This window comes from Anaerovibrio slackiae, assembly GCF_009695585.1.
Lineage (GTDB): Bacteria > Bacillota > Negativicutes > Selenomonadales > Selenomonadaceae > Anaerovibrio > Anaerovibrio slackiae.
On the sequence record NZ_VUNR01000021.1, the window covers coordinates 1 to 49,086 of the forward strand.

Sequence of the window (49,086 nt, forward strand, 5' to 3'; positions counted from 1 at the left end):
GTAGGAACTACGGAAATTAACGCCCACGGAGAGTGTGTAAGACCTTTTGCTAAGGCAGAAGGCTGTTCTCGTAGAAGTGGGAATCTCCCTCCTCAAACGCTAAGCGTTAGGAGGGAGTAGTTCAATTTATCATTTTGTGGAAATCTTTGAAGAATGCGGAACATATACGTCCAAACATATTTACTCCGTCATCATTATCACGGTCACGCCATTCCTGGCGGCTATAAATTTCTTCGCCGGTAACTGCATCATGAACATGGAACTCAATTTTCTCATATACCACGCTGCTGTAATAAGCAGGATGTACAACCGGCACCACGATTTCATCCTCAACTTTCACCCAGTTACCCTTGGAATCCCTGACGTTTTTGTTGACAGTCTTGGTTTCCCAGGTGGTATATTCAGGATGATAGATGGACTTGGTTTCATACTGCAACACCTTGGCATCTATATACACATCGGCATAATCCTTCAAGTTTTTATCAAAAATATCATTAAAGGCCTCCAAATCTTTTTGAGCCAAAATTTCCAAATCCTGCCCCTGAGCCAATGACATCTTGCGTATCACTGCTTCCGGGGTAATTACCGGGATTTTTTCCTGCATTGCTTTTTCTTCATACATGCCGCCTAAAGAACGCTCCCGTACCCCATCTATATTGGTGTCAGAAAAATCCATATCATAAAGCAGTACATTTTTAATTGCCTTGAAATTGTAATTTTTATCCTTGTACTCAACTTTTTCTGCTGATACAGCTTGCATCATAGCCATCAGCAGCAAACACGCCATAAGCACAATTCTAAAACTTTTACCCCAATAACTCTTTTTCATTTTGACCATCCTTTCTTCTGCTGCACACTTATAATTGTATTATTCTACACCGGGCACAATTTTCCTGCCTTTGAGAAAAGAATTTTAACGTCCCACACCAAAAAAGTTAAGCAATGTAATAGCATATTTTAAGCTTCTCTATACTCTCATATAGGCAAAATTCAAACCAAATAATATCTACGCCCTTTTTTCTCACCTTTCATGCCAATAATTCCTTCATTTACGTATCGCTTCAATAAAACTCTGGTCCTTGCCATACTTAACCCGAGTTTAGCTGCAATATCTGATGAAGCCCCTTCTCCCTGCCTTTCTAAAAATTCTAACACAATTTTCCTTTGCTGAGTTTCTTTATCGCTTGTTTTTCTTTATCGCTTGTTTTTCTTTATCGCTTGTTTTTCTTTATCGCTTGTTTTTATCGCTTGTTTTTCTTTATCGCTTGTTTTTATCGCTTGTTTTCCTTTATCGCTTGTTTAACATGCATGACAGAATAATATTTTCTACGACATATCACATTATACCAAAATCGCCCCAGCTTTGCATGAATACATGCCGGGGCAGCCAAATTCCTACCATCACTGTTCAATAAGCAAAAACAATATTGCACTCAAAACATACTTTTATAAAAAATCTCCTGCTCTATCCCTGCTAAAAAAATTTTTGTCATCAAAATGCAATACAAGATAGCTTTTTGAGGTGTAATCTTGTATAATACTAGTTAGATTTTTTTGATATTTTTAAGGAGTGGTTTTTCATGTTTTTTAGTAAGAAAATCAAGGCAGCTGCCCTGTGCGCAGTGGCTGCCCTGTCTTTCGGACTTTTGGCAGGCTGTGGTTCCGACAATGCCGCCAAGGGTGACAAGACCTACAATGTAGGCATTGTGCAGCTGGTTGAGCACGATGCCCTGGATGCTGCCAACAAGGGCTTTGTAGATGCCCTGAAGGAGCGCGGCTTCGCAGAGGGCAAGAACCTGACCATCGACCAGCAGAACGCCCAGGCTGACCAGTCCAATCTGCAGAATATCGGTCAGCGATTCATCAACAACAAGGTTGATTTGATTTACGCTATTGCTACCCCGGCAGCCCAGACCGTGGCAAACCTGACCAAGGACATTCCAATCGTGGGCTCCGCCATCACCGACTACGAGGCTGCCAAGCTGGTCAAGAGCAATGAGGCGCCAGGCGGCAACCTGACCGGCACCAGCGATATGAACCCTATCAAGGAGCAGATTGACCTCTTGATGAAGATTGCGCCAAATGCCAAGACCATCGGCTGCATCTACACCTCCAGCGAGGTAAACTCCGAAATCCAGTTCAAGGCAATGAAGGAATATGCCGAGTCCAAGGGATTGAAGGTTGAGGCTGCCACCATTTCCACTGTAAATGATATTCAGCAGGCTGCCCAGAGCCTGGTAGGCAAGGTTGATGCCTTCTATGAGCCTACCGACAACATCATTGCCTCTGCTATGCCTACCCTGATTTCCGTTACCAATCCTGCCAAGAAGCCTGTTATCTGCGGTGAGTCCAACATGGTAAAGGCAGGCGGCCTGGCTACCTACGGTGTTGATTACTACCAGCTGGGCAAGCAGGCAGGCATGATGGCTGCCGACATCCTTGAGGGCAAGGCAAAGCCGGCTGATATGCCTATCCAGTTTGCTGCCAACCTGAAGGCTGTTGTCAACAAGGCAAATGCTGCCGAGCTGGGCATTGCCCTGCCAGCTGAAATCGTCAATGATGCCGAGGTCATTGAATAAAGGCAACACAAAGCAATATAAAACAGATTAATTGCTCCGGGCGACAATGCCAGCCAGAAATCTGGCAATGGCGCTGCCGCCCGGATTTTTTATTGAAATTTAATTCAGAATGGAGACTTGACTTTGGACTTAATCATTCCTACCATATCCCAGGGGCTCTTGTGGTCCCTGCTGGCTATAGGCGTATACATTACCTTCAGGGTGCTGGACATTGCCGACCTGACTGTAGAGGGCAGCTTCCCCCTGGGAGCTGCTACGGCAGCAGCCTGCCTAGTGGCTGGTTGGAGCCCTATACCTTCCATGATAGCTGCTGCTTTTGCCGGCATGCTGGGAGGGGTTGTCACAGGTATCCTCTGCACCAAGCTGAAAATACCTGCCCTTCTGGCAGGCATCCTTACCATGATTGCCCTTTACTCCGTGAACCTGCACATCATGGGCAAGGCAAACCTTTCCCTTTTGCAGGTAGATACGGTATTTTCCCTCTATGCCATTTCGGGCATGAGCCAGGCAAACATGATTCTCATCATCGGGCTGATTACCGTAGTGCTTACCGCTGTCGGCTGCTACCTGTTCTTTGGCACGGAAATCGGCGCCGCCATCCGGGCTACCGGCTGCAATCCCCACATGATCCGCGCCAACGGCGTCAACACTGATATTACCATTATCCTGGGCCTGCTGCTGTCCAATGCCCTGGTGGCACTTTCCGGTGCCCTGGTGGCACAGGCCAACGGCTTTGCCGATGTGGGCATGGGTGTGGGCACCATCGTTATCGGTCTTGCCTCTGTTATTATCGGCGAGGTGCTTTTTGGCACCCGCAGCTTCAAGAACTGCCTGATTTCCGTCATCTTGGGCTCCATAGCCTACAGGGCGGTTATCGCCATCGTATTGCAGATGGGCATGCCGCCAAATGACCTGAAGCTCTTTACCGCCATCCTGGTAGCAGCCGCCCTTTCCATGCCGCTGTTCCAGTCCAAATTCAACAAAAGAAAGGCGGCGAAGAACTAATGCTGAAAATTGAAGACATTGCCAAGACATTTAATCCCGGCACCATTACGGAAAAAGTTGCCCTGAAAGGCGTTTCCCTGCACCTTGAGCCGGGAGACTTCGTTACCGTCATTGGCGGCAACGGCGCCGGCAAATCCACCCTGATGAACTCCATCGCCGGAACCTTCCCGGTAGACAGGGGAAAGATTATCATTGACGGGGAAAATATCACCAAGTGGCCGGAGCATAAGCGTGCCAAGTATATAGGCCGCGTTTTTCAGGACCCTATGATGGGCACGGCTGCCAACATGCAGATTGAAGAAAATATGGCTATCGCCGCACGGCGCGGCAAGACACCAACCCTCAGATGGAGTGCACCAGCCGCCCAGCGGGAGTATTTCCGCCAGCAGCTGAAAACCCTGAACCTGGGGCTGGAGGACAGGCTGGAGTCAAAGGTGGGACTCCTGTCCGGCGGTCAGCGGCAGGCACTGACCCTGCTGATGGCAACGCTGGTGGAGCCAAAGCTCCTGCTGCTGGACGAGCATACCGCTGCCCTGGACCCGAAGACAGCCGCCCAGGTGCTGGCTCTCACCAATGAGATTGTCACCAAGCGGCACCTGACTACCCTGATGATTACCCACAACATGAAGGATGCCCTGGCCTGCGGCAACCGCCTGATCATGCTCCACGACGGACGCATCCTCATCGATGTAAAGGGTGAGGAAAAGAAAAGCCTCACCATCAAGGATTTGCTGGCCATGTTTGAGAAGGCTGCCGGAAGCGAGCTGAACTCCGATGCCCTGCTGCTCAGCTAGAGGTTTTCACTGTTAATTTCTTGACATGAACGCATAAATATGATAGATTGTAAACAGAATTTCGGAGCTGACACCTGTTAGCCAAAAGAAACCCTCTCCGGGAGTGATGACCCGGAGAGGGTTTCTTTTGTGTGCTGATGAAACACACACAGTTAGTTGCCACATGATGGCTGCTTCTACCATCCTAACATCTGCACAATCAGATAACCAAGAATACTCCCAGCAACACTAACAAGCAGCGAAAGCAAAATTTCGGACAAAGACACCTGATAACCTCCCTCCCTTGCCTGATTAGCTTGATGAGGGCTGTGGCAAAACAAATATACCATATGCCTATTTTTTTGTAAAGAAAAAAGCTGTAAAAACGATAGGCGACGTTTTCACAGCCTTTTTCTTTTAAGCACCCGCAACGTACCGCGGCTGCCTAGGTAAAAGAAGAAGTATCTATTAAAAGAGAGGGGTTTGCGACACAGGGGAATGTCGCGAAAAAGGGGTACATCGAAGTTTCATAGCGAGGGGTGTAGAGCTTCGACCAACCGATTCTGTCCTCAGCTCTGTGCTATGTCCCTGTCGATGGTTATATATTACTATACTTTTATGGGTATGTCAAGGGTATTTTTATATTTTTTTAGAAATTTTATCAAAAGTTTACCATGATATTTGTTTATTGTATACAAAACATCACCAAAAATTGTTAAAATCATTAAACAACCTGCATGAATCGCCCTTTTCCCCATATATTCGCGCTATTTATCCATCCATAGCCAATACTAATCCTGTTATTTCTACTAAAACTTACCCACAAGTTACTCATTCATACAACAAATCCCCAGAGATAAACCAGAAGGTTCACCCCAGGGGATTAACAAAAAATTATCAAAAGTTAACTATAAATGCTTTCAGCAGATGATTCAGGGACTCCTGATCCCAAGCACCCATAGTCTCCCGGGCCGAATGCATGGACAGGAGAGGCACGCCTATGTCCATGGTACGCATAGGAACCAGTGCCGAGGCAATAGAGCCAAGGGTGGAACCACCCGGCTCATCAGAATGATTGACAAACCTCTGGCAATCAATCCCCTCCTGCTGGCAGATGGCAGAAACGATAGCCACCGCCTCCGCATCCCCGGCGTAGGACTGGGAGGCCGCCTGCTTCAGCACCACGCCGCCATTCAGGACAGGCCTGTTGGTAACGTCGTACTTTTCAGGATAATTGGGCTGCAAGCCATGTGCCACATCCACAGACAGCATAAAGCCGCCGCTGACCGCCTGCCACATCTGCTCGCGGCTGTAGCCCAGCACTCCGTAGATGCGCTCCAGCACCTGCAAAAGCACCGCTGAACCTGCACCCTGCTTCGTCCGGCTGCCGATTTCCTCATTGTCAAAGAGGGCAATCAGCCTCAGCCCCTGGAAATCCTGCCCGGCACCGGCCACTGCCTCCATAGCCTGCAGGCATGCCTCCACCGAGGTAATATTATCCAGCCGGGGCGCGGACACCATTTCACCTGCCATTCCCAGCTGGCAGCCTGCCTCATAAGGATAAAGATTAAGCTCATAGGAAAGGATATCCTCCCGGCAGCAGCCCAGCTCACCTGCCAGCCATTCCTCAAAGAAGGACTTCTCGCCATCCTTGCCCAGCACAGCCATCAGGGGCAGCATTTCCTTCTGCTTCTTGATGGCAGTCCCCTCGTTGACCTTGCGGTTCATGTGGATGGCAAGCTCCGGAATTACCAGCAAAGGACGGGCAAAATCAACAAGGCGCACCACAGGTGAAAAAGCCTTCTCTCCCCTGACAGCAACCCTGCCGGCAATAGACAATGGCCTGTCCTGCCAGCTGTGCAGAATAATGCCGCCGTAGGACTCCACATTCAAAACACCGTAGCCGTCCTTGACCATACCGGCTGAAGGCTTGATGCGGAGCCCCGGAAAATCCGTATGGGCAGCCGCCAGCCTGAGTAAGTCAGGTTTCGCCAAATCTCCGCCACCTATAGCAAATGCCAGCACCGTGGAGCCAAATACCTCCGTATAGTACCTGCCGCCCCGTACCAGCTGCCATCTGTCCCGCATATCAAGCCTGGCAAAACCGGCTTTCTCCAGCCTTTCCGCAGCAGCAGCAGCCGTATGCCACGGGGAAACGGATTTCTGCACCAGCCCCAGGAGGCTATAGACAAAATCATACATACCGGCCGCTCCTTATTCCTTTACCAGCAGTTTTTCAATCTCCACAATATACATGGTATGATAATCCTTGTCAGGATACCACTTGACATTGCTTTCCTCATCAAAGAAGCACGCCTCCTGCATCTCCTGGGCATAGAGCTTCCTGCATACCAGTGCCATGCGGGCTTCCTCAAAATAAACCCTGCCATTATCCTCTACAGGCGTCAGCCCTGCCTTGGCAATCTTGTCCTCGTCCCTGCCGGAAACAGAGCCAAAATAGCTCATCATCTTGCGCCTGTCCTCACCGAAGACAGAAATCGTCAGCCCCTCTGCCCTATCAATAAACTCCTTGGTATAACGCTGGGGACGGATGACCAGAAATGCCACCGGCTTGCCCCACATAACGCCCATGCCGCCCCAGGAAGCAGTCATGGCATTGGACTTGCCCTCCGCCGTACCTGTCACCAGCAGCCAGTCCTTGCCGATTACCTTGAAAGCATTTTCCTTCAGCTCCTCCGGAGCAATTTCCTTAAAAGACATATAGAATACCTCCTCAAAACTCTGTCAATTACCAGGCAGGCTGCCATGCAGATGATAAAATCTGCAAGCTCCTGTCATGCAGGCTATTGACATGCCATTGCCTGTTAAAACAATTATAGCATGTCTGTAAAGCCTCACTATTTTATACAAAAAATTATACAAAAACTGCCATGCTGGATTGTTTTTTTGCAAACATACAGCATGGCAGTTTCACTTCTCAACACACTATAAACGCTCTATAAACACTATATACGCATTTTATCTACATATATATACTAGTTATCCACATATCCACACAGTTATGCACACACAATATGTGGATAACTAACATTTTATCCACTACTAGATATAGTAGGCGTACCAGCTTCTCAATCCTCCAGATGGGCAGGACGGATCATAGTCCAGTAGCAAATCATCCCCAGCACAAAGCCGGTCAGCATAATCACCGCCATAGGTATCCCCGTATCAGTTCCGAAGAAGCCTGCTGCCGGCATCATGATTCCCCCCAGGAACATGGAGAAAAAGCCCAGCAGTGCCGATGCGCTGCCGGCGTTGCGCCCCTGGCCGTTCAGTGCCAAGGAAAAGCTCACCGCACCGATGATGGAAATCGGCATAAAGCAGCAGCACAGGAACAGGATTACCAGCCACAGGGAGCTGAAGCCTGCCACAAATGCCGCAAGGAGGCAGATGCTGCCCACCAGCTGCACGGTCATAGCCGCACAAAGCATGCTTGCCTCGGAGACCTTGCCTGCCAGCTTGGCAGGAATCGGCCCAAGAAGCAGCATGCCCACGCCGATGCCGCCAAAAATCAGGCTGTACTCCTGGGCAGAAACGCCATAAATCCCCTGGAAAATAAAGGACGAGCTGCCGATATAGCAGAAAAATGACATAAAGATGAAGCTCTGCACCAGGCAATGCCCCATAAAATACTTATTCTTCATCAGATCTGGCAGCACCCTGATGGTAGCCCCCACGCTCTTGATGCGCTTATCCACAGGCAGGGTTTCCCGATAGACAAGCGTAGCCACAGCCATCACCATGCCAATACCGGCCAAAGTAGCAAAAATCCCGTGCCAGGTGCTCAAGAGCAGAATCTGTCCGCCGATAACCGGTGCCAAAATCGGCGCCAGTCCGTTGACCATCATCAGCACCGCATAGAAGGTAGTCAGCTCAGCCCCCTGGCACATATCCCTGGCAATAGCCCGGGCAATGACAATGCCGCAGGCTCCTGCCAACCCCTGAATCAGACGGGCTGCCAAAAAGATGTATATATTATTTATGAACACACACACCAGAGAGGAAGCCATAAAAATCAGCATGCCCAGCAAAAGCGGAATCTTCCGCCCTCTCAGGTCGCTGACCGGCCCCGCAAAAATCTGCCCCAAAGCCATGCCCATCATGGTCATGGTCAATGTCAGCTGAGTCATGGATGTTGTACTGCCAAACTCAGCCTGCAGCTCCGGTAATGCTGGTAAATACATATCCGTAGCCAAAGGCGCCATTGCCGCCAAAATCCCCAGATAGACAATCATTATTTTCTTGTTCATGTATCCTCACCTTTCCTCTAAAATGAACAACCTGGTGGCAAAATCCCTGCCACCATTGTTATCTTATCCATTTTAGCACAATATTTTTTTCCATGTAAGTAAATGTGAGTAAAAAACCGAAATAATTATCATTAAAATTAGATTAGAATTATTACTTAGACATAAGAATAAAGTACATTTTTTGAATATTTGCATTTTATTTTTTCCCAATATATTCCCTTGTATTTTGTATATCCTTCAAGTATAATACAAGTATAATATACATAATGTACCCAAAAAATTACCAACATATACAAAGTTTTTACTAAAAGAAGAACAGGTGATTAAATGAAGGTTAACCGTATCCGCAAAATAGAGGAGCTTCTGCAGGATATGCACAGCTTATCCATAGACTATTTGTGCGAATATTTCAACGTGTCCAAAAATACCATACGCCGCGATATTGCCGAGATGGACAAGAGCGGCTATATCAAAAAGGTTTACGGAGGCATTGTCCTCAACGAGAATGAACCTGCCCAGCCGGAGGCTGAACCGGAGCACAACTGGGTGATGAACACCACCAATCTGGAGGAAAAGAAAAAGATTGCCCAGCTGGCTGCTGACCTGGTGGAGGATGAGGATGTTATCTACATTGATATCGGCACTACTACCGCCCTGCTTCTTCCTTACATCGAAAACAAGAAGAATGTCACCGTGGTAACTGCCAATATTCATGCTATTAATGCCGGGGTAGAAGGCGAGAAATTCAACATTATCGCCACCGGCGGTACCATTTATCCGCCCAGCAAGGCTTTTGTAGGGCCAAGCGTTACCAGAAGCCTGAATATGTACAATATATCCAAGTTTTTCATGTCCACCATTGGGGTGTCCATTGAAAACGGGGCTACCAGTGCTTCACCTCTGGACTGCGAAATCCAGTACCTGATTGCAACCAAGCCTGGCAAGCATTATCTGATGATGGATGATTCCAAGCTGGATGCACCTTCCCTGGTTTCCTACAATGCACTGAAAAATTTTGATTCTGTGATTATGAATAAGAAGCCTGCTCAGAAATATATTGAGCATTTCAAAAATAATAATGTAGAGCTTATCTACAGCAAATACTAAAATATGGAAATTTCAGTTTATACAGCGGTCGGCAGTAGCAAGTTTCGTCAGCCTCCCGACTCCCCCTTTTCAGCTTTTTCGTAAAGTCAGATTGATTACCTTGGTAGCGTACAGCAGAGTATAGTTGATAACTATGTGCATATCTGTTCAGACACAAAGAGGGACAGGTGCGGCATGTACCCAAAGAAAACCTTGAGTGCAGCCTCGCTTCTTAGCGAGTGCGAGCGTAAGCGACGCAGGAGCTTAGAAGCGCGAGGCTGTGCTAAGAGCGAGAGCGAGTTTTCTATGGGTACTGCCGCTACCTGTCCCTTTATAATGTCTGAACAGAATCCACGAAATATCAAACTACATCATTAGTATATGCACTAAGTAACGATCAAGCACTACGACAAACTGAAATTTATCCACATTTATTCACAGGCAAAAATACCATCTCTGTTTTATAACATCTATATCTAGTGTTTTTTGCATACTTTATCCCCAATATATTGAGTTGTCCACATGATTATCCACACCTGTTGATAACTTTATTCCTTCCTGTCCACTTTATCCACATTTTTCTTAGGATAATTCACGCTTTTTCCAGCGTATATGTGTATAATTTCCCAAGCATATTTTGCCAAAAAGATGTATAATATAATTGTGGTGTATGCTTGCAATTATTTCATTTTTTGCTACAATAATGCCTGCACCCAATACAAAAAAGAGAGATGAGAACAGATTGCCAAAAAGAGAATACAATAAACCGCAGCCTATTTATCGCTCACGCCGTGAACGGCAGAGGAAGAAAAAGACAAATTGGCTGCCCATTGTCCTGCTGGTACTTGCCTTCATCGTAGCGGCAGTAGCAGGAGCGCTTTTTGCCTCCTCCAGCCTTTTTGATGAAAAGCCTGTGGCCAAAAAAACTGAAATGATGGCCTCCGGGGACAAGACCGTTGTCATGCTGATGGGGGTGGATGAACGGGAGGGAGACGTAGGACGCTCCGATACGCTGATGATTGCCACCCTTGACCCCAAGAAGAAAAAGGCAGCCATCCTGTCCATTCCGAGAGATACCAGGGTAAAAATCCAGGGGCATGGCTTCGACAAAATCAATGCCGCCTATGCCTACGGCGGCCACAAGCTGACACAGAACACGGTGGAGAACCTTCTGGGCGTGGAAATGGAGCATTATGTGCTCATCAACGTCAACGCCTTCACCAAGATTATTGATGCCATCGGCGGCGTGGACATCAACGTAGAAAAGAGGATGTACTACGAGGACCCATGGGATGATAACGGCGGACTGGTAATAAACCTCTATCCGGGACAGCAGCACATGGACGGCAAGACAGCCATCACCTATGTACGCTACCGAGATGAGGAAGGTGACATAGGGCGCATAGCAAGGCAGCAGAAGTTCATGCAGGCTGTCATGGACAAGCTGACCTCCCCTGCCATCATTCCGAGAATACCTGCCATTATCGGCGAGGTAGTGGACTGCATTGATACCGACCTGTCCGTAAAGCAGATGATTGAGTTCATGTCTGCCCTGAAGGATGCCCAGGCAAGGGGACTGCAGACGGAAATGCTGCCGGGCAAGCCGATGTACATCGGCGGCATCAGCTACTGGCTGCCTGACCTGTCCAAGCTGCGCACCACCATTGCCAACACGCTGGATGTGGAGATTTCCTCCAGCCTGCGCAGTGCTACCGAAAGGGAAATGCTGGAATACGAAAGCTCCATCCCTGATGATGCCCAGGAAATCCCCCTGAACGAGGCCACACGCCGCCAGCTGGGGCTGGATAATGACAAGGCGGAGGATGGCAGCAAGGATAAGGACAACCGGAAGGCAGGCCAATCGGAAGATATGGACGATGAAACAGAATCTGGCTCCTACCTGTCCGATCCTTATGCGGAGGACGGTGATCCACGCCATGGCAGGGCAGCCCATCCTGCTTCTGACAGCACTGACAGTTCAGCGCATCATACTCCTGCCAGCCTGCCGGAGCCATCTGCGCCTGCACCATCACCTACTGTTCCATCAGCAGGCAAAACTGCCAACTAACCCATACAAGATATGCCAGGCCGGTACGGCTTGATTGCAAACAAAAAAATGATATGCACCTCTCAAATCAGGAGGGCATATCATTTTTTGTTGCATTAATTTATTAACTTCCCATTACGGCAATAATAATTATTCAGCCTTCTGAGTAAGAATCGCCATGGAGGCCACCTTGTCATCCTCGGCAGTCTTCATGATGATTACCCCCTGGGCATCACGGCCAATAACGGAAATCTTGTCAATGCCCGTGCGGATGATGATGCCATTGGTGCTGATCAGCATCAGCTCCTGGCCTTCCCGGACAACCTTCAGGCCTACCACCTCTCCGGTCTTTTCCGTTACCCGGAGGTTGATGATGCCCATAGCACCCCGATGGTGGCTGCTGTACTCATCAACCCTGGTGCGCTTGCCGTAGCCTCCTGCCGTTACCGTCAGGATTTCCGAGTCACGCTTAATGGTATCCATGCCTACCACCTCGTCACCTGCCCGGAGCTTGATGCCCTTTACGCCACGGGCAATGCGTCCCATCGGGCGCACTTCCTCCTCATCAAAGATGATGGCGTAGCCGTTCCTGGTTCCCAGGACAATCTTCTTCTGGCCGTCAGTCTGCTTCACGCCGATGAGCTCATCGTCATCATCCAGCTTCAGGGCAATCACGCCCAGCTTGCGGTTGGTGTTAAACTCGGAAAGCTGTACCTTCTTGACGATACCCTTCTTGGTTGCCATAAACAGGAACTTCTCCGGGTTATACTCACGCACCTGCAACACGGCAGTAATCTTCTCGCCCTTCTCCAGCTTAAGCAGGTTGATGAGGGCGGTACCCCGTGCCTGGCGGCTTGCCTCGGCAATCTGGTATGCCTTCAGATAGTACACCCTGCCCCGGCTGGTATAGAACAAAATCGTATGGTGGGTTGTCGTAATGAGAATATTCTCTACGAAGTCACCTTCCTTGGTGGCCATGCCCAGAATCCCCTGTCCGCCTCGATTCTGCTTGTTATAGGTGTCCAGCTTCATGCGCTTGATGTAGTTATTGTGGCTGATAGTCACCACCACATCCTCATCGGCAATCAGGTCTTCCTCATTCATCTCGGACATATCGTAGGTAATGGTAGTGCGGCGTTCATCACCGAACTTTGCCTTTACCTGGGTAAGCTCCTCCTTGATGATAGCCATAATCTTGCTTTCATCAGCCAGCACGGATTTCAGCCATTCAATCTTTTTCAAAACTTCCTGATATTCTTCCTCAATCTTCTCACGCTCCAGACCGGTCAGCCGCTGCAAACGCAAATCAAGAATTGCCTGAGCCTGCTTCTCAGACAGCTTGAAGCCATCCATCAGGGCAGTACGGGCAATATCCGCAGTCTGTGACTCGCGGATAGTCGTAATAACCGCATCCAGATGGTCCAGGGCAATAGTCAGTCCTTCCAGAATATGAGCACGCGCCTCTGCCTTTGCCAGCTCGTACTTTGTCCTGCGGGTAATTACATCCTCCTGATGCAGGATATAGTAATGAAGCACCTCTTTTAAGGTCAGCACCCGAGGCTGGTTGTCAACCAATGCCAGCATGATAACGCCGAAGGTTTCCTGCAGCTGGGTATGCTTGTACAGCTGATTGAGCATAATGTCAGGATTTACATCCTTTCTCAGCTCAATCACGATGCTCATGCCGTTACGGTCAGACTCATCCCTCAGGTCGGTAATTCCCTCAATCTGCTTTTCCCGTGCCAGGTCAGCTATCTTCTCGATCAGGCGCGCCTTGTTTACCTGATACGGCAGCTCCGTTACCACAATGCGCGGCTTGCCGTTGGACATAGTTTCCACATGAGCCTTGGCACGCATCTTCACAGAACCTCGTCCCGTAGTATAGGCATCCTTTATGCCAGCAGTTCCCATAATCAGGCCGCCGGTCGGGAAGTCCGGACCCTTGATGACAGCCATCAGCTCCTCCACGGAAGCATCAGGATTGTCAATCAGCATCAGCACACCATCAATAACCTCGTTCATGTTGTGCGGCGGTATGTTGGTTGCCATGCCGACAGCGATGCCGGAAGTACCGTTAACCAGCAGCTCAGGGTACTTGGACGGCAGCACGGAAGGCTCCTTCAGGGACTCATCGTAGTTCGGCACGAAGTCCACCGTGTCCTTGTCAATATCCTGCAGCATAAGCTCGGAAATCTTGGACATGCGCACCTCGGTATAACGCATTGCCGCTGCCGGGTCTCCATCCACAGAACCGAAGTTGCCGTGGCCGTCTGCCAGCATGTAGCGCATGGAAAAATCCTGTGCCATGCGGACAATCGCATCATATACGGAGCTATCACCGTGAGGGTGATATTTACCAAGAACCTCGCCCACAATACGGGCAGACTTCTTGTATGGCTTGCCGGAGGTCATGCCTGCCTCCTGCATAGCATACAGTATTCTTCTATGAACCGGCTTCAATCCATCACGGACATCTGGCAAAGCTCTGGACACGATTACGCTCATAGCATAATCAATATAGGAATTACGCATTTCCTGCTCCAGATTTACCGGTAAAATCTTACCATTACCAAAATCCACAATCTCACCTCTAATAAGTCATCGGCTGGTTGCCAGCCGTTATTTCCAATGCCATTTTTTACAAACATTAGCTATTAATTATACCATAAAACACGGTTAAATAGCAAATTTACGGCAGAGGGAAAATACCTTAAATTGCTGGCAATCATTATGCCAATTAGCTTTAAAAGCCATTTTTGTTCAGATATATTCCCCACACAATCAGAACTAACTAGAAATGTATTTATGAAAATTCCATCTAATCATGTTACTTATAATCCGTTGTACTATAAGCAACATATACATAAAATATAATTTATGGAGGTATATATCATGATTACCGCTGCTTTTGGAAAAAGGATACGAGAACTACGGGAAACTCTGGGGATAAGCCAAGAAAAATTTGCATTAAAAATCGGTATGGACAGGACATATTATTCTTCTGTAGAAGCAGGAAAGCGAAACATTTCAATTATAAACATTTGTAAAATAGCCAAAGGATTTAATATAACATTAAGTGATTTGTTTGATAAAATAGATTATAACGAGGTTGACATATATGACTGATTTTATTATTAAAGAATTTTATAAAAGAATGACAAATGTGAATTTAAATGTATATGGAATTTTATCTGCCGATATGAATATACATTCTTTAGGGACTGATTCAAAAATTATAGGACGCATTTTTGAAATGCTTACTCAACCTGTCTTAGAAAGTATTGCAAAAGATTATGGATTTATTTTAAAAACACCAGAAAAACAAACTGTATATCCAGATTTTATTATGATGAAGTCTAGTAATTCACACGAAAAAATAGCTATAGATGTAAAATCTACATACATTACCGATAACAATTCTTCAATCAAATTTACCCTAGGTTCTTTTGCATCATATATGAGAAATAACACTAAAAATATTGAATATAAGTATACAGATTATACAAAGCATTACGTAATAGGATTTGTATATAAGAGAAATGGAGCTGCACAGGAAAGTAAAGTGTACCAGCTTGCCAAAAAAGACGATATAGCCTTTCCATACAGTGATGTAAGATTTTTTATACAAGAAAAGTATAAAATTGCTGGCGATAAACCTGGATCAGGCAACACAGAAAATATAGGTTCATTTAGAACTAACTCTTTTGATGAATTGAAAAATGGAAACGGTCCATTTTCTGAACTGGGGCAGGATATTTTTGATTTATATTGGAAGTATTATCCTAATTATCGTTCTTCCTCACGTAAATATACTTCACTTGACGAATTTTTAAAATGGTATCCCGATAATAAAGATAACTTGGAATTATTACACCCATATAACAAAACGAAAATTCTTGATAAGATAAGTAAATATAATACCGAAAAACTAGATGAAGAAATATTGAATGTTGCAGAAGAATTTTCAATATACAAAACGAAATAAATTAAAAGGAGCTGCTATAACGTAATAACAGCTCCTTTTAATTTATTGTTTTATAGCAAGAACCTCAATCATTGGATGGCGATTACTTTCTTTTGCACCTATATGATAAAAATGCTCTAATTCATGCCAATAAAAATCAGACCAATAATCATATAAATGAGTATTTTTCCTAAATTGATTTTCTTTCCACATGGATAAGCATACTTTAGCAGATGTAGCATGAGAATATTTTGATAAGGCAATAGCTTCTTCTTCTGGCCATTCTCCTACATAGGAAGTGTCTCTGCCTATATATGGAGGATCCAAGTAAATATAATCATCCTTTGTCGCAATATTAAAGATTTCCTGCCATGGACGGCAGGTGAATTTCCAATCCTTGCCCGATATAATTTGTGAAATATTTTCTACTTGATTGCATATTTTGGTGATATAAGCTTTAGAAAATCTATTTGGCTTTTTACAGAATGGAACATTAAATAATCCTTTCCTGTTAAATCGTATCATACCATTGAAATCCGCTCTATTTAAAAACAAAAAATATAATGGATCCCCATTAGAATTAAAATCATTCCTCATTTTTATATAATATTCATTACCTTTTTCAGATAAAATAGAACCATGATATTCTAAAAAATCACGAACAATAGAACTATTTATTTCCCCATTTTGTATTTTTTGATAAAAAGATATGATGTATTGATTTTTGTCATTTAAAATAGCTCTTTCAGGCTGAATATTAAATGCTACCACTCCAGTACCAACAAATGGCTCAATCCATAAACCTGATTTTTTTCTTTTTACATGCTCCTTAATAAAGGGAATAATTTTTGTTTTTATTCCCTGACATTTTATTGGCGGAACAATAACTTTGCTTTTTTTCATAAAATACTCCTTAAAATACGATATAAATGTTTTAATTATACCATATTTTATCATTTTTTATAATACACAAAAGGCAGTGCCCAGAAAGACACTGCCATTTTGTAATGCGCTTTTCATAAAAAATAAAAAGACGCCTTATCCATTACCTTGCTTAACGCTAAATTTGCCTTCATCAATGGCAATAAACATTTAGGGCAAACCGTTATAAAAGGATTGACTACCGCCACTCCATGCAAAGATTCTATTATAAAAGCGCAATAAAATCAAGCACATTTTCCCTTATGCATAGAAATAATATTCATTACAGTAAATTACCATCTATGTTTTTATTTTTAACAATACAACTTGACAAAATGGCAACTATAAAATATAATGACATTGTCAATTAAAATCAATAGAACAGAAAGGAATGCTTCTATGGGAAAGGAATTAGGTTCACGCATAACCGAAACTTTACAAAAACGTAAAATGACACAAAAAGAATTAGCAGAACGTATTGGGGTGACAGAAGCAGTAATGTCAAGATATGTTTCTGGTAACAGAGAACCAAAACCAGATATGCTGGCAAATATTGCTACTGCCCTCCATACCACATCAGATTTCTTGCTCGGCATTGAATGTGATGAATTATATCATCCTAGAATTCGCCGTCTGATCGCACGAAATGCAGCCTTAATGACTGAGCAAGAAAAAAGAGAACTAATCAACGCATTGTTTGGGGAGGAGTAATATTGGGAATTTCTTTATCACACGCAAGATGCGAGGAAATAAAGCAGATTGTTGTTAATACGTTCGTCAAATACGATGTTTCCTGTGTCCCTGTTAACTGTTTTGAACTGGCAATAAAAATAGGAATTAAAGTCATTCCTTATTCAGCTATCCCCGAAGATAAACGATGGTTGCTTTTGAAAAAAAGTGAGGATGGATTTTCTATAGAAAAAACTATTGGAGAGTGGTACATATATTATAATGACAAAAAAAACTATGGACGCATTAATAATACCATCATGCATGAAATAGGTCATATAGTTTTAGACCACAGCGAGGACAGCGAACTAGCAGAAAAAGAAGTAAAATTCTTTGCAAAATATGCACTTGTTCCTCCCGTGCTTGTACACAAATTGAAATTAGATAACCCAGCTGATATTGCTGATATCTTCAAAGTAAGTTTCGAAGCCGCCTGCTATGCGAACTCTTATTACAAAAAATGGCTGCAATATGGTTCATCGAAGTATACTAAGTACGAAATTACGCTCTTAAAATTATTTCGTAGTATATCATGATACGATATTTTTTATATGAAAGGAGAATTAATATATTATGTTAAAAACACATGTCAGAAAATATGACAACTTCAAACTTTATTACTGGCATGGAGCAACATTAGTTGGCAAATATAGATTACCACAACTTGCTCCTACACAGGCAATTCCATCAAAAGTTATATGTTTTAATGAACGTAAAAGTGTTTCTAAACCAAATGAATATTGGGTTGACTTCTTTATTGATGATGCTCTGTTTGAAAATTTCTGGAATCACCCGGAAGTTAGCTTTGCAAATCTCAAACGCTTTGCGGGAATAATTACTACTGATTATTCTATGTTACCAGAAATGCTACCCGGACAGAACTTATGGAACTGTACTCGCAATAGAGTCATGGCATACTATCTCCAACAGCAAGGATTTAATATCATCCCCGTTGCATCTTGGTGCGTTGAAAGTGATTTTGAATGGTGCTTTGATGGTTTGCCAGAAAACAGCTCTATCGCAATTACCACTAATGGATGTATGTCAAGTCCATATAGTAAGCGTATACTGCTACACGGTGTCGCAGAGTTACAAAGACAAAAATCACCAGCAAATCTTATTGTCTGTGGCAGGCACGTTAATGAACTTGATATTTATGACAACGTACATTATTATCCTTCCTATTCCCAACGCTGGAAGGAGCGTGCTGTATAATGGGTAGCAGAGGTTCTTTTCTTGAAAGCGGTGGCTTTAGTACACCCGCAAAATGGCATACTGTTGACTATATTGAAGGAATTAAGGTTTTAGCACCTAAAGACCCTAAAGCAAGTATGAATTTGCCAGAAAGGTCAAATACACCAGGAACATCTTATTTGCTATACAGAAAAAATGGCGATTTCAATCAACTCCGAGTTTTTGGAGAAAAACGTGTGCCACAATTTGATATAGATTATGGTATTCACAATGGAAAAAAATCACTCCATGTACATTACTACACGGATGGAGTGCGTGGCAAAAATCCAAATATTCTTCGTCCTGGCGATGCGCTCTACGAAAAATATAAAGTTCTATTTAAGGAGACTAAACAATGAACGGAATAAAAATGAACGAATTTTACGACCTAATTTCCCATGGTCACGAGGCTGAATTTGAGTATGGCGGAAATACTTATATATTGCAACCAGAAGTTAATAATAGCAAAACCTATCTCGTAATTTGGGATTGTACGCCAAATGCGAAAAAGTGCATTATCAAGCAGGAAATTGATATTGAGATTGATGGTGATATTCCTCAGCCTATTATCAAAACATTTCTTTCAAAAAAATGTTTTAAGGGTAAATCTTTTTTGGAAATAGAGCAAGAAATTACCGTAACCGTGATTTATTAAACACAAAAAAGACCACACCAAACCTTTCCTTTCGGTGTAATCTTTAAAAAAGTTATCATCACGGTCCAGTAAAATCAAGCAATTTCTTTATCTTAATGTGGCAGAAGACTTCCTGCCTCTATATGCGGGAGATGAATGCCACGTCCATCGAATTTACGCAAGTAATTGAGGCGGATAATAGAACATAGTGGTGATATAATAGTAAGTGACAGGAAGTGAACGATGTGTTACAGCAAAAAGGCTATCAGTATCGAATATATCCCACTAAACAACAGCAACAGCTAATCAATCAGACACTGGGATGCGCCAGGTTTGTGTATAACAGGTTTTGGAATATCCGTAAAGAAGCATGGACAAATTCAAAAACAAGCGTAACTTACAATCAGACTAGCAAAATGCTGACCGAGTTAAAATGTGAGCCGGACTATGTATGGCTGAATGTTGTAGATAGTACCTCGTTGCAGCAGGCGTTAAAGGATTTGGATAAGGGATTCAAAAACTTTTTTGCCAAAAAAGCAGGCTATCCAAGATATAAATCAAAGCACAATCATTGCCTCAGCTATCGTTCCCAGTGCGTTAATAACAATATTGCAATCAAGAATGGCAAGCTGAAGCTTCCTAAAATAGGCCTGGTAAAAATAAAGCTTTCCAGGAATTTCACAGGCAGAATTTTGAATGCCACTGTGTCACGCAAGGCTACAGGCAAGTATTTTGTTTCCCTGTGTGTTGAGGAAGAAGTAGGAATTTTTCCTAATAATGGCGGAGAAATAGGCATAGATGTGGGAATTAAGGATTTCTACTCCGATTCTAATGGTGATGTTGCTGCTAATCCGAAAACATTGAAGAAATACAGCAAAAAACTGGCAAGGGAGCAGCGGAAGCTTTCACGTAAAGCAAAAGGCAGTAATAATCGCAATAAGCAGAGAATCATCGTTGCCAGGGTACACGAAAAAATAGCAAATATCCGCAAGGACTATCTGAACAAGGTTTCCACTAAACTGGTCAAGGAAAACCAACTGATCGGTATAGAAGACTTGCAGGTCAGGAATATGCTGAAAAACCATCAACTGGCACAAGCCATTTCTGATGTATCATGGTCGGAGTTTTTCAGGATGCTTGAATACAAGGCAGTGCCCCATGGCTGCAAGGTGGTAAGGGTTCCTAAATTCTACCCAAGTTCTCAAACGTGCTGTAAATGCGGCTATCAGAATAAAGATACAAAAAATCTTGCTATTCGTGCATGGGATTGTCCGGTATGCGGGCATCATCACGATAGAGATGTGAATGCAGCCAGGAATATTCTGGCTAAAGCAAAAGAAATAATAGCTGCATAAGCTTCAAAGCATAAAAATACCGTAGGAATTACGGAAATTAACGCCCACGGAGAGTGTGTAAGTCCTTTTGCCAAGGCAGAAGGCTGTTCTCGTAGAAGTGGGAATCTCCCTCCTCAAACGCCTAGGCGTTAGGAGGGAGTAATTCAAACATAGAGGTAATCATTAAGCACCGGCTGCAATCCCTCGCTGCTCATATCAGCCGTCATTTTCTGCAGGCTGCGGCTGTCCTGGATCTCAAACTGCTCATCCCCGGCATTTTCCTGAACACCCTCCCTGCCCTCATACTTGCTCTCATGGTCCCCGATGCCTGTGGAAACCCCGGCAGACACCTTGGTTGCCGCAATCTTCACAATGCCGTTCCTGAAGGATGCGCTTTCCCGGCTGGACACGGTGATGCCTGCATAAGGCAAAAACAGCCGATAGGCGCACAAAATCTGGCAAAGCTGCCTCTCCCCTACATCCTGGGGATTTATGCTGTCATTGTTGATAATAGGCCGGAGACGCGGACAGGACAGGCTGATTTCCGCCCAGGGGTACTTCCGCTGGATATAATAGGCATGAAGTGCCGTAGCAAGGGCATCCCTGCGAAAATCCGAAAGCCCTAAAAGGGCGGAAAAAGCCACCCCACGCATGCCGCCACGCAGTGCCCTCTCCTGGGCATCAAAACGATAAGGCCACACCCTTTTGTGCCCTGCCAGATGCAGCTGCTCATATTTTGCCAAATCATAGGTCTCCTGAAAGACAGTCACATAGTCTGCGCCGCACTCATGGAGATACCTGTATTCTTCCGTATTGACCGGGTAAATCTCCAGCCCCACGTTACGGAAATACTTCCTTGCCAGCCTGCATGCCCCGCCAATATACTCAAGGCTGCTCTTGCCACGGCTTTCCCCGGTCAGCAGCAGGATTTCCTCCATGCCGCTGCTGGCAATCACCTGCATCTCATGCTCCATCTGCTCACTGGTCAGCTGCACACGCTGAATATCGTTGTAGCAGTTAAAGCCGCAGTAAATGCAGTAATTCTCGCAGTAATTGGCCAGATACAGAGGCGTGAACATGTAGACAGTATTGCCAAAATGACGGCTGGTCAGATTGCGTGCCTTCTGTGCCATTTCCTCCAGGAAAGGTGCCGCTGCCGGTGACAGCAGGGCCTTCAAATCCTCCTCATCAGGGCGGTTCCTGTTCAATGCCCTTCTCACATCCACTGCCGTATACTGCTCCGGCTGATAGCTGTCCACATGCCCCATGACCCTGCTGCGGATATCCGGCTCAATCTCCTCCATGCCGGGCAAATATTCCAAAGGGCTTTTCCGCATAGCAGGATTATTTTCCAGCTGGTGCTTTCTTGCCAGTGCCGCCTCGCTGAGATGCTTGCCATCCACAAAAAAACTATTCTCTCCGCTCATTCTCACGCATCCTCCCGCAAAAAGCCCGTCAAGGGGTCAGATGCCTCCGCACCACGGCTCAGTACACGCCCCAGACCTGACAGATATGCCTTGCGCCCTGCCGTGATAGCTTCCTTGAAAGCCTGTGCCATCAGGGGCAGGTTGCCGGCTGTAGCCAGGGCGGTATTTGCCATGATGGCTGCCGCTCCCATCTCCATTGCCTCACAGGCCTGGGACGGCCTGCCGATGCCTGCATCCACAATAATCGGCAGGTCAATCTCGTTAATGAGGATTTCAATAAAATCCCGGGCAGCCAGTCCCCGGTTGGAGCCGATAGGTGCCGCCAGCGGCATGACGGCAGCAGCCCCGGCACTGACCAAATCACGGGCGGCAGTCAGGTCAGGAAACATATACGGCAGGACGGCAAAGCCTTCCTTGGCCAGAATCTCCGTTGCCCTGATGGTTTCCTGATTGTCCGGCAGCAGGTAGCGGCTGTCCCGCATAATCTCAATCTTCACGAAATCACCGCAGCCCAGCTCCCTGGCAAGGCGGGCTATCCTCACTGCCTCATCTGCATTCCTTGCCCCGGAGGTATTTGGGAGCAGGGTAACATGCTCCGGGATATACTTCAGGATATTCCCCTCATCCACAGTATTGGTACGGCGCACCGCTACCGTAATCATCTCCGCCCCTGCATCCCTGACCGCAGTTTCAATCAGCGGCAGGGAATACTTGCCAGAGCCAAGAATAAAGCGGGAATGGAACTCCCTGCCTCCAAGAACCAGTACATCATCATTATTTGCCATAATTCAGACCTTCCTCCACAACTACATAATCACAAAATTACATAACTTCATCAATACACCGATATTCCGGTGTTTCCACCATATTTTCAGTAACTTTCATATAAAACTCATAAAAATATTCTGATTTTTCACACAAAATTCATCACTTTAATATATGCTTAAACTATATTAACTGATTCCCCTGCCAAAAGCTGCAGGACAACCAAGGCTTCCTGGGCGGAGCAGATATTTACCCTGGCACCGTACAGGCCATCACCGGCATCTGCAGCCGAGCGGCCGTCACCGCACAGGTAAAAATTCTCCGACAGCCTGCGCACCCTCATGGCGTTGGCAGAAGCAAAGCCTGCCATGCCGGAGGCTGCCACCAGATGGCAGCGGGGAAACTGCTCCCTGACACCGTTCACCAGCATAGCCTTGCAGGTGGCGTTATCAAAGGCTTCCACAATCACATCCACATCTGCCAGAAGGCTGGCAAGGTTATCCTCCGTAATCCTGACTGTATGCACATCCAGCTCTGCATAAGGAGTAATACGCCGCAGGTTATCCGCCAGGGCTTCTGCCTTGTACCTGCCCAGCTGCTCCATAAAGTACCACTGGCGGTTCAGATTGGTAGCCTCCAGCCTGTCAAAATCTATCAGCCTGAGATAGCCCACCCCCGCCCTGGTAAGAAGCTCCGCCACACGGCTGCCAAGCCCCCCAAGGCCGCAGATTGCCACACGCCCCCGGCTGAATTTTTCCTGCCTTGCCGCCCCATGACGCTCTATCAGGGCCGACAGCCATGCTTCTTTTGAAATATACTTATCGGACCCGGCAACCAAATCTGCCATGTCAGCCACCTCCCACAAAGGAAACAATCTCCAGCCTGTCCTCTGCCGTGAGGATTACGCTATCATACTGCCTCTTTGGCACTATCTCGCCGTTTCGCTCCACAGCTACATTAGAAAGATCAATCCCCTTTTCCTGCAATACCTGTGCCACTGACTTTCCTTCTGCGGCTTCCTGCACACCATTAATAATCACTGCGCATCCCTCCATTTCTCGCTTCTGCCCCTCATATCGGACACCCGTAAAAGCTTCAAAAAGCTTTTTAAAAACAAAAAGAGAAGCTGCCTGAAATGGCGGCTCCTCATAAAATCGTAATTTCCAGATTGCACCCGGTGCTAGCGTCCCTACGTTGGCATTATCCAAATCAGGTATCAGGTCGACGGGCATACCGTCCTCTCAGCCTGTGCGATGCCCTTTGGCACATCTGCAAGCTCCCTGGCTCCTATTAAGTTCACAGACACTATTATAATGCAGCAGAGGGCTAAATTCAAGGTAATTCAGCTAAATTCAATACAAATTCCCATAGGGAAAAAATATCAGACCTATAAACAAGAAAAGGCAGTCAAAAAGCCTGCCAAAAAAGGAGGAACAAAAATGAATAAGAAAATGTTTTGCTTTCAATGTGAGCAGACAGCGGCAGGGAGTGCCTGCACCGGCAAAGCAGGCGTCTGCGGCAAAAAAGCTGACACCGCTGCCCTGCAGGACCAGCTGACCAGCCAGCTGATTGACCTGGCAATATCCGCCCGGGGCAATGAACGCTACCTGACACCTGCCATTGACAAGATGGTACTGGAATGTCTCTTTGCCACAGTTACCAACGTAAATTTCGATGACCATGTCCTCACCCAGCTGATTGACAGGGTAGAAAGGGAAAAGGCACGTTTCAACGACAAGCACTCCTGCCAGCATGACGGCTGCCAAAGCAGCACCAATTACGATATCAGCCAGCTCTGGAACAGCAATGAGGACATACGCTCCCTGAAATCCCTTATCCTGTTCGGTATTCGCGGCATGTCAGCCTATGCCTACCACGCAAATGTGCTGGGCTATCATGATAAGGAAGTAGCCAGATTCTTTTATAAAGCACTGTGCGCCATAGGCAGCCAGGATGCCGAAATGGACACCCTGCTGCCTGTAGTTCTGGAAACAGGTGCCATCAACCTCCGATGCATGGAGCTTCTTGACAAAGCCAACACCGAGACCTTTGGCACCCCTGAGCCACGCCAAGTCAGCCTGACCGTGGAAAAGGGCCCTTTCATCGTGATTTCCGGCCACGACCTCTACGACCTGAAGGAACTTCTGAAGCAGACCGATGGCACAGGCATCAATATCTACACACATGGAGAAATGCTGCCTGCCCACAGCTATCCGGGCATAAATAAATATCCTCACCTAAAGGGCAATTTCGGCACGGCATGGCAGAACCAGCAGACTGAGTTTGCCGATATTCCTGCCCCTGTCCTCTTTACCACCAACTGCCTGATGCCGCCCAAGCCATCCTACATAGACAGGGTATTTTCCACCGAGGTAGTGGCATATCCGGGGGTAACCCACATCGGGGAAAAACGCAACTTCACCCCTGTCATCCAGAAGGCATTATCCCTGGGGGGATATGCCAAGGATATGCATTTTACAGGCATCAATGGCGGTAAAAGCGTCATGACCGGCTTCGGGCACTGCACGGTGCTTTCCGCAGCAGATACCGTCATAGCAGCCATTAAGGAAGGAATGATACGCCATATCTTTCTGGTAGGCGGCTGCGACGGTGCAAAGCCCGGGCGCAACTACTACACGGAATTCGTGCAGAAGGCACCTGAGGACAGCCTCATACTGACTCTTGCCTGCGGCAAATACCGCTTCAATGACCTTAACCTGGGCACTATCGGCGGGCTGCCGAGACTGCTGGACATGGGACAGTGCAACGATGCCTACAGTGCCATAAAGGTTGCCCAGGCACTGGCAGATGCCTTCCAGTGCAGCGTCAACGACCTGCCCCTTACCCTTGTGCTTTCCTGGTATGAGCAAAAAGCAGTCTGCATCCTGCTGACACTTCTGCACTTAGGGATAAAGAATATATGGCTGGGACCTACCCTGCCAGCCTTCCTATCCCCAAATGTCCTGGATTTTCTGGTGGAAAAATACAATATCACGCCTGTTTCCACCCCGGAAAATGACCTGACAAAAATGCTATCACACTAAATGGCTGTAGATAAAGCCCTCCCGGACACCTGAATCGCTGTAGGTAATCTTCTCACAGCCAAACTTCTTCACCAGCACATCGGCAATCACCATGCCCGGAATGATTGTGTGAATGCGGTCAGGCACCTGCTTCATCAGAAGCACCGCATCCTCATGGCGGATTTCCTCCAGGCTGCTGAAATGGCGGATGATTTCCTCCAGGCTGGCAGCCTCTATGGAGAGATTCTTCCTGTCCTGGTTGTACATGGCGTTGTAGAGGGCGCAGGTGCCCTTGAAGGTGCCCCCTATGCCCACCAGCCCCCGGCAGCTGATACCGGCAAACTCAGCAGCCGTAGAAAGTATATGGGCAGCCTTTTCCCTCATAAGCCCCACCTCAAAGGCGTTGGGCAGGACCGAGCTGGCGTATTTGGTGCGAAAATCCAATGAACCCATAGGCAGGCTCACCTTGCTGATGATTTTCCCCTCCTGGAAAGCCACCAGCTCCGTGCTGGCTCCACCTATATCCGCCAGCACCCCGTCCTTTTCCGCAATATTCCTGGTGGCACCAATAAAATCATACTCCGCTTCCTTATCCCCGGAAATGATTTCGATATCTATGCCGGTGCGCCGGATAATCTCCTCCACCGCCTCCCTGCTGTTCCGGCAGTTCCTGAGGGCTGCCGTGGTAAAAGCAGTCACCTGGCTGATATGGAAAATTTCCAGAAAGCTCCTGAATTCAAAAAGCACCTCGCATACCTTGTCTATGCCTGCCTTGGTCATCACATTGTTCTCAAGGTAGGCAGCCAGGCCTACCAGGTGCTTTTTTTTCATCAGAAAATCTATCTTTTCACCGGCAATATCGTAGATTGCCATCCTGATGGTGTTGGAGCCAATATCAATAATCCCGTGTATCATAAGCAAAGTCCTCCTAAAATGCCGCAAAAAATACTATGCTCCTATACTATTCGCCAAAAATGCGGATATTCCTGCAAAAAATAAAATAAAAAAAGATAAAAACACTTGCACAAAAGTTAAAGTTATGGTAACATATCCTTGGGTGAAACGTTGTGGGGACAACGTTTGTTGTACATACTCTGTGGTGGAGTTTTGTACAGGTGGCAGATGAGGTTGATGCAGAAGGAGCGACGATCGGTTGTCGCTCCTTTTGTATTTTTTAAATTTTTCAGTTCATTTTTACAATAAATTATGCTACAATAAAGATAGTAAATATAAAACGTGCAAATTATTATGTTAGGACGGTTGATACCCATGTCAAATAAACTTTTTGCTTTGGTCGGTCCGTATGCTTCCGGTAAGTCCTCACTGATTACGCGTTTGATGGACCTGGGCGTTCATTATATTCCCGTATACAGCACCAGCGATGCCATGCGCCTGAAAAAGGACAAGCGCATGGTTAATTTTGTCAGCAAGTCAGCCTTTGAGCAGGCAGACTGGATTGTGAAGGTGGCATACAAGGGGGATTATTACGGCATCAAGAAGAAAGATATGCTGGAATCCATAACCCACAACAAAGTGAGCATTACGGTACTGGATCAGAACGGTGTCAAGCAGCTGGCCAAGCTGATGAACGGCAAGCTTACCACCATCTATCTCATGACTGACTATGTGTGCCTGGTGGACAGGATGCTGCGCCTGGGGCACAACAATGTCGATATGAAATATCACCTTGAGTATGCTGAATCCAATAACGAGTTCAACTTCTGGAAATCTGCTGATTTCATCATCAAGAATACCAAAGACCTGGACACTGCCTTCAACCAGCTGATGGCTATTATGGGTCTGTCTGTCAATGCCCCAAGAGAGGTTATTGCCAAGCTCAACCAGACGATCTGATAGCTGAGGGCTGATATCAGATATCTCAACCTGAATTACAGGAGCAAAACAGAAACATCATCAAGTGAGTGCTATGCCGGGCATAGCACTTTTTTTGCAAAAAAATGCCCCCTGCCATCACAGCAGGGGGAACGTAACAACTATATAGCTTATAAGCATGGCAGCAACGCCCTGAGACGTGGCCAATGCTTACCTGCCCATGGCAATGGCCTGCTGACGCAGCCTTGCTATGCGCTCCGACGTAGGCGGATGGGTGCTGAACAGGTTAATGAAGGTCTGCTTGGAGCCCTTCAAAGGATTTACGATGCACAGATGGGCTGTAGAAGCCGTAGCCTGGCTCATGACCGGGCCGTTCAGGGAAAAATACTCAATCTTTTCCAAAGCGTTGGCCAGGGCATTAGGATTGCCGCAGATTTCACCGCCGGCCTTATCCGCCTCATACTCACGGGAACGGGAAATAGCCATCTGAATGAGGGCTGCCGCAATGGGGGCAATCACAATGGTCACAATCAGGCCGATGAAGCCGCCATTCTCATCATCATCGGAACGGCCGCCAAAGATAGCCGCCCACTGGGCAATATTGGCAATCATGGAAATGATACCTGCCATGGCCGCAGCCACGCAGGAAATCAGGGTGTCACGATGCTTCACATGAGAAAGCTCGTGAGCCAGCACACCGGCAATCTCATCGTAGTTAAGTGCCTGCATCAGGCCTGTAGTCACTGCCACAGCCGCATGGGAAGGATTCCTGCCGGTAGCAAAGGCATTTGGCACACCACTGTTGATGATGCACACCTTCGGCATAGGCAGCTCCGCATTGGCTGCCAGGTTGGCCACCAGATTATAGAGCTCCGGCGCATCATCTGCCGTCACCTCCCTGGCACCGTAGGTCTTCAGCACAATGGTATCACTGAACCAGTAGGTACCAAAATTCATGGCCAGGGAAAACAGCAGCATTATCATCGCACCGCTGCGCCCGGCAAAGGCACCGCCCACAGCTATCAGGATACCCATCAGCAGGGCCATTAAAACCGTAGTTTTCAGCGTATTCATACTCATTTCTCCTTACAGAATACTATACTTCTCCTAACTATCACATAGTCTACATGATAAATCTGAAAAAAGTCTAAAAATCAAACTTTTTCTAGATAATAGCAGAAGAAAACATATTTGTCAATCATCAAACAAAAAAGGGGGCATAAGCCCCCCTGAAAAGTCATATATGCTATTAAATATCAAGGTTGCGCACCAGCTTGGCATGCTCCTCAATAAACTGGCGGCGCGGCTCTACCTTGTCACCCATGAGGATGGTAAACAGCTCGTCTGCTGCCTCCGCATCCTCCATGCTCACCTGCAGCATGGTACGTCCCTCCGGGTTCATGGTGGTATCCCACAGCTGCTCAGGGTTCATCTCGCCCAGGCCCTTGTAGCGCTGGATGACGGCACTATCCCTGCCCACCTCGTCCAGCTTGGCAGTCAGCTCATCATCGCTGTAGGTGTACCAGCTCTTTTTGCCCTTCCTGATCTGATAGAGAGGCGGCTGAGCAATATACACATGGCCATGCTCGATAAGCGGCTTCATATAACGGTAGAAGAAAGTAAGAAGCAGCGTCCTGATGTGGGCGCCGTCCACATCAGCATCTGTCATGATGACAATCTTGTTGTAGCGGAGCTTGGACAAATCAAACTCGTCGCTGATGCCGCTGCCAAAAGCCGTAATCATGGTTCGGATTTCCGCATTGGCATAGATGCGGTCAAGACGTGCCTTCTCCACATTCAAAATCTTGCCCCGGATTGGCAGGATGGCCTGGAAGCGGCGGTCACGTCCCTGCTTGGCGGAGCCGCCGGCAGAGTCACCCTCTACGATAAAGATTTCGCAGTGGGCAGGGTCCTTAACGGAGCAGTCAGCCAGCTTGCCCGGAAGGCTGCTGACCTCCAGGGCGTTCTTGCGCCTGGTCAGCTCCCTGGCCTTCCTGGCTGCCTCCCTGGCACGGGCCGCCATTACCGCCTTGTCAAGAATCTTCTTGGTGATATCAGGATGCTCCTCGAAATACTCGTTCAGCCCCTCGGACACGATGGAATCCACGATGCCCCGCACCTCGGAGTTTCCCAGCTTGGTCTTGGTCTGTCCCTCGAACTGAGGCTCACGGATTTTCAGGCTGATGACACTGGTAATGCCCTCACGGATATCCTCGCCGCTGAGGTTGGACTGGTTGCCCTTGATGATATTGTTCTTCTTGGCATAGTCATTGGCCGCCCTGGTCAGGGCAATCTTGAAGCCTGCCAGATGGGTGCCACCTTCCTCGGTATTGATGTTGTTGACGAAGCTGTAGATGTTCTCCTGATAGCTGTCATTGTACTGAAGGGCTATCTCCACCACGATATCATCCTTGGTGCCGTTAAAGTAAATCGGCTCAGGATTCAGAACCTCTTTCTTCTTGTTCAGGTGCTGCACAAAGGAGCGGATGCCGCCATCAAAATGGAAGCTCTCATTCTTGCCGGAACGCTCATCCATGAGATGGATGGTAATCTCCTTGTTCAGAAAGGACAGCTCACGGAGACGGTGCTTCAGTGTATCATAGCTGTACTCGGTCACGGAGAAAATCTCCTTGTCCGGCAGGAAATGCACCCGGGTACCAGTTTCCTCTGTTTCCCCGATTACCTTCATGGGAGAGACAGTATTGCCCCGCTTAAAGGAAATGGCATGGATTTTGCCGTCACGCTTTACCTCTACCTCCATGTACTCACTGAGGGCATTTACCACGGAAACGCCTACGCCATGAAGGCCGCCGGAAACCTTGTAGCCATCACCGCCGAACTTGCCCCCGGCATGGAGCACCGTCAGAACAACCTCCACGGCAGGCTTGCCGGTTTCATGCAGGTCAACAGGAATGCCGCGGCCATTATCGGTAACGGTGATGCTGTTGTCCTGATGAATCACCACGTTGATATCCGTGCAGTAGCCTGCCAGGGCCTCGTCTATGGAATTGTCCACCACCTCGTAGACAAGGTGATGGAGTCCCCTTTCCGAGGTGCTGCCGATGTACATGCCAGGACGCTTCCTGACTGCCTCCAGGCCTTCAAGCACCTGAATCTGCTCGGCACCGTATTCACCATCCACAGCGGAAACCTCGGCACCTACATCCTCAAGATTGATCTTAACGCCGGTAGTATCAGGCTCCTGGCTGATTTCCCTGACTTCCTCCGGTGCCATGCCGAAATCAAAAGAAGTCTGCTCCTCAGCTTCCTTATTTTCCAAATTCACTATATTTTCCATAGACATTATCAGTCTTCCTCCACACTGTTAAATTCATATATGCCCTTTTTCATCCTGTCACTGCGCTTTTTCAATGTTAGGGGTGAAATAGGGGATATGTAAAGCTCATCAGCAGTAACCACCAGGGACTTGGGCGTGCCGCCCTCTGTAATATCACTTATCCTCCCCTGGCAGGCAGCAAGATATGCCTTGTTCTCGCCCTCCTGGAAATACTTCCAGTCAATAATGGCCAGCAGCCTGTCACTTGCCACGGTCGTAGTGCCGCCGATAAATACAGGTATCACTTGCCTGCCCCCTTTGAGGGAGCTTCCCTGCCCCCAGCCTTTTGCTTCGGCACATAGCGCACATCACGGCGCAGGCGGCTCATGGTCTTTTTCACTACCTCGTCACTGAGCTGTTCAGGTGGCAGGGAACGGTATAGCATGACCAGAGTCTTGGCCTCGATGCTTTCCACATCGCCATAATCCACCCTGCTGGCAAGGCGCTGCAGCAAAATCAGCCGCTGGGACTGAAATTCCTGCTGACTGCAGGAAACCTCCTGCAAAACCTCCCCGTACTTCGCCCAGGGCATATCCAGCAAAAGCTGCTGGATTTTCTCCGCCTTTTTTTCCTTCATGCGCCTTTTGCAGCTGTAGCAGTATTCCTCAGCCGGTGGGCAGATACTGCCGCACCCCTCACTGGCACAAGGGTGCCAGTAGCTTTTCTGTCGGTAGCGGAGCATCCTGCGCACGTTGCACCCCAGCCGCATTGCCGCACTGCGCATTTCCTCATCCTCTATGCTGCTGCAGCTTTCCCGGATCGCTGCCAGCTCCTCATCAGACAGCTGGATTTTCTTCAGCTGCTTGCCCAGATGCCTGCTTTCATCCTCTTTGTACAGGGTATTCTCCTGTGAAATATACCAGCCGGGCTGGCCGGTAAAAATCAGCTCCTGCACCAGCTCCTCGCCAAAATGGCTGTTGATTTTCTGCTTTATGTCATACTCCATGTACTTCAGCTGCTCCGCCCAGGCCGGATGGGTTGTGCGGATAAACAGCTTCTTGAACTCAAGCTTCACCGCCCGGGCATGGGCGGCAATATCCTTGCCCACCAGCGTCTGCCACTGATAGACCACCAGATGCTGCTTGAATTCCTTGCCGATTTTCATTGTTTTGAGGGACTGGATAAAAATATCCCCCACGCTTTCCAGCTTGCCGTTTCTCTCAGCCGTCTGCTTTGCCATAGCCTGCACCTGCAACACTTCCTGCTGCCACGCGGAAATACCTCCCCACGCTCTGCATGTCAAAATACGCCTCATCAGTGGCGGTAATCAAGGTCTGTATGCCTTCCCTGCCAATAAAGGACAAAAGCTGCTGCCTTCTCCCGGCATCCAGCTCGCTCATCACATCATCCAGTAAAAGTATCGGGTACTCTCCCGTCTCGGAGCGGATAAATTCCAGCTCCGAAAGCTTCATAGCCAGCACTCCCGTTCTCTGCTGTCCCTGGGAGCCGAAGCTCCTGAGATTGATGCCATTGACAGAGATTATAATATCATCCCGGTGGGGGCCAATGCCTGTCACACCGCGATATACGTCTTCCTCACCTGAACGAGTCAGCATTTCATTATACCATATTTTTAGATTTCCCGCTATAGGCTCATTTTCGCTGCCCTTAATCTGATAGGCTATGCTGAGATTTTCTTCGTTGCCGGAAATCCGCTTCTGCATGAGATTGGCCAGCATGTTGAATTTCTTCACCGCCTCCAGCCGCTTGGCAGTTATCTTTGCCGCGCTTTCCGCCAGCTGGGGATTCCAATATTCCAGCATATCCCGGCCTGCCCTGCGCTCCCTGATTTCCTTCAGCAGGGAATTTCTCTGCTGAAGGAGCCGGTTGTACTTGATGAGCTCATGGTAGTAGGCAGGGCTTGCCTGGGAAATTTCCATATCAAGAAAGCGCCGCCTGCCGGCAGGGGCGCCCTTGATAAGCTGCAAATCATCAGGGGCAAAAAGCACCACGTTCACCGCCCCGATTAGCTCCTTGACGGATATTTTCCTGCCGTTATAGGCAATGGTACGCCTCTTGTCCCGATAAAAGGTAAAATCCAGCTGATTTTCCACGCCAAAACGCTGGAAGCCCAGGGAAATACTTCCCCCGGGAGCATTCCAGCGAACCAGCTCGCTATCCGTGCTGCTCCTAAATGAGCTGCCGCAGGCAGCATAATAGACCGCCTCCAGGATATTGGTCTTCCCCTGGGCGTTGCAGCCGATAAAAATGTTCAGGTCATCATAAAATTTGAGTTCCAGTTTTTCATAATTCCTGTAATCAACAAGCTTGAGGCTACTGACCTTCATGGCTTACTGCACCCCGGTTTCTTCCCTGGCTACCTGCCAGCAGCCCATCTCCAGGATTTCCACAGTGTCTCCCGGAAACAGGCGCCGCCTTTTAGCTGTCTCGATATTGCCGTTGACCAGGATGAGCTTTTCCTCCAGCATAGGCCTTACCTGGCCGCCGGACTCGATGATGCCGGCCCATTTCAGGAGCTGGTCAAGCTGGATGCTCTCTGTATGAATGGCTATTTTTTCCATCTAAATATCTCCTTTTAACTCCTGACAGGAGTGACGATGTACACGAAATTCGGCTCGCTTTCCGTCCTGATACCGGCAGAATTCAATGGGCCGTTCAGGGAAAGGGTAAATTCCGGTGACTTGATGAGCTTCAGGCAGTCATTGATGTAGTCAGCATTGAAGGAAATCCTGATGTCATCGCCATTAATAACGGCGGAGCCGTATTCCTCGCCGTTTCCGATTTCCGGATTGGCTGAATAAATCTTCACCATGCTGTTGGCAAACTCCATGGTGATAACGTTGTAGTCATTTGTCCTGGAAATCAGGGCGATGCGGTCGATAATTCCTTTAATTTCATCTGTTTTCAAGGTGATAGCTGTCTTGAACTCCACCGGGATAACCCTGTGATAATCAGGGAACTGGCCTTCTATAAGCCGTGAGGAAATGTAGACGTTGTCAACCTCAAAGCTGATCTGTGTCGGGCTGCAGCTGATGTTCACCGTCCTCGGCATATCGGACTGGAGGATTTTCTGCAGCTCGTTTAAGAGCTTGGAAGGAATGATCAGCTTCTGCTCCCCCTGGAATTCCTCCAGGGTATCTGATTTTACTGCCAGCCTGTGGGTATCGGTAGCTGCCATCAGGATGGAATCCTCCTTCAGCTCCAGGAGACAGCCTGTAAAGATAGGGCGGCTTTCCTCGTGGGAGCAGGAAAAAGCTGTGTTCTGGATGAGATCCCGCAGGATGACATCGGAAATCTGGAAGCTGCTTCTGCCCTCAACCCTCGCAATAGTAGGATAATCAGTTGCTTCCATGCTCAGGAAGGAGAACTTGGAGCGGTTGGAGGTAATATAGACCATCTTTTCTTGATTATTGTACTCGAAGTCAACGGTGGTACCCGGCAGGCGGCGGATGACTTCCTGGGCATAACGTCCTGCTAAAACCATTTCCCCTGGTGCTGCCACCTGAGCTTCGATATTGCAAATAATGCCCATCTCATAATCTGTTGCCTGCAAGGTCAGCTGATTGCCTTCTGCCTTCATATAGATACCGGAAAGGATTGGTGTCTGAGGCTTTGGCGATACTGCCTTCATGACAATCTGTATTGCCTGCACTATATCTTCCTTTTGACAACTGAATTTCATGTTTTGCACATCCTTTATATATTATTACTCTTTAATATTTTTAAAGTTTTAGGAGCCGTAATAGTAGGGGGTGTGGAAAGGGTGGATAAGGGGAATCTGCCCGAGAAATTATCCGCAGGAAGCCTGTGCATAATCTGTTGATTATGTTTGCGGGTCAGCAAAAGGTTATCCACATCATCCACAAGAACAAAATATCGTCAAAGTTATCCACAGCCCGTCTACACTTACATGCACCGCTTATCCACATATTTACAGGGATAAAACAGCCGGGCAATGCTACCCGGCTGTGTATTACATTTTCTCTATGCTCTTGATAAGCTCCTGCACGGTCTTGTCCAGCTGGATATTGGACGTCCTGTCCTTGGCAATCTTCTTGTAGGCGTGAAGCACCGTGGTATGGTCCCTGCCGCCGAAAAATTCGCCGATCTGGGGCAGGGATGTATCTGTCAGCTCCCTGCACAGGTACATGGCAATCTGCCTCGGCACCGCGAGATTCTTATTCCTCTTGCTGGAGTTCAGGTCATCAATATTCAGCTTGAAATGGGTGGCAACCACCTCACGGATGATTTCCAGGGTGATTTCCTTGGTGGTATTGTCAGGGAAAATATTTTTTAGTGACTCAGCCACCAGCTCCGTGGTAATCCTGCTGCCGGTGAGGGAGGCATAGGCAACCACCCGCGTCAGGGCGCCTTCCAGCTCCCTGATGTTGTTGTCGATGCGGCCGGCGATGTAAATCAGGGCCTCATTTGGCACGTCCAGGTTCTCCAGCATTGCCTTCTTCTTGAGAATGGCGATACGGGTTTCCAGGTCAGGCACCTGGATGTCTGCCAGAAGACCGCTGGCAAAGCGTGATTTCAGCCTTTCTTCCAAGGTCTGGATTTCATGAGGCGGCCGGTCGGAGGAAAGCACAATAGCCTTGTTGGACTGATAGAGGGCGTTGAAAGTGTGGAAAAATTCCTCTTGAGTCTGGATTTTCTTGGTCAAAAACTGCACATCGTCTACCATCAGAAGGTCGATATGGCGGTACTTCTGGCGAAATGCCTCGGTGGAGTTGTCACGGATGGCGTTAATCAGCTCGTTGGTGAATTTTTCGCAGGTAATGTACAGTACCCTCTTGGTGGGATCATTTTTCAGCACCTCGTGGCCGATGGCGTGCATGAGATGGGTCTTGCCCAGGCCTACGCCGCCGTACATGAACAGGGGATTGTAGGTCTTGCCCGGCTCCTTGGCCACGGCCAGGGCAGCTGCATGGGCTATGCGGTTGAAGCCGCCGGTAACGAAGTTGTCAAAAACGTACTTGGGGTTCAGGGAGGAAGCATCGCCAGGTGCTATCTTGGCAAAGGAGGATTCATACCTGGCAGCGCTTTCCTCAGTCCTGCCAAAATCAAGGCTGCCTTGTGGATTGTCCTCATGCACCTCGATAGTCTTTGTCTTTGGCTTTTCAACAGGTTTTTCTGCGGGCCTGTATTCCAGGACAAAAGCGATTTCCCCCTGAATATCCTGGGTGAATTCCAGCTTCCGGCAGGCTTCCTTGCAGGCATCCTGGGTAAAATCCTTGTACCTTTTCTCAAAGAACTGAATGATAACCTCGTTGTCAGCACTGAGGGTAAAGGTGTTATCAGCAAAGGATACAGGCTTCAGGGGCTTCAGCCAGCGTTCAATGGCACCGGGGGATAGAAAATTTTCCACCTCTGCCAGAATGGTATTCCAGAATTCGTCTAACTGTGTCTGTAGCATAAAATAATGACCTCGCAAAAAAAATTTATCCACTGATACAGGAACTTATCCACATCTGTGAATAAAAGTGTGGATAAATCAATAAAAAAGGGGAAGGAAACAAGCAAAAAATCATTTTTCCTTCCATATTATATTGAAATCGTAAGATTATTAACAATATGTGCATAAGTCTTGTGGAAGACCTCTAATATTCTATCAAAATACAGGCAAGTTATCAACAGAAAATATGGGATAAGCAGCAAAAAAATACTTTTTATCCAGCGAAATTGAAAATTTATCCACAGCAGTCAAGGAAAAGTTCTTGACACGGTTTCAGCAGTAGTCTATAATCTTTGGTAGTTTAAATTCAATACATAATGCATAGATTGGGTTTGACCGAGTTTTTACTCGTAAATATATTAAGGAGGTGCAGAAATTGAAGCAGACTTATCAGCCGAACAATCATTGGAAGAAGAAGACTCATGGTTTCCGTGAGCGCATGAAGACTAAGGGTGGCCGTCAGGTACTGGCTCGTCGCCGCGCAAGAGGCAGAAAGAAGATTTCAGCATAATATTAGGTCACCTCGGTGACCTATTTTTATTATCGGGGAAGCATGGCGTATGCTTTTGCTTTGAATGGAGTTTTCTTTATGTACAAATTACCGAAGGTGCGCATTTTGCGCCGCAGAAATGATTTTCAGCGAATCCATCGCTTGGGAAAATCTTATGCTAACAGGTATTTGGTGGTGTATGTCTTTACAGCAAGCGGGCTGGAAGGCAAGGTAGGGTTTGCTGCCGGCAAGAAGCTTGGCAATGCAGTCACCAGGAACCGAGTCAAACGGCTTCTGCGTGAGTGCTACAGGCTGAATCAGCACAGGCTTGACGGGAGCTATACGCTCCTGCTGGTGGGCAGGAAGGCAGCGACTACCGAAAAATACGATGTTATTGAGAAGGCTTTTCTCAGTTTAGGCAGAAAAGCGAAGATTTTGAAGGGATGATACGGGTGAAAAGAGTGTTTCTTTTCCTGATAGATGTGTACAGAAGGTATATTTCACCCCTGAAATCCCCCTGCTGTCGTTATATTCCCACCTGTTCGGAGTATGCGATGATAGCTATTGAAAGATACGGTGCTATGAGGGGCGGCTGGCTCGCCCTGAAGCGCATCCTGCGCTGCCATCCCTTTCACGAGGGGGGCTATGATCCGGTTCCGTAGTATAAAGGACGTGTTGATTTGGAATTTATGATGAACCTTTTTGATCCGCTGGTGCAGGTATTCCGCCTGGTATTTGAAGGCTTTTACAACCTCACTGCGGCTGTTGGCTTTGCCAATTACGGTATTGCCATCATTTTGATGACTATTTTGGTGAAGGCCCTCATGTATCCCCTGACTGCCAAGCAGGTGCGCTCCATGAAGGCAATGCAGGAGCTGCAGCCTGCCCTGAAGAAGCTGCAGAAGGACTACAAGAACAATCCGCAGCTCTTGCAGCAGAAGATGGCAGAGCTCTACAAGGAGGCAGGGGTTAATCCTCTGGCCGGCTGCCTGCCTCTTTTGATTCAGATGCCTATCCTGATGGGTGTTTACTACTGCCTGTACGGATACAGCTATTCAGGTGATCCTACCTTCCTGTGGCTCACCAGCCTGTCGGATACAGATCCTCTGTATGTGCTGCCTATCCTGTCTGCCCTGACTACCTATATCCAGCAGAAGCAGACTATGGCCAACAATGGGCAGGATAACCAGCAGATGAAGATCATGAGCTATATGATGCCTCTGTTCATCGGCTGGATTTCTTTGAATTTCCCATCCGGACTGGTTGTTTACTGGGTAACCATGAACCTCTGCCAGATTGCGCAGCAGTGGTACATGTTCCGCGGTGAAAAAAAGCTGGCTGTAGAGGTAGAGGATGCTTCTGCCAGCGATAAGAAGAAGAGGTAAGATTGATGGCTGTTGAAATTGAAAAGACAGGAAAGACGATAGATGAGGCGAAGCAGGCGGCTCTTTTGGATCTGCAGGTTTCTGCTGATATGGTTGAGTTTGAGGTGCTGGCGGAGCCTAGCAAGGGCTTTCTGGGACTGATTGGCGGCAGGCCTGCCAGGATTCTGGCACGGGTGAGGGAGCTGACCCCTGCTGACAAGGCAAAGAAGTTCCTGAGCGATATTTTTGCTGCCATGAACCTTGATGTTACTATTGAGGTCAGCGAGGCAGAGGATGGCGTTGTCCTGAACCTGATCGGTGACAATCTGGGCATCCTGATTGGCAAGCACGGCCAGACGCTGGATTCCTTGCAGTATCTGTCCAACCTGACTGCCAACAAGGGGCTTTTGGAGGAAAAGGTGCGCATTATTCTCGATATTGAGAATTACAGGAGCCGCCGGGAAGAAACCCTGCGCCGCCTGGCACTGCGTTTGGCTGACAAGGTACGCCGCACAGGTGAGCGCATCGTGCTGGAGCCTATGAACCGCCATGAGAGAAAGATTATTCACATGGCATTGCAGGACAATTACCGCATTTCCACCTACAGCTCCGGTGATGAGCCGTACCGCAAGGTGGTTATTGAGCAGAAGCGGGGCAGGCGTGAGCGCCGTGATTATCGCGGCGAGTACCGTGGCAGCCGTGAGAGCCGCTACGGCAGGGAGCCGATTTCCACCAATACGGACAGCGGCAGCGAGTTTTCCTATGAGAGCATTGAACGCGGTGAAGAATAAGCAAATAGATAGCTGATGGCTGTGAAAGGGCTGTTTGCAATTGGGTTATGATGGTATAATCTAATTGAAGCGGCTCTTTTTTTGTAGATTTTATGAGGATGAGATTATGCAGCAGGATTATACGATTAGTGCGATTGCCACTGCTATAGGCGAGGGCGGCATAGGCATTGTCCGGCTTAGCGGTGAAAAATCAGTAGAAATAGCGGAAAAGTGCTTCCGCCCTGCCGGGGGGCACAGGCTGTCGGAGTGTACTCCCAGAGTGGCGGTATTTGGCAGGATATATGATGAGGAAGGCAGGTTTCTGGATGAGGCAATCTGCATTGTGATGCGGGCGCCTCATTCCTATACCTGCGAGGATGTGGTGGAGCTGCAATGCCATGGAGGTCCCCTTGTGCTCAGGCAGGTGCTGGGGCTGACCTACAGGCTGGGAGCCCAGCCGGCAGAGCCGGGAGAGTTTACCAAGAGGGCCTTTCTGAACGGCAGGCTTGATCTCAGCCAGGCACAGTCGGTGATGGATGTGATTCAGGCGCGCACGGCGGCTTCATTGGAGATGGCGGCAGGCAATTTGCAGGGAAGGCTGTCGGAGGAAATCGGCAATCTGCGGCAGGAGATTCTGGAGATTATTGCTCACCTTGAAGCATCTATTGATTTTCCCGAGGATGATATCGAGGAGGTAGCTCTTGGGGAAGCGGAGCTGAAGGTGGAGAAGATATATGGGCAGGTGCAGGACCTGCTGGGTTCTGCCGACAGGGGCAGGATTCTCAGGGACGGGCTGCGCACGGCGATTATCGGGCGTCCTAATGCCGGCAAGTCCAGCCTGATGAATCTGATGCTGGGGCAGGAGCGTTCCATAGTAACTGATGTTCCGGGGACTACCCGTGACAGCATTGAGGAGTATGTGAATATAGGCGGTATTCCCCTGAAGCTGGCTGATACGGCAGGCATCAGGGAGGCGGAAAACCTGGTGGAGCAGATTGGCGTGGAGAGGGCATACAGCTATGCCAGGGAGGCAGAGCTGGTGCTGGCGGTGTTTGATGGCTCCCAGGGGCTTACAGCGCAGGATGAGGCCATTTGGCAGCTTTTAGGCCAGTGCCGGGGCAGGATTATCGTTATTTTGAATAAATCTGACCTGGATGGCAAGCTGGGACAGGAAGATATAGAGAAAATTGCAACTGAAAAAGAGGTTGAAGAAATCTATGATATTATAACCATGTCCGCCAAGGCAGGCTCCGGCCTGAACGAGCTGGAGGAAGCCATACAGAGGCTGGTTTTCGGCGGCAAGATCGGCTGGCAGGAGTCGGCTATGGTCAGCAATGCCCGGCAGCAGGAGATTCTTCGCAAGGCTCTGGAGCTTCTTGAGCAGACCAGGGTGACGCTGCTGAACGGCATGAGCGAGGATTTTGTGGTGATAGATTTGCGCTCGGCCTGGGAGAAGCTGGGGGAGATTACGGGGGAGACTATCGGCGAGGATATTATTGACGAGATTTTCAGCCGGTTCTGCCTTGGCAAATGAGGCGGCTAGAGCTTTTGAAAAATTTTTGAGGTGAGTTCATGAACAAGGATGATATATTTATTGCCGGTGAGTATGATGTGATTGTCATCGGTGCCGGCCACGCCGGGGTGGAGGCGGCATTGGCAGCGGCAAGGCTGGGCTGTGAGACGCTTCTTGCCACCCTCAGTATGGATAATATTGCCATGATGCCCTGCAATCCTTCTGTAGGAGGTCCTGGCAAGGGACATCTGGTCAGGGAGCTGGATGCCCTGGGGGGGCAGATGGGCATCAATGCCGATGAAACCTGCATCCAGTTCAGGATGCTGAACACGGGGAAGGGGCCTGCTGTCCATGCTCTCAGGGCACAGGCGGACAAGAAGCACTACCAGTTCCGCATGAAGGAGGTCTGCGAAAATCAGGAGCGTCTGGATGTGAAGCAGCTTCTGATTGATGAGCTGATTGTGGAGGATGGCAAGGTCAGGGGCGTCCGCACGGAAAATGATGAGTATTACCTCTGCCGGGCGGCAATTTTGGCTACCGGCACTTATTTAAAGGGTTCTATTATAATTGGCGAGCATACCCATACCGGCGGCCCTAATGGCCAGCGGTCAGCGGAAAAGTTGTCTCAGTCCCTGCTGGCTGCCGGCATTGAGCTGATGCGCTTCAAGACCGGCACTCCTGCCAGAGTAGACAGCCGTTCACTGGATTATAGCAAAATGGAAATCCAGCCGGGGGATGAGGAGGCACGGAATTTTTCCTTTATGAGCGATGTGGCAACCCGTGAACAGGTGCCATGCTATCTGACCTATACCAATGCAGCTACCCACAAGGTCATTATGGACAATATCCACCGTGCCCCTATGGCAAACGGACTGATAAAGGGGGTAGGACCGCGCTATTGCCCGTCCATCGAGACAAAGCTGGTACGTTTCCCTGATAAGGAGAGGCATCAGCTGTTCCTGGAGCCGGAGGGCAACCATACTAACGAGGTCTATGTGCAGGGCATGTCCACCAGCCTGCCCATGGATGTGCAGCTGGCTTTCCTGCATACTATTCCAGGGCTGGAAAAGGCAAAGATGATGCGGCCTGGTTATGCTATTGAGTATGACTGCATCAATCCATTGCAGCTAAAGCCTACCTTGGAATTCAAGAAAATCAGCGGCATGTTTTCTGCCGGGCAGTCCAACGGTACCTCCGGCTATGAGGAGGCTGCTGCCCAGGGGCTGATGGCAGGCATCAACGCCGCCATGAAGCTGCAAGGGAAGGAACCGCTGGTACTGAAGCGTTCCGAGGCGTATATCGGTGTGCTGATTGATGACCTGGTGACCAAGGGCACCAATGAGCCATACAGGATCATGACCTCCCGGGCGGAGTACCGGCTGCTCCTCAGGCAGGATAATGCTGACTTGCGCCTGACGCCTATCGGCAGGAAAATCGGCCTGGTGGATGATGCCAGATGGCAGCGGTTTACGAAAAAGCGGGATGCCATAGAGGCAGCCTTGAAGCTGCTGCAGGAGACCATTGTCAATCCAAATCAGGAGACCTTGCAGCTGCTGGCAGGGGCCGGCATCGGGGAAATAAAGAACAGCCAGAGGCTGTATGACCTGCTGCGCCGCCCGGAGGTTTCTTATGATTTGCTGCAGCCATTATTTTCCTTGCCGGTGCTGCCTGACGAGGTAAAGCAGCAGGTGGAAACAGCTATTACTTATGACGGCTATATTCAGAAGCAGCTGGAGCAGGTGGCACGGATGGAAAAGCTGGAAAACAAGAAGATTCCGGCAGAGCTTGACTATGAGGATGTGCCGAACCTCCGGGATGAGGCCCGGGAAAAGCTGCAGCTGGTAAAGCCAATGTCCTTGGGACAGGCAGGCAGAATATCCGGCGTTTCCCCGGCAGATGTGTCGGTGCTGATGATTTACCTTGAGCAGAGGCAGAGATTGGAGGCTGGCAGGGCATGAATTTCCAGGAATATTTAAAGGATGCGGCAGAGCAGTTCGGCGTGGTGCTGACAGAAAAGATGATAGGGCAGTTTGATTTGTATTTTCAGCTTTTGGTGGAATGGAATGAAAAAATCAACCTGACGGCGATTACCGAGCCAAGGGAGGTTGCCATCAAGCACATGATTGACTCCCTCAGCTGCTGGGATGACAGGTATTTTCCGCCGGGGGCGGCAGTGATTGATGTGGGAACGGGGGCAGGCTTTCCCGGCATTCCCCTGAAGATTTTCCGGCCTGATATCAAGCTTACCCTGCTGGACTCCTTGAACAAGCGCATCAAGTTTTTGCAGGAGGTGGCGGATAAGCTGGAGCTTGACCAGGTGCAGTGCGTCCATCTCAGGGCAGAGGAAGGAGCCAGGCAGCCGCTTCTCAGGGAAAAATTTGATGTGGCTGTCTCCCGTGCGGTGGCAAGGCTGTCGGTGCTGGCGGAGTACTGCATGCCTTTTGTGAAGGTGGATGGGTATTTTGTGGCTCTCAAGGGCATGAAATATCAGGAGGAAGTAGCAGAGGGGGCCAATGCCGTCAAGGTGCTGGGGGGCAGCAGTATCAGGTCTGTGCCGGTAAGGCTTCCGTATATTGAGGACAAGCGGGCAGTGCTTTATATCAGGAAGGTCAGGGCAACGCCAAAGGCTTATCCGAGGAAGGCCGGGACGCCGGACAAGAATCCGCTGTAAGGCATGTTAGCAGATGTTGCTGGATGTTGTTATCTGATGTTTTGAGATTAATTTCTTATGGCGGGATTTTGCGTTTTGATGTAGAATTTGGTTGTAGGAATATGATTTTTTGGTAGTTTGCGGTCTGATGCTTTTGGTTTCAGGCGGCAGGGGGGAACGGCATGAATATGAAAAAGATAGTTACCTTGGTTATGGCATTGGTGCTGCTGCTGGGCTGCGGGGCAGAGGCGGCAGTCAGCAGCACTGGCAGTGCAAATACGGTTGGCAGTACGGATGCCAGCGGGGAAAAGGAAAAACAGGATGAACGCTATGTAAAGCTTTTTACGGATAGCTATTTTAATTATTACATGGACAAGAAAAGTGCCAAGTGGATTGCCTGCCCTGATAAAAATGATGAGTATATTATTGATGTGTGGGTGAAGCTGGAGCGCATTGAGGAGGCTAATGCCAAATCTCTGGCAGAGCGCATGAATGATAGCCAGTACACATATCAGGAAAAGTATTATCTGGAGCATTACTATATCAGGCCATCCACGCAGCAGATACAGTTCCTCTGCGAGCTGGAGGTCAGCGGCAGGCCGGATAATGATATCAGCCAGCGGAAGTACAATGTTAAGAACTGGGAATACCTGGTGCCTGAAAGCGTAGAGGACAATATCTATCAGGCTGTGGTAAAGAAGATGGGCAAGAAGCCGGGCTCCAAGGGAAATATCCTGGAAAGTGCAGGGGACTTTATTGAGGATGTATTCAGGATTGCCATCTGATGCCTGCATTGCATTGTGCGGTACTTTTGGCGTATGAAATATGTGATACGGTACAATTAATCTTCTTATTATTTTTTTAGTGGACTCTGTTCAGACTAAAAGAGGATGGGTTACGGCAGTACCCTCAGAAACACGCTCTCGCTCCTCGTTGTGCCTAGCGGTGCTAAGCTCTCGCTGCGCCTGACGGCTTGCGAATTGCTAAGCACCGAGGCGCAACAAAGGTTTCTGATGGCACATGCCGCAACCCATCCTTTTCTTGTCTGAACAGATACAGCAGAATGATAGCCTTATATTTTTTGCACGTTACGTAGAAATAGTACTAATGTCTTAATATTTTGCCTGTCCTTCTGCTACCATGTCTTGAACATCTTCATGTATGTTGTTGTCATAAACAGATGGCGTAAACCTCGCCGGGCCGCCTATGCCGAAATACTTCTCAAAGAAAGCTTTCAGCTTGTCAATGATGCCCTGCTTCTTCTTTTCCCGGTTTCCGCTGCCAAAGCGGCTGACAGGGGGCATGAGCTTATCAATATCCGTGCCGACAGTTTTTACTTCGCCATCCCGGAAGGAGGTTTCCAGAAACTTCCTTGTTTCCTCCGGCTTCAGCTTTTCCTCTGCAATGATGGCGGACAAATCAGCCTCACGCTGCCGGGCTACAAAGCCGTGCCATTCTGACATAACGTCATCGTCCATCTCATTCACATTGGCAATAAAATCCTCTACCAGCTGCTTCTTGCTGCGCAGTTCCGGGCTGGCGTTAATGGCTTTACGGATGGTAATGAGGATTTCTTTATCCTGGCCATTACTGTCATGGTACTTTTTCACCAGCATGAGGATATAATCAATGTTAATCTCAATCTGCTTGATAAGCTCAACCTCAAACACAATATCATCTATTATGTCCGTGGCCTTGCCAGCGTCAATGAGCCCTTTCCATTCATCCCGTAAGTCCTGATACCTGCCCAGATAATCCTGCATATCCCTCTCACTGATAAGTTCCATCCCGGCAAACTCATCAAAGGAACTCAGCAGATTTCGCATCCTGAGCACAGCACCGAAAAGCTGGATAAAATCCTTCTGGTGCTGTTCGCCTTCAATGCGCGGTTCAGTCAGGGGGAATTTCTGCAAAAGATTGTCCACCAGGCAGGTATACCCATTAACCTGCTTATTATTCTCATCCACATATCCGTTGTAGTAATCCTGAAATTTCCTGAGCAGGACGATACCGCCAGCTTCCTTGTCCCCAAATCGTGCAATGGCTGTATCAACACGTTTCTGCAAGTTGCGGAAGCAGATAATATTGCCAAAAGTCTTTATGCTGTTCAGGATGCGGTTGGTACGGCTGAAGGCCTGAATAAGACCGTGCATTTTAAGGTTCTTATCCACCCAGAGGGTATTCAGGGTGGTAGCATCAAATCCTGTCAGGAACATATTGACCACAATCAAGAGATCAAGCTCCTTGTTCTTCATTCTCAAGGAAACATCCTTGTAGTAGCTCTGGAACTTATCGCCATCGGTGGAATAATTTGTGCGGAACATGGCATTGTAGTCAGCTATGGACTGTTCCAGAAAGTCCCTGTCAGTCTGTGAAAGGGCAGAGGTGTCCTCCGGGTTTTCCTCATCAAGAATCCCATCTGCTTCCTCCTGGTTAGCTCCATAGCTATAAATAACAGCTACACGCAGCTCCTTGGTATGGTCGGCAGCCATCTGCTTCCTGAACTCATTATAATACATCTTTGCCATAGGCACTGACGCCACAGCAAAGATGGAGTTAAAACCGCTGACACGCTGTTTCTGCTTTATCTCATCCACCTTGCCATGAGCTGCAGACGCTACTTCCTGAATATTGGTAAGCTGGTTGAAGATGTAGGTTTTATCCCCTCTGTAGGTTTTCTGGTCAAAATGCTCCAGTATATACTGGGTAATCAGCTTCACACGCTCAGGTGCCTCAAAAGCTTTTTTGCGGTCAATGTCCCAAACCTGCTCATCATCAATGTCCTCATCCAAGCCCATAGTCCTGATATAATCTACCCGGAAAGGCAGCACGTTTTTGTCATTGATGGCATCCACAATGGTATAGGTATGCAGCCTGTCACCGAAGGTCTGCTCAGTAGTCACGAAATGAGGATTGGTTACAGCACCAGCATTGACAGGAAAGATTGGCGTACCAGTAAAGCCAAAGATATGGTACTTCTTGAAATTCTTGACGATGGCAGCGTGCATATCGCCGAACTGGCTGCGATGGCACTCATCAAATATAATGACTACATGCTGATAGAAAACAGGGTGTCCGCTTTCCTTCTTGATGAAGGTGGCAAGCTTCTGGATGGTAGTGATGATGATTTTGGCATTGGCATCTCCCAGCTGCTTTTTCAGCACGGCGGTGGAGCTGTTGCTATTGGCAGCTCCCTTCTCAAATCTGTCATACTCCTTCATGGTCTGATAGTCCAGGTCCTTGCGGTCAACCACGAACAGCACTTTGTCGATGTAGGGCAGGCGGGAAGCCAGCCGGGCGGTCTTGAAAGAGGTAAGGGTTTTGCCGCTTCCCGTGGTGTGCCAGATATAACCGCCCCCGGCAATAGTGCCATACTTCTTGTAGTTGTGGGCAATCTCGATGCGGTTCAGGATACGCTCCGTAGCCGTAATCTGATATGGCCGCATCACCATCAGCATATTCTCAGCCGTAAATATGCAGTATTTGGTCAGTATATTCAGCAAGGTATGCTTGGCAAAGAAAGTCCTGGTAAAGTCCATCAGGTCAGTAATCACCCTGTTGCTGGCATCGGACCAGAAAGAGGTGAACTCAAAGCTGTTGCTGGTCTTTCCCTTCCTGCCCCTGCCAGCATTGGAAGCCTCCTTCACGGCATTGAATCTAGTGCTGTTTGCATAATATTTGGTATTGGTGCCATTGGAAATAACGAAAATCTGCACATACTCAAAAAGTCCTGAACCTGCCCAGAAAGAATCACGCTGGTAGCGGTTAATCTGGTTAAAAGCCTCCCTGATAGCCACCCCCCTGCGTTTTAGTTCCACATGGACGATAGGCAGGCCATTCACCAGAATTGTCACATCATAACGGTTGTCATGGCGGGCTCCCTCTCCCTGACTGATGGTGTACTGGTTGATAACCTGAAGCCTGTTGTTATGGATGTTTTTCTTGTCAAGCAAGGTGATATTCTTGGATGAGCCATCGTCACGCCTCAGAACCTGTACAAAATCCTCCTGAATTTTTCTGGATTTGCCCGCAATTCCTTCATTGGTGTTGGCAATAGCCGTGGCAAAGAACTTCTTCCATTCATTGTCTGAGAAACTATAGTTATTCAGTTCCTCCAGCTGGTGGCGAAGGTTGGCTATTAAATCCTTTTCGTTGTGGATTTGCAGGTATGTGTAGCCCTGCTCCGCAAGAAGGATAATAAATTCACGTTCCAGCTCCGCCTCAGACTGGTAGAAATCAGGTCTGTTCTTCACAGGCTCATATTCAGTTACTACGGTGTTTTCCGTAGTTTGTGCGACAATATTGAAGTACGGCACGGTATTCAGCACCTTTCTCATGGAAGTTCAAATTCCTTGCGTTTTCATACTAACATTATAACAGAAAAATAAGCCCTGCAAAACCGCCAGCTGGTGCAAAAATGATAAGCTATCTGAATTCAATGACCTTACATTAGAGCAAGTAAGTAAACAGGCTGATTATTTGCATAGTGTATACTAAAGGATGTTCAAAAATTCTGTTTAATAAGGATTTGTGCATGTGGCAGCATTTTGGTAAAATATAGGTGCAACAGGATTGAGTGAGGGGTGATGGTGTTGGTTCATGAAAGAACAATGAGATTGGCAGGGAAGGACACGGTATTCAGGGATTTGTTTTCCCAGAAAAAGTACCTTTTGCAGATGTATCAAGCACTACATCCAGATGATACAACCATAAAGGAAGATGATTTGGATATTGTGACATTGAAGTCAATTCTGATGAACGGCATATACAATGACCTGGGCTTCATGGTCAGGGGCAGCCAGCTGATGATCCTGGTGGAAGCTCAGTCAACGTGGTCTTCCAATATCATTATCCGCTCTTTGATGTATTTGGTGGAAACGTATCAGGACTATTTTAGGGAAAATAAAATTAAGCTGTATGGCAGTCATAAGGTTGATTTGCCAAAGCCTGAGCTGTATGTTATCTACACTGGTGACAAGGGAAGCCATCCTGATATATTGTCACTTAAAGATGAATTTTTCCCTGACACAGATTGCTGCATAGATGTCAAGGTGAAGGTTATTTACCTTCAGGATAGTGATGATATTATCAATCAGTATATAGGATTTTGCAGGGTATTCAATGAGCAGGTAGCATTGTATGGCAGGACGCTGACAGCAGCAAAAGAGATTATCAGGATTTGTCGTGATAGAAATTTGCTGAAGGAATACTTGCGTGAACGCGAGAAGGAGGTTGAGGAGATTATGATTACTTTATTTGACCAGGAATATATCTGGAACCTTGAAAGAGATAGCATAAGATCAGAAGCTTTTGCACGGGGAGCAAGCGAAAAACAAACTCAAGTGGTGTTAAATATGTTCAGACGCAATATGGCGGTAGATGATATTGCCGACATTAGTGGAAGCTCCGTGGAGGAAGTTAAGGAAATCCTGAAAAATGCTGCGGTTCTTCATTGAGCTATATAGTTATAAGTAAAAAGCATGACAGTTGATGTGTCATGCTCAGACCGTAGACAAATATGGCAGCGAGTTATCCACACTCGCTGCCATATTTTTGCCTTATAAAGTAGTTTGTATTTTATTTTTTCAAAAAAACTATTTTTGCCATGTACAGACGGCTTTTGCAGCCTCTTCCTGTGTTTCCATATTGCCAATTTCTTTAAATTCATGCATGCAAAAGTTAGCGTCGCCTGCATTTTTACCTTTTCCAGACCACGCAGCATGGTATACCTTAACCCATGACGTTCCTTAGCATCTGCAAATACCCTCTCAATGGTTTCTCTGCGTTGCTTATAAATTTCCTTGTATTGGAATACATGCCGGTATTCCTCAGCATATTCCATATACTCTGACCATATATGGCGTGTCACAACCTTTGTATGGTTGCGGCTCATTGTACATTTTTCAATATATGGACATTGGC

The 49,086-nt window shown here is 47.7% G+C and carries 46 protein-coding genes, 1 pseudogene and 1 riboswitch; of the genes and pseudogenes, 25 read left to right on the forward strand and 22 right to left on the reverse strand.

What is annotated here, in order from left to right:
- Positions 1 to 121: 121 nt before the first annotated feature.
- Positions 122 to 769 carry a hypothetical protein gene (locus FYJ84_RS10125; protein ID WP_205764204.1) on the reverse strand — a complete coding sequence of 216 codons (648 nt, stop codon included), beginning with the start codon at positions 767 to 769 and terminating at the stop codon, positions 122 to 124.
- 221 nt (positions 770 to 990) lie between these two features.
- Complete coding sequence (locus FYJ84_RS10130; RefSeq protein ID WP_154407496.1) at positions 991 to 1,155, reverse strand: hypothetical protein; 165 nt, start codon at positions 1,153 to 1,155, stop codon at positions 991 to 993.
- Between the two features lie 425 nt (positions 1,156 to 1,580).
- Between FYJ84_RS10130 and FYJ84_RS10135 the strand changes: the two genes are divergently transcribed.
- From FYJ84_RS10135 to FYJ84_RS10145, 3 genes are all read left to right on the forward strand, one after another.
- Positions 1,581 to 2,579: an ABC transporter substrate-binding protein gene (locus FYJ84_RS10135; protein ID WP_154407497.1), complete on the forward strand. Its 999-nt coding sequence runs from the start codon at positions 1,581 to 1,583 to the stop codon at positions 2,577 to 2,579.
- Positions 2,580 to 2,702: 123 nt separating this feature from the next.
- A complete protein-coding gene (locus FYJ84_RS10140) occupies positions 2,703 to 3,584 on the forward strand; it encodes an ABC transporter permease (protein WP_154407498.1) in 882 nt (293 codons plus the stop codon).
- Positions 3,584 to 4,378, forward strand: a complete 795-nt coding sequence (locus FYJ84_RS10145) for an ABC transporter ATP-binding protein (RefSeq protein WP_154407499.1) — start codon at positions 3,584 to 3,586, stop codon at positions 4,376 to 4,378. The genes FYJ84_RS10140 and FYJ84_RS10145 overlap by 1 nt, the downstream gene beginning before the upstream one ends.
- An 876-nt stretch (positions 4,379 to 5,254) precedes the next feature.
- On the opposite strand, the gene FYJ84_RS10150 is transcribed toward FYJ84_RS10145, so the two are convergent.
- The 3 genes from FYJ84_RS10150 to FYJ84_RS10160 form a co-directional block, all read right to left on the reverse strand.
- Positions 5,255 to 6,559: a M18 family aminopeptidase gene (locus tag FYJ84_RS10150; protein ID WP_154407500.1), complete on the reverse strand. Its 1,305-nt coding sequence runs from the start codon at positions 6,557 to 6,559 to the stop codon at positions 5,255 to 5,257.
- A 12-nt stretch (positions 6,560 to 6,571) separates the two neighbouring features.
- Positions 6,572 to 7,078, reverse strand: coding sequence for a flavin reductase family protein (locus tag FYJ84_RS10155; protein WP_154407501.1), 507 nt, complete (start codon positions 7,076 to 7,078; stop codon positions 6,572 to 6,574).
- 368 nt (positions 7,079 to 7,446) lie between these two features.
- Positions 7,447 to 8,625, reverse strand: coding sequence for a multidrug effflux MFS transporter (locus FYJ84_RS10160; RefSeq protein WP_154407502.1), 1,179 nt, complete (start codon positions 8,623 to 8,625; stop codon positions 7,447 to 7,449).
- A gap of 327 nt (positions 8,626 to 8,952) precedes the next feature.
- On the opposite strand from FYJ84_RS10160, the gene FYJ84_RS10165 reads away from it, so the two are divergent.
- Together FYJ84_RS10165 and FYJ84_RS10170 are read left to right on the forward strand one after the other, a co-directional pair.
- On the forward strand, positions 8,953 to 9,732 hold the full coding sequence (locus FYJ84_RS10165; protein WP_154407503.1) for a DeoR/GlpR family DNA-binding transcription regulator: 780 nt from the start codon (positions 8,953 to 8,955) through the stop codon (positions 9,730 to 9,732).
- Positions 9,733 to 10,453: 721 nt separating this feature from the next.
- Complete coding sequence (locus FYJ84_RS10170; protein ID WP_235901423.1) at positions 10,454 to 11,779, forward strand: LCP family glycopolymer transferase; 1,326 nt, start codon at positions 10,454 to 10,456, stop codon at positions 11,777 to 11,779.
- A 129-nt stretch (positions 11,780 to 11,908) separates the two neighbouring features.
- Here the strand turns inward: FYJ84_RS10170 and gyrA are convergent, their stop codons facing one another.
- Positions 11,909 to 14,338 (reverse strand): DNA gyrase subunit A, encoded by a 2,430-nt coding sequence (gyrA, locus tag FYJ84_RS10175; protein ID WP_328596374.1) that lies wholly within the window; start codon positions 14,336 to 14,338, stop codon positions 11,909 to 11,911.
- 312 nt (positions 14,339 to 14,650) lie between these two features.
- Between gyrA and FYJ84_RS10180 the strand changes: the two genes are divergently transcribed.
- The gene (locus tag FYJ84_RS10180) at positions 14,651 to 14,884 is read left to right on the forward strand and encodes a helix-turn-helix domain-containing protein (protein WP_154407504.1); all 234 of its coding nucleotides are present in this window, start codon (positions 14,651 to 14,653) and stop codon (positions 14,882 to 14,884) included.
- Complete coding sequence (locus tag FYJ84_RS10185) at positions 14,877 to 15,743, forward strand: type II restriction endonuclease (RefSeq protein ID WP_154407505.1); 867 nt, start codon at positions 14,877 to 14,879, stop codon at positions 15,741 to 15,743. Before FYJ84_RS10180 ends, FYJ84_RS10185 begins: the two co-directional genes overlap by 8 nt.
- A gap of 42 nt (positions 15,744 to 15,785) precedes the next feature.
- Here the strand turns inward: FYJ84_RS10185 and FYJ84_RS10190 are convergent, their stop codons facing one another.
- Positions 15,786 to 16,625: a DNA adenine methylase gene (locus FYJ84_RS10190; RefSeq protein ID WP_154407506.1), complete on the reverse strand. Its 840-nt coding sequence runs from the start codon at positions 16,623 to 16,625 to the stop codon at positions 15,786 to 15,788.
- Positions 16,626 to 17,042: 417 nt separating this feature from the next.
- On the opposite strand from FYJ84_RS10190, the gene FYJ84_RS10195 reads away from it, so the two are divergent.
- The 6 genes from FYJ84_RS10195 to tnpB all read left to right on the forward strand — a co-directional run bounded on the left by FYJ84_RS10195 (position 17,043) and on the right by tnpB (position 20,594).
- A complete protein-coding gene (locus tag FYJ84_RS10195; protein WP_154407507.1) occupies positions 17,043 to 17,354 on the forward strand; it encodes a helix-turn-helix domain-containing protein in 312 nt (103 codons plus the stop codon).
- Positions 17,355 to 17,356: 2 nt separating this feature from the next.
- Positions 17,357 to 17,908, forward strand: a complete 552-nt coding sequence (locus FYJ84_RS10200; protein ID WP_154407508.1) for an ImmA/IrrE family metallo-endopeptidase — start codon at positions 17,357 to 17,359, stop codon at positions 17,906 to 17,908.
- A 37-nt stretch (positions 17,909 to 17,945) separates the two neighbouring features.
- Positions 17,946 to 18,587 (forward strand): DUF4417 domain-containing protein, encoded by a 642-nt coding sequence (locus tag FYJ84_RS10205; protein WP_154407509.1) that lies wholly within the window; start codon positions 17,946 to 17,948, stop codon positions 18,585 to 18,587.
- Positions 18,587 to 18,964, forward strand: a complete 378-nt coding sequence (locus FYJ84_RS10210) for a hypothetical protein (RefSeq protein ID WP_154407510.1) — start codon at positions 18,587 to 18,589, stop codon at positions 18,962 to 18,964. The genes FYJ84_RS10205 and FYJ84_RS10210 overlap by 1 nt, the downstream gene beginning before the upstream one ends.
- Entirely contained in the window at positions 18,961 to 19,260 is a 300-nt protein-coding gene (locus tag FYJ84_RS10215) for a hypothetical protein (RefSeq protein ID WP_154407511.1), read from the forward strand. Before FYJ84_RS10210 ends, FYJ84_RS10215 begins: the two co-directional genes overlap by 4 nt.
- A gap of 224 nt (positions 19,261 to 19,484) precedes the next feature.
- Positions 19,485 to 20,594 carry an IS200/IS605 family element RNA-guided endonuclease TnpB gene (gene tnpB, locus FYJ84_RS10220; protein ID WP_328596375.1) on the forward strand — a complete coding sequence of 370 codons (1,110 nt, stop codon included), beginning with the start codon at positions 19,485 to 19,487 and terminating at the stop codon, positions 20,592 to 20,594.
- A 143-nt stretch (positions 20,595 to 20,737) separates the two neighbouring features.
- Here tnpB and thiH read toward each other — a convergent pair whose 3' ends face one another.
- From thiH to thiS, 4 genes are all read right to left on the reverse strand, one after another.
- Positions 20,738 to 22,000, reverse strand: a complete 1,263-nt coding sequence (gene thiH, locus FYJ84_RS10225) for a 2-iminoacetate synthase ThiH (RefSeq protein ID WP_154407512.1) — start codon at positions 21,998 to 22,000, stop codon at positions 20,738 to 20,740.
- A gap of 2 nt (positions 22,001 to 22,002) precedes the next feature.
- The gene (locus FYJ84_RS10230; RefSeq protein WP_154407513.1) at positions 22,003 to 22,785 is read right to left on the reverse strand and encodes a thiazole synthase; all 783 of its coding nucleotides are present in this window, start codon (positions 22,783 to 22,785) and stop codon (positions 22,003 to 22,005) included.
- Positions 22,786 to 22,943: 158 nt separating this feature from the next.
- Positions 22,944 to 23,612, reverse strand: coding sequence for a sulfur carrier protein ThiS adenylyltransferase ThiF (gene thiF, locus FYJ84_RS10235; protein WP_154407514.1), 669 nt, complete (start codon positions 23,610 to 23,612; stop codon positions 22,944 to 22,946).
- Position 23,613: 1 nt separating this feature from the next.
- Complete coding sequence (gene thiS / locus FYJ84_RS14840) at positions 23,614 to 23,973, reverse strand: sulfur carrier protein ThiS (RefSeq protein ID WP_268878730.1); 360 nt, start codon at positions 23,971 to 23,973, stop codon at positions 23,614 to 23,616.
- Positions 23,934 to 24,058: riboswitch (TPP riboswitch) on the reverse strand. (Overlaps the previous gene by 40 nt.)
- Positions 24,059 to 24,204: 146 nt before the next feature.
- On the opposite strand from thiS, the gene hcp reads away from it, so the two are divergent.
- Entirely contained in the window at positions 24,205 to 25,809 is a 1,605-nt protein-coding gene (gene hcp, locus FYJ84_RS10245; RefSeq protein WP_205764205.1) for a hydroxylamine reductase, read from the forward strand.
- Here hcp and FYJ84_RS10250 read toward each other — a convergent pair.
- Positions 25,801 to 26,703 carry a Ppx/GppA phosphatase family protein gene (locus FYJ84_RS10250; protein ID WP_154407516.1) on the reverse strand — a complete coding sequence of 301 codons (903 nt, stop codon included), beginning with the start codon at positions 26,701 to 26,703 and terminating at the stop codon, positions 25,801 to 25,803. The two genes, hcp and FYJ84_RS10250, sit on opposite strands and share 9 nt — an antisense overlap.
- A gap of 354 nt (positions 26,704 to 27,057) precedes the next feature.
- On the opposite strand from FYJ84_RS10250, the gene FYJ84_RS10255 reads away from it, so the two are divergent.
- Positions 27,058 to 27,642: a nucleoside/nucleotide kinase family protein gene (locus tag FYJ84_RS10255; RefSeq protein ID WP_154407517.1), complete on the forward strand. Its 585-nt coding sequence runs from the start codon at positions 27,058 to 27,060 to the stop codon at positions 27,640 to 27,642.
- A 189-nt stretch (positions 27,643 to 27,831) separates the two neighbouring features.
- On the opposite strand, the gene htpX is transcribed toward FYJ84_RS10255, so the two are convergent.
- The 8 genes from htpX to dnaA all read right to left on the reverse strand — a co-directional run bounded on the left by htpX (position 27,832) and on the right by dnaA (position 36,338).
- Positions 27,832 to 28,695, reverse strand: coding sequence for a zinc metalloprotease HtpX (htpX, locus tag FYJ84_RS10260; protein WP_154407518.1), 864 nt, complete (start codon positions 28,693 to 28,695; stop codon positions 27,832 to 27,834).
- Between the two features lie 175 nt (positions 28,696 to 28,870).
- Positions 28,871 to 30,856, reverse strand: a complete 1,986-nt coding sequence (gene gyrB / locus FYJ84_RS10265) for a DNA topoisomerase (ATP-hydrolyzing) subunit B (RefSeq protein ID WP_407060750.1) — start codon at positions 30,854 to 30,856, stop codon at positions 28,871 to 28,873.
- Positions 30,857 to 30,927: 71 nt separating this feature from the next.
- Complete coding sequence (gene remB, locus FYJ84_RS10270; RefSeq protein ID WP_154407520.1) at positions 30,928 to 31,203, reverse strand: extracellular matrix regulator RemB; 276 nt, start codon at positions 31,201 to 31,203, stop codon at positions 30,928 to 30,930.
- Entirely contained in the window at positions 31,200 to 32,138 is a 939-nt protein-coding gene (locus tag FYJ84_RS10275; RefSeq protein WP_205764206.1) for a DUF721 domain-containing protein, read from the reverse strand. Before FYJ84_RS10275 ends, remB begins: the two co-directional genes overlap by 4 nt.
- The gene (gene recF, locus FYJ84_RS10280) at positions 32,119 to 33,246 is read right to left on the reverse strand and encodes a DNA replication/repair protein RecF (RefSeq protein WP_154407522.1); all 1,128 of its coding nucleotides are present in this window, start codon (positions 33,244 to 33,246) and stop codon (positions 32,119 to 32,121) included. Before recF ends, FYJ84_RS10275 begins: the two co-directional genes overlap by 20 nt.
- Positions 33,247 to 33,249: 3 nt before the next feature.
- A complete protein-coding gene (locus FYJ84_RS10285; RefSeq protein ID WP_154407523.1) occupies positions 33,250 to 33,480 on the reverse strand; it encodes an RNA-binding S4 domain-containing protein in 231 nt (76 codons plus the stop codon).
- A gap of 14 nt (positions 33,481 to 33,494) precedes the next feature.
- A complete protein-coding gene (dnaN, locus tag FYJ84_RS10290) occupies positions 33,495 to 34,601 on the reverse strand; it encodes a DNA polymerase III subunit beta (RefSeq protein WP_154407524.1) in 1,107 nt (368 codons plus the stop codon).
- A 291-nt stretch (positions 34,602 to 34,892) separates the two neighbouring features.
- The gene (gene dnaA, locus FYJ84_RS10295) at positions 34,893 to 36,338 is read right to left on the reverse strand and encodes a chromosomal replication initiator protein DnaA (RefSeq protein WP_154407525.1); all 1,446 of its coding nucleotides are present in this window, start codon (positions 36,336 to 36,338) and stop codon (positions 34,893 to 34,895) included.
- A gap of 415 nt (positions 36,339 to 36,753) precedes the next feature.
- On the opposite strand from dnaA, the gene rpmH reads away from it, so the two are divergent.
- The 9 genes and pseudogenes from rpmH to FYJ84_RS10340 all read left to right on the forward strand — a co-directional run bounded on the left by rpmH (position 36,754) and on the right by FYJ84_RS10340 (position 43,949).
- Positions 36,754 to 36,888 carry a 50S ribosomal protein L34 gene (gene rpmH / locus FYJ84_RS10300; RefSeq protein WP_027396727.1) on the forward strand — a complete coding sequence of 45 codons (135 nt, stop codon included), beginning with the start codon at positions 36,754 to 36,756 and terminating at the stop codon, positions 36,886 to 36,888.
- A gap of 78 nt (positions 36,889 to 36,966) precedes the next feature.
- On the forward strand, positions 36,967 to 37,314 hold the full coding sequence (gene rnpA, locus FYJ84_RS10305; RefSeq protein WP_154407526.1) for a ribonuclease P protein component: 348 nt from the start codon (positions 36,967 to 36,969) through the stop codon (positions 37,312 to 37,314).
- Positions 37,315 to 37,319: 5 nt separating this feature from the next.
- A complete protein-coding gene (yidD, locus tag FYJ84_RS10310; RefSeq protein ID WP_277007307.1) occupies positions 37,320 to 37,529 on the forward strand; it encodes a membrane protein insertion efficiency factor YidD in 210 nt (69 codons plus the stop codon).
- 27 nt (positions 37,530 to 37,556) lie between these two features.
- Entirely contained in the window at positions 37,557 to 38,252 is a 696-nt protein-coding gene (locus tag FYJ84_RS10315; RefSeq protein WP_235901425.1) for a YidC/Oxa1 family membrane protein insertase, read from the forward strand.
- A gap of 5 nt (positions 38,253 to 38,257) precedes the next feature.
- A pseudogene (jag, locus tag FYJ84_RS10320) lies at positions 38,258 to 38,896 on the forward strand (RNA-binding cell elongation regulator Jag/EloR); the annotation flags it as partial.
- 232 nt (positions 38,897 to 39,128) lie between these two features.
- Positions 39,129 to 40,535 (forward strand): tRNA uridine-5-carboxymethylaminomethyl(34) synthesis GTPase MnmE, encoded by a 1,407-nt coding sequence (gene mnmE / locus FYJ84_RS10325; RefSeq protein WP_154407529.1) that lies wholly within the window; start codon positions 39,129 to 39,131, stop codon positions 40,533 to 40,535.
- A gap of 53 nt (positions 40,536 to 40,588) precedes the next feature.
- Complete coding sequence (mnmG, locus tag FYJ84_RS10330; protein ID WP_328596377.1) at positions 40,589 to 42,472, forward strand: tRNA uridine-5-carboxymethylaminomethyl(34) synthesis enzyme MnmG; 1,884 nt, start codon at positions 40,589 to 40,591, stop codon at positions 42,470 to 42,472.
- On the forward strand, positions 42,469 to 43,185 hold the full coding sequence (gene rsmG / locus FYJ84_RS10335) for a 16S rRNA (guanine(527)-N(7))-methyltransferase RsmG (protein ID WP_154407531.1): 717 nt from the start codon (positions 42,469 to 42,471) through the stop codon (positions 43,183 to 43,185). The genes mnmG and rsmG overlap by 4 nt, the downstream gene beginning before the upstream one ends.
- A 161-nt stretch (positions 43,186 to 43,346) precedes the next feature.
- Entirely contained in the window at positions 43,347 to 43,949 is a 603-nt protein-coding gene (locus FYJ84_RS10340; protein ID WP_154407532.1) for a hypothetical protein, read from the forward strand.
- Positions 43,950 to 44,276: 327 nt separating this feature from the next.
- On the opposite strand, the gene FYJ84_RS10345 is transcribed toward FYJ84_RS10340, so the two are convergent.
- Positions 44,277 to 47,501 carry a type I restriction endonuclease subunit R gene (locus FYJ84_RS10345; protein WP_154407533.1) on the reverse strand — a complete coding sequence of 1,075 codons (3,225 nt, stop codon included), beginning with the start codon at positions 47,499 to 47,501 and terminating at the stop codon, positions 44,277 to 44,279.
- A 246-nt stretch (positions 47,502 to 47,747) separates the two neighbouring features.
- Between FYJ84_RS10345 and FYJ84_RS10350 the strand changes: the two genes are divergently transcribed.
- Complete coding sequence (locus tag FYJ84_RS10350; protein WP_205764207.1) at positions 47,748 to 48,620, forward strand: RpnC/YadD family protein; 873 nt, start codon at positions 47,748 to 47,750, stop codon at positions 48,618 to 48,620.
- On the opposite strand, the gene FYJ84_RS10355 is transcribed toward FYJ84_RS10350, so the two are convergent.
- The coding region (locus FYJ84_RS10355; protein WP_205764208.1) for a transposase at positions 48,614 to 49,086 on the reverse strand (473 nt) is incomplete at its 5' end. The genes FYJ84_RS10350 and FYJ84_RS10355 overlap by 7 nt on opposite strands.

Coding starts and splice junctions, on each gene's coding strand:
- gyrB (WP_407060750.1), bottom strand. CDS start 30,856: ATGGCACCGGAGGAAGTCAGGGAAATCAGCCAGGAGCCTGATACTACC.
- dnaA (WP_154407525.1), bottom strand. CDS start 36,338: ATGCTACAGACACAGTTAGACGAATTCTGGAATACCATTCTGGCAGAG.
- FYJ84_RS10190 (WP_154407506.1), bottom strand. CDS start 16,625: ATGAAAAAAAGCAAAGTTATTGTTCCGCCAATAAAATGTCAGGGAATA.
- FYJ84_RS10165 (WP_154407503.1), top strand. CDS start 8,953: ATGAAGGTTAACCGTATCCGCAAAATAGAGGAGCTTCTGCAGGATATG.
- rsmG (WP_154407531.1), top strand. CDS start 42,469: ATGAATTTCCAGGAATATTTAAAGGATGCGGCAGAGCAGTTCGGCGTG.
- dnaN (WP_154407524.1), bottom strand. CDS start 34,601: ATGAAATTCAGTTGTCAAAAGGAAGATATAGTGCAGGCAATACAGATT.
- recF (WP_154407522.1), bottom strand. CDS start 33,246: ATGAAGGTCAGTAGCCTCAAGCTTGTTGATTACAGGAATTATGAAAAA.
- FYJ84_RS10275 (WP_205764206.1), bottom strand. CDS start 32,138: ATGGCAAAGCAGACGGCTGAGAGAAACGGCAAGCTGGAAAGCGTGGGG.
- FYJ84_RS10230 (WP_154407513.1), bottom strand. CDS start 22,785: ATGGCAAATAATGATGATGTACTGGTTCTTGGAGGCAGGGAGTTCCAT.
- FYJ84_RS10205 (WP_154407509.1), top strand. CDS start 17,946: ATGTTAAAAACACATGTCAGAAAATATGACAACTTCAAACTTTATTAC.
- hcp (WP_205764205.1), top strand. CDS start 24,205: ATGAATAAGAAAATGTTTTGCTTTCAATGTGAGCAGACAGCGGCAGGG.
- FYJ84_RS10180 (WP_154407504.1), top strand. CDS start 14,651: ATGATTACCGCTGCTTTTGGAAAAAGGATACGAGAACTACGGGAAACT.
- FYJ84_RS10145 (WP_154407499.1), top strand. CDS start 3,584: ATGCTGAAAATTGAAGACATTGCCAAGACATTTAATCCCGGCACCATT.
- thiF (WP_154407514.1), bottom strand. CDS start 23,612: ATGGCAGATTTGGTTGCCGGGTCCGATAAGTATATTTCAAAAGAAGCA.
- FYJ84_RS10125 (WP_205764204.1), bottom strand. CDS start 769: ATGGCTATGATGCAAGCTGTATCAGCAGAAAAAGTTGAGTACAAGGAT.
- htpX (WP_154407518.1), bottom strand. CDS start 28,695: ATGAATACGCTGAAAACTACGGTTTTAATGGCCCTGCTGATGGGTATC.
- FYJ84_RS10210 (WP_154407510.1), top strand. CDS start 18,587: ATGGGTAGCAGAGGTTCTTTTCTTGAAAGCGGTGGCTTTAGTACACCC.
- FYJ84_RS10135 (WP_154407497.1), top strand. CDS start 1,581: ATGTTTTTTAGTAAGAAAATCAAGGCAGCTGCCCTGTGCGCAGTGGCT.
- rnpA (WP_154407526.1), top strand. CDS start 36,967: ATGTACAAATTACCGAAGGTGCGCATTTTGCGCCGCAGAAATGATTTT.
- FYJ84_RS10155 (WP_154407501.1), bottom strand. CDS start 7,078: ATGTCTTTTAAGGAAATTGCTCCGGAGGAGCTGAAGGAAAATGCTTTC.
- FYJ84_RS10150 (WP_154407500.1), bottom strand. CDS start 6,559: ATGTATGATTTTGTCTATAGCCTCCTGGGGCTGGTGCAGAAATCCGTT.
- FYJ84_RS10185 (WP_154407505.1), top strand. CDS start 14,877: ATGACTGATTTTATTATTAAAGAATTTTATAAAAGAATGACAAATGTG.
- thiH (WP_154407512.1), bottom strand. CDS start 22,000: ATGAGCGGAGAGAATAGTTTTTTTGTGGATGGCAAGCATCTCAGCGAG.
- FYJ84_RS10345 (WP_154407533.1), bottom strand. CDS start 47,501: ATGAGAAAGGTGCTGAATACCGTGCCGTACTTCAATATTGTCGCACAA.
- FYJ84_RS10250 (WP_154407516.1), bottom strand. CDS start 26,703: ATGATACACGGGATTATTGATATTGGCTCCAACACCATCAGGATGGCA.
- FYJ84_RS10315 (WP_235901425.1), top strand. CDS start 37,557: ATGATGAACCTTTTTGATCCGCTGGTGCAGGTATTCCGCCTGGTATTT.
- FYJ84_RS10285 (WP_154407523.1), bottom strand. CDS start 33,480: ATGGAAAAAATAGCCATTCATACAGAGAGCATCCAGCTTGACCAGCTC.
- mnmE (WP_154407529.1), top strand. CDS start 39,129: ATGCAGCAGGATTATACGATTAGTGCGATTGCCACTGCTATAGGCGAG.
- FYJ84_RS10255 (WP_154407517.1), top strand. CDS start 27,058: ATGTCAAATAAACTTTTTGCTTTGGTCGGTCCGTATGCTTCCGGTAAG.
- FYJ84_RS10160 (WP_154407502.1), bottom strand. CDS start 8,625: ATGAACAAGAAAATAATGATTGTCTATCTGGGGATTTTGGCGGCAATG.
- FYJ84_RS10215 (WP_154407511.1), top strand. CDS start 18,961: ATGAACGGAATAAAAATGAACGAATTTTACGACCTAATTTCCCATGGT.
- FYJ84_RS10195 (WP_154407507.1), top strand. CDS start 17,043: ATGGGAAAGGAATTAGGTTCACGCATAACCGAAACTTTACAAAAACGT.
- FYJ84_RS10340 (WP_154407532.1), top strand. CDS start 43,347: ATGAATATGAAAAAGATAGTTACCTTGGTTATGGCATTGGTGCTGCTG.